The organism is Acinetobacter sp. CY73 (genome assembly GCF_059515865.1).
In genome coordinates this window covers 1-52,754 of the sequence record NZ_JCAKMZ010000027.1, presented here as the reverse complement: position 1 = coordinate 52,754, position 52,754 = coordinate 1, and the positions used below count along the sequence as shown (strand labels likewise).

The window sequence follows — 52,754 nt, the reverse complement described above, 5'->3', positions numbered from 1 at the left end:
CATGTCCATTCGACAAAGCAGAACAGGCAATTTCACCAAATTGATTCATCGCAATATGTAATTTACAGCCATAAAACCAGCCCATTGAGCTTCTACCACGTGATGCAATTTGGACTAATGATTTATGGCGCTGAATACGTTGATTTTTACAAACTGGCAGAGTTGTTGAATCAATCCATAAATATTGTGTGTCTTGGTCTTTCATCAGCGCCACATGTAAAGCATGTAGTGCTAATTCATGCATATTGATTAGATGAATCATCCGTTGGTAGCAAGGCAAGTACTTAAATAAATGGTTTTTATCTTCTTTTAACCAAGTGAAAAAGGCTTTGAAATTATTGAAATGAGAACATTTGTACCAAATAGCGATAAAACAGATTTCTGAAATGGTTAAATGAGCAGTTCTGATTCTTAAGGAACGATTACTTTGCTTAAGAAAATTCCAATAGGTTGCTTCAAATTTGAGAAAGAAATCATCAATTACGCTGAATAATTCGGTACTATTAAACATTAGGACTAGAGTTGTGAGTTTTGTGTGGTAACTCAACTGATGGCTCTAGTCCTCTTATTTTTCAAGTCAATTTCTTATCCGCGATTCGGGTTAAATAACAAGCCAATCAATGACTGTTTTTGATCCAAGCTGCTTGATTTAAGATCAAGAGGCATAATGAAACACAAAACTGCACCTAAGTGAGCTTTTGAATATGGTTGAAATTCTGTAATTTACAACAGCACAGAGCTACATCGTTTTGATTTTCTAGAGGCTGAATTTTAAGATTTAGGCTGTTTTGGTTTTCTAAATATTCGGTCTATAAATAAGTTTAACCCGAGTTCTACTCCCTGTAAAACTCGGGTCAATGGGGTTGTGCTTTTCAAAACATATTGTTATTTTTTGGCTTTCCATTCCTGCATCATATCCATGATGACTCTTCCATCGGCTTCGTCTTCCATATTGGGATTTTCCTTTCCCACTCCTTGTGCCGATGATTAAATATTATCCTGATTCTCATAGTCACTCTAGCCGTTAAGTCCTAAATCCGTGTGAGCATATGCTTACAACACTATTAATCTCAACTAAACACTCAAATAAGCTCATTTGCGCTTTTCCATCTTATTTAAGTCTTTTTGTAGGCTTGAGCAATTTCATCTTTCACTATTTTTTCTTCACGCTCTGCTTTTTCAATACCCTCTTGAATCGCCTCTTGAGCCTCTTGTTCATCTGCTTCAGTCTGTTCAAGTTCTTCCTGAATTTGCTCAAACACGCGCCCGGTTTGCAAAACCACATACACAGGAAAATGATCAGACCCCATATGCGGTAAACGCTTCATATCGACCAAAGCAAAATCAGTACTGTGGAATACATGATCCAATGACCATCTTAATAATGGATAATCTGCATGAAAAGTGTTGACATAATGCCGACCAACACGCGGATCTAGCAATCCACTGATACGCTGAAATAAACGCGTGGTACGTGACCATGCCACATCATTTAAGTCGCCCATGACAATACAGCTTTCATCCAAATCTTTAATCTGATCACCTACAATCAGTAGCTCCGCATCACGCAAAGTTGAATCTTTGGCTTCAGTTGGACTCGGTGGTTTCGGATGCAAGCAATAGAGTTGTACAGACTGTCCAGATCGTAAAGTCACCGTCGTATGAATCGAAGGAATTTCGTCACTGAGAATGAACTTTATCTCTGTATCACTTAGCTCCAATTTACTGTAGAGATGCATTCCATACAAATTATCTAAGGGCACAGGAACTCTATACGGGTAATCTTTTTCAATGACAGAAAGTTCATTCTGCCAAGTTTGATCAGTTTCTAAGGTCAGTACCAAATCAGGCTGATATTTCTCAATTTCCTCAATCAATAAATGATATTTAGTATTCGGGGTCAGTACATTAGAGACAATCAATGAGATCTGCTTATTTGGATCTAATTGTTCAGGCTTAACCTGCTTAACTTGTTTTTTCCAAATCAAAGTATATGGCAAGACCATTTTTAATTGGTAAGCCAACGCTGCAATCAAAGCAATGAAAATGATTTGACGCGTTAAATCCCAAGGCTCTTGCCAAAAAATCATCAATAGAAAAGCAATAATACCTAATGCAAGAATTTGTAAGCGTGGAAAATCTGCACCACGAAACCACCATTCATCTCTCGGTATGAGTGACCAAAAACTAATCCAAATCACAAACCCTGCTAGAATTTCCACCCAAATCATATTGTTCACTCATCTGTAAATTTTAATTTTTTATAAGACGTAACATAACTTTATCAATTTTGTATGTATCATAAACAAGTTATTTCTCTCAATAATATTGATGTTTTGATTGTGTAGCTATTGCAGTAAACTGCTCTTTTGATACACTCGAACCCCCTTTTAATTTTTAACGCACCGAGGCAAAGTGACATGAAAGTAGGTCTGGTCGGTTGGCGCGGGATGGTTGGTTCCGTCCTTATGCAACGTATGGTTGAAGAGAATGATTTTGCTCATTTTGAGCCATTCTATTTCTCTACCAGTAATGCGGGTGGTGAAGCGCCTGCGTTTGGCGGTAAGACTGCCCCTGCACTTATGGATGCAACAGACATTAGCAGTCTGAAGCAAATGGATGTCATTATTACCTGTCAAGGTGGCGACTATACTTCTGAGGTTTTCCCTAAACTGAAAGCTGAAGGTTGGAATGGTTACTGGATTGATGCGGCATCGACATTACGTATGGATGATGAAGCAATCATCGTACTTGATCCAGTCAACATGAACGTGATCAAAGACGGCTTAGTGAAAGGTACCAAAACGTTCGTTGGCGGTAACTGTACTGTATCGTTAATGCTTATGGGCTTAGGTTCACTCTTCCAAAATAATTTGGTTGAATGGGCAACGTCTATGACCTATCAAGCAGCCTCAGGTGCTGGCGCGCAAAACATGCGTGAATTGATCACAGGTATGGGTTATTTATATAATAATACTCAAGATTTGCTTGATGATCCTAAATCTCCAATTTTAGACATTGATTCTAAAATTGCAGCACTACAACGTGGTGAAGGTTTCCCATCAGCTAATTTTGGTGTCCCTTTAGCGGGCTCGCTCATTCCATACATCGATAAACAGCTTGAAAGCGGTCAGTCGAAAGAAGAATGGAAAGGTCAGGTTGAAACCAACAAGATCTTAGGCAACCAGCAAATTGTTCCGATTGATGGTCATTGTGTTCGTATCGGTGCAATGCGTTGTCACTCTCAAGCCATTACATTGAAGCTTAAGAAAGACGTTCCATTGAACGAGATTGAAGATATGATTCGTCAGTCTAGCCAGTGGGCAAAAGTGGTTCCAAATACACGTGAAGCATCTATGACTGATCTTACCCCTGTGGCAGTCACTGGCACATTAACAGTTCCAGTGGGTCGTCTACGTAAGATGAACATGGGTAAAGAATACTTAGGTGCATTCACAGTGGGTGACCAATTGCTTTGGGGTGCTGCAGAACCTTTACGCCGTATGTTACGCATCTTAATTGAATATAAGAACGCTTAATTTTTAGAAATTCTCTTCTAAAACTGAAAAGCCGATCACATTTGATCGGCTTTTTTTTGTAACTACAATGTTAAGATTTTACATTCTTATTACAACTAGGTATTGTATGACATATTGCCCTGAAATCTTGTCAGAACAATGGATCGAGATGCCTGTATATAACAAATTAAAAATTGCCATTTTAGCTATTATAACAACCCCTACTGCTTATGCTTTAACCCTTGATCCGATTGAAGTTCAATCAGGAGCAGGTAACCTACTCTATGCAGAAATGAAATTTCGTAATGCTGACCCAAATGCTCGAATCGAAGCAAGTTTAGCTGAATCTAATGATCTTATTCGCCTTGGTATCGGTCATCAACCTCCGGGTCACCTGAACTTCTTTACGCGTAAATCAAGCGATGGTTCTGGCGTCATCGTGATCACTTCTTCACGCCCAATGGTGGAATCTGAACTCAATATTCTGGTCAAGATTAAGGAAGGCAGCGCAACGCATATTCAACAAATTAAAACCAGATTGAATCGTCCAGCAGTTGTTGCGCAAAAACCACAAATGACCAATAAAGAAACGTCATTGATTCCACAGACCGTTGTCAGTGATAAAGATATTGCGCTCAATTTACCCATGAGTACGCAATACAATGTGACATCAAATACCTCTCAAGCAAGAGTAGCCACTGATTCAACTCCAAAATCAGCACCACAAGTCTCTTACTCTTCAGCGAATACGATGAGTGTTCCGCTTGCGATCAATGTTTCACCTGCACCGCCTTTAAATAACCAAACGTTAACGCAGGTCATGCCTGCGCCAGTCAATACTGTTCAACCCGCTAATCATCAAACACCTGATCCTGTAAATAGTGCTGTTGCACAATCATATGAACAACCGTCTATCGCGGTGGTTCAATCACTCCCTTCGACGCTGACCATCTCGGAAACATTAAGACCTGCTTCAACGCAACCTACTCCTACGATTTCAGCACCAAAACAAGCGTTATCTGCACAGCAAAACCTATCTAAGCCGGTAGACTCTCCATCAAAAACGGAAGTTAAAGCTCCAGTAACTGAGACAGCGAAAACGTCTGCTAAAGTTCGTCCGGAACCTAAACCAATGCATGGTCCTGCTTTAGAAAAAGCACATGTGGTTCAAAACAATGAATCTTTATGGAAAATTGCTTCGCGTGTTGCAACCCAAACCAATCAAAGCATTCCTGAAGTAATGCAACAAATTAAGGCCAATAATGAACATGCTTTCATTGGTGGCAATATCAATCGTATTCGTCGTGGGGTAGCATTAAATTTAGCAGCTGCAAACAGCATGCCTGCACCCAAAGCGGCTAAAGCTCGCCCAATGAATACAACCGCTGGTCAATCTCAGTCGGGTAAAGAGAAGTATAAATTGAGCCAAGCAGAAATGAAGCTTGTCACTGGAACTAAACAAGATTCAGCTCAAGGCGCTGCTAAAGAAAAAACGTTGAAAAATCAGACAACTCCAGAATTATCTTCAAAAGTTATGACAGCTCGACAAAAAACAGTTAAATTACAGCAGAATGTCTCTCAACTCAGCTTGGCCATTCAGCAGAAAGATCAGAGAATTCAACTATTAAATGCGAGACTTGCTCAATTACAGCAACAATTGCAGAAAAAGAATCAAGCGAATAAGCCTGTTAACTAAATTTATTTTAAGGAATAATTTTCATTGGTTTCAATGAAGGGGTAAAAATATGTTGTATATACTAATTCCTTGTTTATTAATACTTATTGTTGCCGTCGTTTTGAAAAAGCGTGAAAGTGCAAACAATGAGTCATCATCTGATAAAGGCAAGAAAACTGCGAATAAGAAAGTCAGTAAAAATGCGTCTAATCGCACTGGTCGATCTTCAAGCATTCCAACCAACGTTACGACTACCCCTGTAGCAACGGAATCAGCACCAACAACGCTCGACCCTGAAGTTCGTTCGAGTATTGAAAACCTAATTAAAGCTGAAAATTATTTTGCTGCTGAAGCAAAAATTAACCAAGCCTTGAATCATGACAATTCACAACACGAATTATATCTATATTTACTTGAAATTCATGTTGCGCAAAAAGATGATTTTGCGATTAAGCAATTAATCAATTACTTACGCTCTTTAGGTTTGCATGACATTGCTGATCAAGCTGAAGCAAATCAACAGCGTGCCCAAGCAAACGTATCAAAGCCTTCAGAACCTATTTCAACACCTGCTGCGACCACAGCTCCTGTAGCAACTCAAAGTCTTAAATCAGATGCTGCCTTTGATGAGCTCATTAGCACCTCAACACCTGCTCAAAATATTGGTAACGCATCTTTTGATAGCATACAACCTGATTTCAATGTAACACCTGTTGAGAAAAAAGATCTTGAGCCTATTGAGTATTCTTTTGAAGCGAAGAAACCCGTTGAAGCGCCTCAAGCAGTTGAGTTTGACTTAAGCTCTGACACAGTAAGCAATGATGGCAGCTTTACTCCTGAAACACTTGAAAAACCTGCAGACGATATTTCAAAAGCAGATATTGCTCCGCTCGAATTTGATTTCTCAACACCTGTTGAAAGCAAAGTTGAAGAAGAGCCTGTTGTCCCTACTGAAGATTTTGTTTTCAATACTCCTTCTATTTCTGAAGAAAAAACTGAACAGCCTTCAAATGAGTTTAAATTAGACAGTGAATTACCAATTAGCGCTGCTACTGATTTCCACTTCAGTTTAGACACTCCAATTTCAGCTGATCCGAATTCACTCGCTTTTGAAACTCAAAAAATTGAAATTGCGCCATTTTTTATTGAGCCAGAAGTTGATCCTAGCTCTTTAGCGGATGCCAATGATCCATTGGCGCAATCATTCCCTGAATTATTAAAGGTCAATGAAATTCAACTCAATCTAGATCTTGCAAGTCGTTATATTGAATTGGGTGCTTATGAAGCGGCTAAAAAGTTACTGAGTGCGGATGAAGCTTCCTTCTCTACTGAACAACGTCACCGTTCACAACAATTACTCAAGCAAATAGCTTCTTAATTCAATTACGCTTAACATAAGCAGTCATTCATGGCTGCTTTTTTGTGAGCACTACTTTATGAAAAAAATTGCACTCATTTATATGGGCGGTACTTTTGGTTGTATTGGTGAGCCTTTGAGCCCTATGCCAGAAATTGATTTTAAACCGCAATTAAAACGAATTTTACCACAACATGCCCAAATCGAATTTTTCACTGCACATACGGTGAAGGATAGCAGTGCTTGTACAGCTTCAGACTGGTTACAACTGACTCAACAAATTCAATATCTACACACTCAAGAATATCAACACTTCATTGTGATTCATGGTACAGACACCTTGAGTTACGCTGCCGCCACCCTAAGCCGATTCTTACAACAAAGTAGCTATGTCATATTGACGGCAAGCCAATACCCATTACTGAATGTAGAAGGCAACGATCTTCGAACATTTACCGATGCACTGGAAAACCTCAACACAGCCATTGAGGGAATGTTGAAAGTAGAACCTGGGGTTTATGTGGCATTTCACCATAAAATCATGCATGCCAACTCAGTACAAAAAGTCCATAGCACAGCATTAGACGCTTTTTCAGGCATGAATTATCAGCAACATTTAACTTCACTTCAGCAAAATCCTTTTTTAATTGAAGAACAACACATTCAACAAATCCAGAAACTCAATTTGATCAATTGGACGATACAGCCGATTGAACTTGAACAATTGTCCAAAAACTTAGATGTATTCATTGATCAGGCTCCTGACGTTCTGATTCTGCAAGGCTACGGCACGGGCAATATTGCGGTGAATGATGAAATTCTAGAGAAATTGATTCAACTCCAAAACAAAAATTGTGCTGTGATTTTAGACACTCAAGTGCCTTTCGGGGGACTGGATCAACGCTACGCAGTCAGCCAATGGGTTATTCAAGCCAATATTTTGATTAACAATACCCAGAGTCATGCCGATCTTTATGCCAAAATTTTAAAAATGTATTTACAATACCCCTCTAAGGATCAATGGCATGACCATTGGTATCAATGTTGAAAATAGAGGTCATTATGCAGCGTTTGGCAGTGGGTATTGAGTTTAACGGTATGAATTATCGTGGCTGGCAAACTCAACAAGCGGGCGTCATTTGTCTTCAAGAAACCATTGAACATGCGCTATCAAAAGTTGCTAATGAACCGATTCAACTGCAAGGTGCTGGTCGGACAGATGCAGGCGTGCATGCAACCAATATGGTGGCGCACTTTGATACTAACGCAATCCGTCCTATTGATGGTTGGTTACTCGGTTCAAATAGCCTGTTGCCTAAAGATATCTCGATTCAATGGGTTCGACAAATGGATCCTGAATTTCATGCCCGCCATAAAGCCCAAGCCAGACGTTATCGCTATGTGGTATATAACAATCAAGTACGTCCTGCCTTGTTACATAAGCAAGTCACACACGTCTATGCCCCCCTCAATATTCAAAAAATGATCCAAGCAGCCACCAAGTTTCAAGGTACCCATAACTTTGAAAGCTTCCGTGCAGCTGCGTGTCAGTCCAATCAACCCGTCAGAACAGTGTCACATTGTCACCTGATTCAACATGGTGCTTATTTGGTTTTAGATATTCAAGCAGATGGTTTTTTACACCACATGGTTCGTAACATTATGGGCTGTTTGCTTGAAATCGGACAAGAGATGTACGACGTTGATCATATTGATGCCATATTCGCCGCTGAAGATCGAAAAGCAGCTGGGGTGACTGCACCACCAGATGGTCTTTATTTCATCCATGCGGACTATCCAGAGCGCTTTAATCTACCTAAGCGACCTCTGGGACCACATTGGCTGAATATGCCTGAATAGATTTCCCCAAATAGACTCAATAGAAAATCAGCTGATTTAGATTTGAAAATTCCGATTTCTTTTTAATGTCTATCAATAAAAATCCCTCCATGTTTGGAGGGATTAAAACGATCAATTAGCGCTGCTTACGTTTTCGATATTCAACAGGCGTTTCATTGGTCCAACGCTTAAATGCACGGTAGAACGTACTTGGCTCAGAAAACCCTGTTAAATAAACAATACGTTCAACACTCTCGTTAGTGTTCGCCAAAAGCTTCTTCGCTAAACGACAACGATAATCGGATAAAATTTGCTGAAAACTGGTATTTGCCTCAGACAACTGCGTTCTTAAACGGCGTGGCGTAATATTGAGCTGTGCTGCCACCGTTTCTAAAGTCGTTTCACCACTTTCCAAGGTTGACCCAATCGCACGACGGACTTCACCCACCAAATCATAGCGTGCGAGTTCTTGAAGTTTTTCAATCGCCAGCTGTTCATGCAGTTGCAACAACTCAGGTTCGGCTTGCCAAAGCGGATAATCAAGAATAGAAGAATCAAAGTATAAACGTGTTTCTTTTTGACCTAAACTTACAGGACATTCATAAACGCGTAAGTATTCATCATCAGCTGCACCTTCTTGGAAATTAAAGTCGATATAAATCGGCTCAAAGCGACCCTCTGTAATAAATTTAAAGAATCTTAAAATTCCCGACAGCGCGCATTCAGAAAAATGTCGATTGACCAAACTGTCTGCCCAAGGCTGAACACCATTGGTCAAATAGCAACGATCATCATCAATCACCAATTTGGCATGAAATGCATCAGAGATTAAACGTTGGTAAGCCAAAGCACGTTTAAGCCCCTCACCAAAATTTTCAGATGAAATAAAAAGGTGCTCAATCACTTGTCCACGATACAGTGGCAAGTGTTCACCAAGATGTAAACCAATGTCTGGATCCTTGCTGACTTCTTCTGCCGCAACCCAAAAAGCATACTGTGCGCTCAATGGTGTACGTGCATTTTGATCAACTTGATTCAAGGCAACACCGGCTTTTGTTAATATTTCTTCGGTCGGCAATCCAGCACGACGAATCGCTTGATAGCCTAATCGCAAAACAACCGAAGCATCAGTTAGCTGACTCACGCAGTGCCCTTCCTTGTATGTTATTAATATTTACTTAAAACTTTTAATTTAGATTACAGTCGATTGACCAAACTGACAACACAGTTAAGCATATTTTTGTTTAATTATTTTATTTGTTTGTTCGCCTATTTTGACTACAGATACATTCACCAAACAGCGTTTAACCTTGTATTTTCCCATTTTTTTGACTATAATTTGCGCCTTTCCAATTTGATCTATCAGGTAGGCTATGGCCAATAAAGAGGAACTTATCGAGTTCGAAGGCGTTGTCACCGAAACGCTTCCTAATACTATGTTCCGTGTACGTTTAGAAAACGGTCACGAAGTAATTGCACACATTTCTGGTAAAATGCGTAAACACTATATTCGTATTTTGACTGGCGACAGTGTTAAAGTAGAAATGACTCCTTACGATTTATCTAAGGGTCGCATTACTTACCGTGCACGCTAAGTGTTAGTAAGCGAAAAGCCACGTTAAGTGGCTTTTTTTGTGGCTCTTTTTTATCGGTGTAAAGCTGATGTTTTACATCCAATGCTTGTCCACTCCCCTACACGTTCACCCAACCCATGATTCCGCTCTCGTGTTGTTGTTAAGCGACACCCGACATCTACGCCCGTAGAAGTTGTATATTCACTATCCCGTTCTCGAATCTAGCTGAATTGTGAAGTTTTCAGAATTGCTTTTTGATGACTGTTTAACTTTGTTCGTAACAGTTGATAATTTTATTTAGCTCGGCATCCGTACTTGCATATACTTTATTCGTACAGTAAATGTCATCGTAAGTATTACGTGCCTGATCACAATGATCCGCATAAGTGACACCTGACCAAACCACAGCCACCATCAAAAAAGTATTTTTTCATATTTTCTAATCACTGCTTATTATTCATTTTTATACGCGTCTTTGACGACTTTATGTATTATGACTAAACAGTAAAATGAAAAATGATCAATGTTATATCTAGAATAAATGACTCACGATGTGGAAACGATTCAAAAAGGACTGATCTATAACGATAATCGATGCAAAAAGGCATTTCCAATGAAGCTATACGTCAACCCTCCTAAAAAAGTACTTTTATATAGTTATAGTCGATTGGCTCTCATCATTTGCAGTGGTCTTATACTCAGTGCTTGTCAAATAACTCATCAGCAAAATAAACACAGTCTTGTGCTCTATCTCAATCAATATGTCGGGCAAGACATCAACCAGCTAAAACAAAATTTCAATCTTGATGCTTTCGACATTCAACTCAAACCCAACCCAATCATTACACCTGAACGAGCAATTTTCAGCTTTGATCGTATGCTGAGTCTTCCTATCCCTGCTGGAAATATGGTCATGGATAGCCGCTGCGTCATGATCACTGTACAGATTGCTTCAGCCGACAATAATTACAAGACCAAGCAACCCTGCAATCTCATTTTTGTGTTGAAAAATAATAGTGTGCAATCTGTATCAATGAAAGGTAAAGCTTGCTGAGGTACGCAGATCAAACGACTGTTCTTATAATGACTGTTCTTATTTAAAATGATTTTGAATGACATACTGATCTATGTTCAAAACAACTTAAATCATCTAGATGATTAAGCATAAAAAAACGCAGCCAAAGCTACGTTTTTTTAACTTTTCAAGAAATCTTTTGAATTAGTTCAATGCAGCAACAACAGCTTGACCCATTTCAATCGTACCCACCTTGTTCATGCCTTCTGACATGATATCTGCTGTACGTAAACCTTGGTCCAATACATTGCCTACTGCATCTTCAATTGCTTTTGCAGCCGCTTCTTCACGGAAGGTATAACGAAGCATCATTGCAACAGATAAAATTGTCGCTAATGGATTTGCAATATTTTGACCTGCGATATCAGGTGCAGAACCGTGACATGGTTCGTACATACCCTTACCATTTTCATCTAATGACGCCGATGGCAACATACCGATTGAACCTGTCAACATTGCAGCTTCATCAGACAAAATATCACCAAATAAGTTCGACGTTACAATCACATCAAACTGTTTCGGTGCACGCACCAACTGCATTGCCGCATTGTCGACATACATGTGTGATAAGTTGATTTCTGGATATTCAGCTTCTTTTAAAGCTGTGACAGTTTGTTTCCAAAGTTCAGTGACTTCCAGTACATTCGCTTTATCCACTGAACATACTTTACCACCGCGAAGTTGAGCCATTTCAAAGGCAACTTTAGCAATACGATTGATTTCAGACTCTGAATAGACGTCAGTGTTGAAACCTTGCTTTTCGCCATTTCCAAGTTCACGAATACCACGTGGCTGACCGAAATAAATACCACCCGTTAATTCACGAACGATGAGGATATCCAAACCAGATACAATTTCAGGCTTTAAGCTTGAAGCATCTGCCAATTGCGGATAAAGAATCGCAGGGCGCAAGTTCGCAAAAAGATTAAGTTCACTACGTAATTTCAATAAGCCACGTTCTGGGCGAATTGAGCGCTCAATGGTATCCCATTTTGGACCACCTACAGCGCCTAATAAAAGTGCATCGGCTTTTTGAGCTTGTTGAGATGTGATTTCTGGATAAGGTGAACCATGTGCATCAATCGCTGCTCCACCTAAAAGACCTTGTTCCCATGTTAAACCTAAATTGAATTTTTCATTCACACTTGTAAGAACCTGCTCAGCAGCTTTTACAATCTCTGGACCAATACCATCACCAGCTAAAATCAAAATATGTTTAGACATGAGTTATTCCATTTTTAATGTTAGTTCTAGACTAACGGGATTTAAAATTTTTCTTTTCTACAAACTCACCCAAACCATTGAGTACGTTATACGGTTTGCAGAAACGACGTATGGTTCGCTTTTCTTGCTTTAAATCAACACAAAGCGGTTCTGGTGCTGACATATTAAGCAAGCTTCCTCTCTCTCTGCTTCGCTCTCGAAACATATCAAGCGTATATTGAGTTTGTGCATTAAACCGATGAATCAAATGAAGTGTTTCCGCTTTATCTTTTGAAATCGGATAGAAACGAACGACAACCTCATGTTGACCAGCAGGGACTGAAAGATATAAAGCATTTGAATGATTTAAAGAATTGGCTTGTAGACGCACAATTCCTGCTTTCACTGCCTTGTTATCTAATCGTTGAGTTTTTGAATCGATCACAGGGGTTTGATTCAATCGCTCGAACTCACAGGCTGCTGTGCCAGAACAGTAAATTAAGGCATTTAACCTACTTTGCTCTGTTTCTTTCACGTGTTTAATACGTGCTGTATCAATACTTTGACAACCGACTAAAGTTGACGCAGTAAGTCCAACTACAGCTAAGTGTTTAAAAACTTTCGCCATGACGTGGGCCCAACCTCGCTCATTCTTGAAAATATTGAAATTATTTTCGAATGATATTAGCAAGAGTTAAGCCCTACGGCTAGGGCATAAACGATTAGCCACGAATCTCTTGAAAAACCCAAGGACGACTTGCTTTGGTTTTTTCTTCATAAGCGCGAATGTCATCGCCAGCTTGTAAAGTTAAACCGATATCATCTAAACCATTGAGTAAGCAATGCTTACGGAACGGATCAACTTCAAATTTAAAGCTTTCACCCGATGGTGTACGTACTTCTTGTGCTTCAAGGTCAATCGTAAGTTGATAACCTTCAGTCGCGAAACATTCTCTAAAGAGTTGATCAACAATCTCTTCAGATAAGATCACAGGCAACATGCCGTTTTTAAAGCTATTATTAAAGAAAATGTCCGCATAGCTTGGCGCAATCACGGTACGGAAACCGTATTCTTCCAATGCCCATGGCGCATGTTCACGGCTTGAACCACAACCAAAGTTTGCACGTGAAATTAAGATTGAAGCACCTTGGTAACGTGGTTGATTCAACGCAAAATCAGGGTTTTTAGGACGTTTAGAGTTATCTAAACCCAAATAACCTTCATCCAAATAACGTAATTCATCAAATAAGTTTTCGCCAAAACCTGTGCGCTTAATGGACTTCAAAAACTGTTTTGGAATGATTAAATCGGTATCAACATTGGCACGGTCTAATGGTGCAACGATACCTTGTTCAACGGTATATTTTTTCATTGTCTTTATTCCTAAAGAATATCATTACTTTAAATCTCCCCTAACCCCTCTTTATATGAGAGGGGAACTTCCCCCTTTTCTAAAAGGGGGACTGAGGGGGATTTTTAGAAACTGCGTACATCAACAAAGTGACCCGCAATTGCAGCTGCCGCCGCCATTGCTGGGCTGACCAAATGCGTACGACCGCCATTCCCCTGACGACCTTCGAAGTTACGGTTAGAGGTTGATGCACAATGCTCACCCGGTTGTAATTTGTCAGCATTCATTGCTAAACACATTGAACAACCCGGCTCACGCCATTCAAAACCTGCTTCAACTAAAATCTTATCTAAACCTTCAGCTTCTGCTTGCGCTTTGACTAAACCAGAACCCGGAACCACCATCGCTTGTTTGATGGTAGAAGCAACTTTCTTACCTTGGGCAATTTTTGCAGCTTCACGAATATCTTCAATACGAGAGTTTGTGCACGAACCAATAAATACACGATCTAATTGGATATCAGCCAAAGCCTGACCACCATTTAATCCCATATAGTGATATGCACGTGTCCAGTCATTACGTTGTACATCATCTTTGGCTTGATCTAATGTTGGTACTGCTTGAGAAACAGGAATCACCATCTCTGGCGATGTACCCCAAGAGACTTGTGGTTCAATCTCTTCACCTTGTAATACAACCACTGTATCAAAGTGTGCATCTTCATCAGAATGTAATGTATTCCAATATTCTACTGCGGCATCCCACTGCTCACCCTTAGGTGCATATGGACGACCTTTTACGTATTCAATGGTTTTTTCATCAACAGCAACCATTCCCACACGGGCACCGCCTTCGATTGCCATATTACAAACCGTCATGCGGCCTTCAATCGACATATCACGGAAGACTTGACCACCAAACTCAATCGCGTGACCTGTACCACCCGCAGTACCGATTTTACCGATAATCGCTAACACGACATCTTTAGGTGTTACGCCCTGACCTAATTTACCGTCAACACGCACCAACATGTTTTTCATTTTCTTTTGAACTAAGCATTGTGTTGCCAATACGTGTTCAACTTCTGATGTGCCGATCCCATGTGCCAAACAACCAAACGCACCATGCGTCGCCGTATGTGAGTCACCACATACAACAGTCATACCCGGCAACGTTAAACCTTGCTCAGGCCCAACCACGTGTGCGATCCCTTGACGAACATCGTTAATGTCAAACTGAACAACATTAAAAGTCTTACAGTTATCATCTAAAGTTTGCACTTGAATACGTGAGGTATCGTCTTCAATACCAGAGATGCCTTCAGAGCGCTCTTTTTTAGAAGTCGGTACGTTATGGTCTGGTGTAGCAACGTTGGCACTTAAACGCCAAGGTTTACGACCCGCCAATTGCAAGCCTTCGAACGCTTGTGGAGAGGTTACTTCATGTAATAAATGACGATCGATGTAAAGTAATGCTGAACCATCATCACGTTGTGTTACTAAGTGATCATCCCACAATTTGTCATACAAAGTTTTTGCTGTTTGTGTTTTTACTTTTTGGTTTTCGCCTGCCATGTCGATGTGCTCCACTGGACTGGGTAAATTCTGTCATTAAATTGATTATAACCACGAATTAACATAAATCTAATTTATCATTTTTATTAGTTTATAAACTTTTTGGAATGCTAACTTCCCAATAAATATTCTCTAAAAATCGAATGAAACCCAATCTAAAAAATCGATTATTGTATTCAAAATATACTTCTTTACATTAATAATGAGAATCATTACTATTTAATCAACAAGACATTTAGCTTTAAAGGAACATCACATGATTCACGTTCAAAAATTTGTTAACAACAATCAACGTATGTTTAAAAAGACCTTAAGCTATTACATTATGCATATGTTAGTCGCGATGTTAGTCGGGTATTTGGTGACAGGTAGTATTGCAATGGCTGTCGCTCTAAGCCTACTAGAACCGACGATTCAAGCTGTCGCTTTCTTTTTCCATGAAAAAGTTTGGGAACGTAAAGATTCAAAGCAGCGTGAGGAAGCCACTGTTTAAGATATACATGTCGATGTTCCTCTGGAACCACCCATATTGGGTGGTTTTTTTTATGGTCTTTATTTAACTCTGTCTTTTTTTCAATTCTTGTCTTTATTCAATTCCTGTCTTTATCCCACTCTTGTCTTTATACAACTGATGTGAGGTTTATGCGTGATGTTAAAAAATTGATTGCACCTCAACACCCTTACTCAAGTATGCAAAATTTTATTATTCAATGAATCAAATGATTCAAGTAAAGACATTCAAATTTGCACTCACATGATTAAACGTCCAGTTTTAAATCAATGGATACAACTTTTGCTTTGATTTATTCTTTAAATACCATAACAATACAATTATACATAAAAATTTTTTATAGGTATTTACAATGAATCTCGCTGCCTTTGAAGCATTTGTGAAAGTCATGGAAACAGGTTCGATTTCGATGGCAGCAGATCAATTGTTTATTACCCAACCCGCCGTCACCAAACGTATTCATAGCCTTGAAGATTATTTTGGCGTGAAATTGTTTGAATCTGCAGGTCGTGGAGTGCAAGCCACGCATGCGGCTCATTCATTATTACCTAAAGTCAAAAATTGGCTGAATGAGCTTGGTGATATTCATCATACTTTAAGCCATGATCAAACACAGATTAAGGGTAAATTGAAAGTGGGCACCAGTCATCATATTGGTCTGCATCATCTTCCTGAACATTTAAGAAACTATGTTCAACAGTATCCTGAAGTAACACTGGATGTTCATTTCGTTGATTCAGAACAAGCGCATGAGAAAGTCTTGGCGGGTGATTTGGAATTGGCTTTTTTAACCTTACCGCCAACTCTAGATGACCGTCTCAGTTATGTCCCTTTGTGGAATGATCCTTTGGTTTTTGTAGCCGCAGCATTTCATCCGCTTGCCTCTAAATCAAACTTAAGCCTTGAAGATTTAATTCAGTATCCGAGCTTATTACCTGCATCTCAAACGTATACATCTCAAATTACACTCGCAGAGTTTGAGAAAAAAGGACTAAAGCCTAAAATCACCATGAGTAATAACCCACTCGAATCAATTCGAATGTTGGCTTCTATCGGTCTCGGTTGGTCAGTATTGCCGCAAACCTTAGTGAGTCAAGATTTAGTTACACTCGATTTAGATCTAGAAATGAAACGTCAATTGGGGATGGTTTGGCATCCAGCACGTACCCAATCTAAAGCGGCGAAAGCACTGGTCGATTTAATGATTCATTAAGCTTTTAAAGTATCAAACATTTTGCCCAAACTGCCGTCTTTACGACGGCAGTTTTGATTTCTTAGATTTTCAGATCAATATTATTGTTTTAAGTCGTCAATTAACTTTGACTAAAATATAGAGCTAATGCTCCGTTGGTGATGGATTAAAGAGGAATGAAATCAATATGTGAAGGCTTTGGAATAGTTAAATGCTGTTGAACATTTGTTGTCGCTGCATCTAATGCCACCTGCCCTGCGTCTGTGGGGGTCGGTACATATAATTCTGCTTCGCCCTCAATCACCCGTTCGCCATTGATGTTGCAAATGGTATCAAAGTAAACCCGTTTCCGTTCAGTATCCACTTTGGTGACTGTCGCGATGAGATCAACGGTATCACCCACATACACCGGTTTTAAAAAACGCAAATTGTGATTGACATACATCGCACCAGGGCCAGGAAGATGCAAACCAAAGATTGGTGAGAAAAAACTGGCAGTTAAAAAACCGTGTGCAATTGGGCGTTTAAATTTGGTGTGTGCCGCATAAGTTTCATCATAGTGAATGGGGTTTTCATCACCACACAAGGCAATGAATTGAGCCACTTTTTCGGCATCTATCGTGCGGGTTAAGGTATGGGATAAACCGACATGGAAGTCATCTATGTGAGCCAATTTCATGTTGAGTCCTTTAAAATGGTAAAGGACGTTTTCCAAACGTCCTGTATATAACAACGATTAGAATGAGCCGAACAGTGTCCCTAAGGTAATGGCAACCGTTACTGATACCATTGGAATCAATACGGTACACATTGCCACATTGCCGTAAGACTGCTTATGTGTCATGCCACAAATAGACAACAAGGTGATGACCGCGCCTGAGTGAGGCAAGGTATCTAAACAGCCTGCTGCTAAGGCTGCAATACGGTGTAATAATTCAGGGCTAATGCCTGCAGCATTAGCCATAGCTAAGTAATCAGCACCCAACGTCGATAAAGCAATCGACATCCCGCCAGAAGAAGAACCGGTAATCCCCGCTAAAATATTCATGGCGATGGCTTCTGAAATCAATGGGTTACTTGAGACATTTAACACCATGTCACGAATGATAATAAAACCAGCCAAGGAAGCAATGACAGCGCCATACCCTACTTCAGAAGCGGTGTTGAAAATGGGTAACATTGAGCCCAAAGCCCCTTTGTTGACGGTTTCTTTAAGGTTGTTCCATTTGCCCAAGCGTAACAAAATCAAGCTTAAACATGCGACCACTAAGGCAATCACCAATGCCCACAAACCTGTTTGTTTGCTCGGATCTAATTTTGGATAAAGCTCTTCAAACGTACTAAAGTCCATGCCTGGAAAAATAATATAAGTGAACAAAGCATTTACACCTATTACCAACAGCAAGGGTAAAAATGCCAAGAATACGGGCATGTGACCTTGAGACGTCACGCCGTCTTCTAACTTTTCTCCTTCTTGGGTATCAATACCGTATCCTTCTCCATTTCTATGGGCTTTATTGGCGCGGCTTTGTAACCACATACAACCTAAACCAAACATGATCAAACCTGAAATGGTACCAATACCCGGAGCTGCAAATACATTGGTCCCAAAAAAAGGAATCGGAATCGCATTTTGGATCGAAGGTGAACCGGGTAAAGCGGTCATCGTGAAAGTAAATGAACCCAAAGCGATGGCACCAGGAATGAGGCGCTTTGGAATGTTCGCCGCTTGAAACATAGACTTGGCAATCGGGTAAATGGCAAATGCCACCACAAACAGTGATACCCCACCGTAAGTCAACACACCACATGCCAATACCACAGTCAAAATGGCACGTTGGTGTCCTAATTTGTTCATGATCGAGTTTGAGATGCTGGATGCAGCACCTGAATCAACCATGAGTTGTCCGAATAAGGCACCCAATAAAAAAATAGGAAAGAATTTTAAAATATAGCCGCCCAAAGCCGACATAAATGTTTCAGTGTACTGCGGCATCATGTATGCCATGTCACCAGACAGTAAAATGGCAACGGCCGCCATAATGGGGGCCAAAATCAGTACCGAAATCCCTCGATAGGCGAAAAACATCAGTAATGCCAATGAAATGATGATTGCTAAAGTGCCCATAACTTCTCCTTGTTTTTTATTTTGTCGTTATCCATAACGATTTTTTTAAACTTTGAATCATGCCCTCCTGATTGAGGTGGCATCGTCTTGATACAAAGGCAATGATACAAGTCAGTTTCACCTTAGCATATTGATTTTAAATTGAGCAATTGATTTTATTCGATTAATAACTAAACTTATCCACTTGATAATTTCTGGATGATGCCTAGATTGCCTTAATTGATCTGATGGCTAAGTCATATAATCAATTCTGTCATCTGATTAAGATCTTAAATAAAAAAACCTTCAATTTTGATGACTTTTTAATGACAGTTCAGATTAATTTGCCATAAATGCATAAGCGGTTAAGCTCACAATGATTAACAATGTAGTAGTGCCCGCCCAAATATTAGTACCCCCTTGTTTTTGCAACTCTCGTAAGACATTGGAACCATGTAAATGTACTTTTTTGATATCTGCGATTTTCTTTTCCGAAAACTGCTTATACATTCCATTTCCATACATTCCCAACATCGCAGGAATGATCAGTCCTGTTGAAGTGGTTTGAAATCCCCAATATTCGGATATGAAACCTATCAGAATAATTAATCCGATAAAGCCAAAACCCTCGGCATACATCTTTCTGTAAAACAGCCAAGCAAAACTAAAGAAAAATGCAGCCCAGTTAAAACCACCAATTGGCTTCTTAGGCGTGATCTTTTCGAAATTTTCTTTGTAATACTTCTGGTATTTTTCTCCAATGAACTTTGTCATTTCACGGTCGTAGTGATTCGATTTTGAAGCTGTATTTAGAGTTTGAGGATTAGACATAAAAAAACCAATTTAAATTCCAAGTATTTAATAATTCTTATAATTTGTTACACGACCCGAATCCTACTTAAGCAAATGAGATCATTCATCTTGAGACTTATCCATCATTTTTGAGCATAAACAAGTCTATGCTTTGGTCTGATAACACTAAAAACTAATCATAAAATTACATTTAGCTTATGATTTTAAAGAAAAATCCTTATCCGCGATTCGGGTTATATTTAGCGAAAATAAGTAGCAACCAAATGCTACTTATTTTTAGAATCTAAGAAACCATTAAATCGACCAATCCTGAATATCCCATCCTTGATCTTTCGCCAATGCTTCGAGTCGATCATCAGGATTCACTGCAATTGCATGGTCAGCATATTCCAATAAAAAACGATCATTAATTGAATCCGAATATGCCCAAGACTCCGTCGCATCCCGTCCTTCAAGCCACAGATCTAAACGAGTCAGTTTGCCTTGTTGATAACACGGCGTATTGATGACTTTACCCGTATATTTTCCATCGACCACTTCTGCATTGGTGGCAATAATTTCCGTAATACCAAATTCACGGAAAATCGGTGCAGTAATAAAATCTGAGGTTGCGGTAATTCCGACCAATTGATGCCCTGCATCAAGATGACGCTGAATGGCTTTAAAACCTTTAGGGCGCATTTGAGGTCGAATCACTTTTTTCATAAACAACTGATGTAACTCAGTTAAATATTCGTTGTCATGCTGGGTTAAAAATTCAAATACAAATTCGTTATACGCAATTGGATCTAACTGTCCAGCTTTATAGTCATCATAAAACTTGTCATTCATCGCACGGTGTCGAACTGGATCAACCAAGCCTTCATTGACTAAAAACTCGCCCCAAGAATGGTCAGAGTCGGTATTTAATAAGGTGTGATCTAAATCAAACAACGCCAATTTCATGAAAATACTCGTTCAAACTGAAATTTAAGAAAAAAAATGTAAATCTATCACCGCTAACCGATAGAAATTCGTTAAGATCATAGCAATTTTAAAACATTATTACTTTGAACTTTTCGAGTTGGGCATAGACAGTGGACGCCCCCGAAACCAAAGTCAACGAATTTAATAAATTTTTAGGTAGCCAAATGATCGACTCAGAAGGTTTCCGACCCAATGTCGGGATCATTTTGGCAAATGATATTGGTCAAGTTTTATGGGCAAAGCGCATTGGTCACAATGCATGGCAATTTCCTCAAGGAGGTATCCATTTTGGAGAAACTCCTGAACAGGCACTTTTCAGAGAACTCAGAGAAGAAGTCGGGTTATTACCAGAGCACGTTCAAATCATAGCGCAAACCGAAGGTTGGCTGCATTATCGTTTGCCACTTCGATACATCAGGTCTGACTCAGATCCTGTGTGTATTGGACAAAAGCAAAAATGGTTTTTACTCAAATTAGTAGCTTCAACGAATCATATTCGATTGAATCTCAACGACCCGCCAGAGTTTGATCAATGGCAATGGGTGAGTTATTGGTATCCGCTTGGTCAAGTGGTGAACTTCAAACGTGATGTTTACCGTCGAGCCATGCTAGAACTGTGTATGCAATTGCCACAGCCACATGTTGAAAGATAGATTCGGATCTGTAATCTTTCAAAACTGTGCTCGAGGTTAATCAGTGACTCAATTCAAATTGAGCGCTTTAAACTGTTATATTTTGAATAATTAGACACTTTAATCTATTAAAGGAGCACATCTTCATGTCGAACATGCAACTAGACTCTTTACGGCGCATTGTCCAAGAGATCAATGCATCCGTGAGTTTGCATGAATCTTTAGAAATTATGGTCAATCAGATTTCTAAAGCGATGCATGTTGATGTGTGCTCTATTTATTTACTTGATGAACGAAATCAACGTTTTGTGCTCATGGCAACCAAAGGCTTAAATCCTGATTCAGTCGGCAATGTTTCATTGCAACTGGGTGAAGGTTTAGTCGGATTGGTCGGTCAGCGTGAAGAAATTGTCAATATTGAAAATGCCTTCAAACATGAGCGATTTGCCTATTTCCCCGAAACAGGTGAAGAAATCTATAACTCATTCTTAGGCGTTCCAGTGATGTATCGCCGAAAAGTCATGGGTGTACTTGTGGTTCAAAACACTGAACCACAAGATTTTAGTGAAGCAGCGGAATCTTTCCTTGTAACACTGTGTGCTCAACTTTCAGGGGTGATTGCGCATGCCCATGCTGTTGGCAATATTGATGTATTTCGCAAACCGTCCAACTCTCCAACCTATAAAACTTTCCAAGGTTCATCAGGTGCAGGTGGTATAGCGCTCGGTCGCGCGTTGATCTTGTATCCGCCTGCGGATTTGGCTGCTGTTCCAGATCGTGAAGCTGAAGACATCAGTGAAGAACTCGAACTTCTAGATCAAGCTGTAGACTCGGTACGTGAAGAGATTCGTTCGCTCGATGAAAAGATGCAAGATTCTCTCATGTCAGAAGAGCGCGCGCTATTTAGCGTATTCCTTCGTATGTTGGATGAAAATGCACTCCCTGCCGAAATCAAAGATATCATCCGTGATGGTAACTGGGCTCAAGGTGCGGTCAAGCATGTGATTGATCGTCATATTGCCCTTTTTGCACAAATGGAAGATGACTACTTACGTGAACGTGTCGCGGATTTAAAGGATTTGGGGCGTCGTATTCTGGCTTCACTTCAAGAAGCAGACTCGAGTCATCGTGAATTGAGTGCCGACAGTATCTTGGTCGGTGAAGAAATCAGTACTGCTGCTTTAGTTGAGTTGCCTGTCGATAAGATCGCTGCGATTGTCACGACAGAAGGCGCTGCCAATTCGCACATGGTGATTGTAGCTCGTGCGCTCGGGATTCCCACTGTTGTTGGGGTGACCGAACTTCCTGTGAATTCGCTTGATGATGCTGAAATGATTGTCGATGCCTACCAAGGGCGTGTATTCGTCAATCCACCTCGACGACTACGTCAACGTTATAAAGAGATTCAAAAAGAAGAAGAACAAATCGCCAAAGATTTAAAACAATACGAAACCAAAGATGCCATTACACCCGACGGTGTTGCAGTCAAGTTGTATGTCAATACTGGTCTGATGATTGATGTAGTCCGTGGTGTACAACGCGGTGCGAAAGGTGTGGGTTTATATCGCTCAGAAATCCCATTCATGTTGCGTGACCGCTTCCCCGGTGAAGAAGAGCAACGTGCAATTTACCGCCAACAACTCAGTCACTTTGCCAATAAACCGGTGGTCATGCGCACCCTCGATATTGGCGCAGATAAAGACTTACCCTATTTCCAAATTGAAGAAGAAAACTCCGCATTGGGCTGGCGTGGTATTCGTTTTACCCTCGATCACCCTGAAATTTTCTCTGCGCAAATTCGTGCCATGCTTAAAGCCAGTATTGGACTAAACAATCTGCATATCTTGTTACCGATGGTGACCAGTGTCAGCGAAGTTGAAGAGGCTTTATATTTACTTGAGCGTGACTGGATTGCCGTTCAAGAAGAAGAACAAGTCAAAATTAATAAACCTAAAATCGGCATCATGGTTGAAGTACCGAGTGTGCTTTTACAGATTGGTGAATTTGCTGAATTGGTCGATTTCTTCTCTGTTGGATCAAACGATCTAATTCAGTATTTACTCGCAGTTGATCGTAATAACCCACGTGTATCTAGTGTCTATTCTCATTTCCATCCGTCTGTTCTACGTGTATTACAACGCTTGGTGCGGGAATGCCATAAATATGAAAAGCCGATTAGTATTTGCGGAGAAATGGCAGGTGATCCACTTTCAGCAATCTTACTGATGGCGATGGGCTTTAATACACTTTCAATGAGTTCGAGTAATATTCTGCGTGTAAGAAAAGCAATTTGTCATGTGCCAATGACCGATGCGGAAAAATTATTAGAAGAAGTGGTTCAGATGAACAATCCATTGATTGTGAAAAGCTGGATGGAATATTATTTCAAACATCACGGTTTAGCGGATATGGTGAAATCAAACCGTATGCTGAGCGGCTAATAATTTACGACTGAATAACTTAAAGCTTAGTAATTTAAAGCTGAATAAAGTTAAAGTGACAAACATTAAAAAAGGGAGATAATCATTCGAATATCTCCCTTTTTTGTGCTTGCTATACCCGCGTTTTGCATCTTTCTTACGGTCTACAAACACTTGGCTTTTATTGACTTCATGCATGTGTTTCGCCACAAAGTTGTGAATCACAACTTCTGGCAACGCTTTTTTCTTTGCCATTTCATTTCACCTTTTTGAATACACCCACTTATAGATGTGGATGATGATATTACGCCTATTTGTACAATTTACAAGCACCACTTTTCAAAAAACGAGTGTTTATTTGATATAGAAATTGTACTTTTCAAGGGAGAAACACGATCTAAAAATAGTATACATCCTTAAAAAGGATGAACAAGCAATGTGGTCTTAGATAACGGTGTGTTTACCATCTCTAAAATCTACTTTAAATCATCAATAACTTAATAGAATCAGGTTTGTTATAGAATCAGGTTTGTTTTAACGCAAATTCTCGGTTGCTTGTTTTAACCAATCTAAAAGATGTCTCACCGCAGGTCGCATGCCTCGTTGCCCTAAATGCACCGCATGAATCAAACTTTGAGCAGGCTCAGCCTCAACTTCGAGTTGTACCAACCGCCCTAATGCTAAGTCTTCATACACATAAACTTGTGGAATCACAGCAATCCCTAAGCCTTTCAAAATAGCTTCACGCATCATATCCATATCGTCCACAATGAGTTTAGGCTGAGTCTTATATTGCATGGTCTGACCAGTCACCTTATGAATCAATTGCCAATAGGCATATTCACCATTTGCCTTCCAAGCGATCACAGGAACTTGACTTAATATCTCATCTAAATTGCCATGAAGTTTATCTTTCCACTTTGGATGTGCAACAAGCAATAAATTCATTTTTGCTAATAATACAGGCACATAATCTAAAGGATAATCTAGATTTGTTCTGGCACGAATCACAAAATCTACATTTTCATTATGCACATCGACTGGACGGTTGGATGCCTCTATATGAATATTTACCTTAGGATACATTTCCATATAACGCAAAATTTCGTCACCGAGTAAATGGAAATGTAATAACGAAGGTGGAATAGCAATACGGACTAAACCATTTGGCTCATGTTGCAAATGTTCTACTGTCATTAAGGCATGATCGACTTGCGCAAAAATTTCTACACAGCGGTCATACAAAATTTGACCTTGCTCTGTTAAGCGGAAACTTCGGGTACTCCGCTCAATCAACCGAGAACAAAGAGCCTGTTCTAAATTATTGATGTGTCGACTTAAAGTCGCTCTGGACTGTCCTGTCTGACGATGTGCCGCTGAATATCCCCCTGCACTCACCACATCTCGAAATATTTTTAAGCTATTGAGATCCATCTTTTTAAACTCTTATCTGTATCGTTTTTGGAATAATGATGCTTATTTTTAACTCTTCTCATTCTATTTGTACAGACTACAATTCAAATATCCCTTGAAAATTTAAACACTCAATTATTCAATAAAGGATAAATCATAATGAAAAGTAAAATTCTAATCGCACGTCGTTATGGACAAGCTGATGTTTTAGAAATCGCTGAAACAAATCTCCCTCCTTTAGCAGCTGGCATGGCACGTATCCAAGTTAAAGCCGCAGGTATTAACCCAATTGATGCGCGTCGTATGACAGGCGAGTTTAAACATGCAGAAATGCCTCAAGCCTTTGGTACTGAATATGCAGGTGTCATCATCGATATAGACGGACAACAATCCCAATGGAAAGTTGGCGATGAAGTATTAGGTTCAGGTGGTGGTTTTACCCATGCCTCAGTGATTGACGTACCGGTTAGTTTTCTTGTTGCTAAGCCTAAAAATCTCGATTGGTCAACTGCTGGAACTTTGGCAGGTGTTGCACAGACTGCGATGACCATTTTAGATGAAATGGGTCCTGTTAAATCACTCCTTATTCACGGTGCTTCAGGTGGTGTAGGTTCAATTACGGTTCAATTGGCCAAAGAAAAAGGAATGAATGTTGTTGCAACCGCATCTGCCAAAAATCAGGATTATTTAAAAGAATTGGGTGCAACGCCTGTCTTTTACGGCGAAGGATTAGTTGAACGTTTAAAAGAAGTACACCCTGAGCCTTTTGATGCATCTATCGATTTGGCCGGAAATGAAGACGCGACTCAGGCCTCGTTAACCACAGTGAAGTCTGGTGGTTTCATGGGATCAACAGCAGGTCGAAAACTGTCTTCTTCCAAAATACAAGCCGTTTGGGTGAAGAAAAAACCGTCTAATTTAAAATACGTTGTTGATCGTGTTGCTGATGGTCGTTTTAGTTGGGTGGTGAGCCGTGAATACCCATTCAGCGAAGCTGCCAAAGCTTATGATGACATCCTGAATGGTCATACTCGTGGCAAAAGCGTTTTAGTTTTTGATCAAACTTCTGAATAAAAAATAAATCACATCACTGAGTACAAACTGTCAAAAATGTACTCAATCAACACATGAGAATAATAAACGCAGGAGAATAATATGGAATTCAAAGTATTTGCTGAGCATTTGGAATTTCCTGAAGGTCCAGTCGCTTTAGAAGATGGCTCTGTACTCGTGGTAGAACTCAAAAGCCAGCAATTGAAAAGACTCTATCCGAATGGTGAACAAAAAGTTATCGCAATTGTTCAAGGTGCACCCAATGGTGCAGCACTCGGCCCAGATAATACCGTGTATCTAGCCAACAATGGTGGCATGTCTTGGGAAGAACATGACGGTTTAATTGCTCCAGGACCACAACCTGAAAATTTCATTGGTGGACGTATCCAAATCGTTTCTGCTGAAGGCATCGTCAGCGACTTATATACACATTACGAAGATGGTCCGATTCTCGCCCCCAACGATTTAATTATGGATGGACAAGGTGGTTTTTATTTCACTGATCACGGTCAGCGCCGTGAACATGATATGGACTTAGGTGCACTCAGTTATGGTCGACTCGATGGAAGTTCAGTCAAACGTTTAGTCAGCCCTCTGTTTACCCCCAATGGTGTCGGTCTTTCACCTGATGGCAAACGTGTTTACATCGCAGAAACCATTACCGGACGTATTTGGTGGTGGGAAGTCAAAGGGACTGGTGAACTTAATCTTGAAAAAGGTGCTCAACTGTTGATTGGTCTAGGCGGTTTTACATTCTTCGATTCACTTGCAGTTGATGCTGAGGGCAATGTCAGTGTCGCAACAATGCCCAAAGGCGGCATTACCACCATCTCACCACAAGGTGAAGTGATTGATTTCTTCGAAGTGCCCCTCAAAGACCCCACTGTCACCAACATTTGTTTTGGTGGTTCTGACCTAACAACAGCCTATATCACAGCTTCAGCGACAGGTCGTTTGTATGAAGTTCAATGGCCAAGAAAAGGTTTAAAACTCCCATTCTCAAACAATTTAATTTAATCAGGACAATAAAAATGAATACTCAACAATTTGAAAATAAAATCGTATTGGTCACTGGCGCAAGTTCAGGTATTGGTAAAGCAGCGGCCTTAGAATACGCAAAACGTGGTGCAACGGTAATCGGTGTAGCACGCAATGAAAAAGCAGGTGCAGCACTTGAACAAGAAGCTCAAGCAGAACAACTTAAAGTTGATTTCTTCAAAGCGGATGTCAGTGATGAACAGGAAGTAGACGCATTACTTGCTTATATTGAAGAGAAATATGGTCGCTTAGATATTGCCTTTAACAATGCAGGCATCTCTGGCGTACATGCTCCGATTGTCAACGCAGAAAAGAAAGATTGGGATCATATTATCTCAGTCAATTTAACCAGTAACTTTTTACTCATGCGAGCTGAAGTACGTTTAATGCTGAAAAAAGGCAATCAAGGTTCTATTGTAAATACCTCATCCATTGGTGGATTAACAGGTGCTTCAAATCTTGCTGCATATGCTGCATCTAAATCAGGTTTAATCGGTCTTAGCAAAGTGGTTGCAATGGAATATGCCCGCTTAGGGATACGTGTCAACGTTGTCGTTCCAGGGTATACCATTACCCCGATGACCGATAAAACGGCAACCATTATCTCAAACTTTGAAGAGCACTCTCGTGAAGCAACTCCGATGCACCGTGGTGCTGAACCTCTAGAAGTTGCACATTTAGCATTATGGCTTAGCTCCGATGAAGCTTCATTCGTCACAGGTCAAGTTGTTGCAGCTGACGGCGGTTACCTACTCAATGGCATGCCACTGGCTGAAAAACCAACCGTCTCTTAATCCTTAACAATAAAACAGACTACAAGTCAAGGTTCAGCCCGATGTTTGGCTGAGCCTTATCTCCCCTCATCCTTAAAAAGAAGGAAAAACTCATGAGTAAAATAGAAAATACAATCTTCGCAGATCACTTTGTTTCAGGTCCTTATGAGCGTGTGTTTTTAACGCCAGGTCAAGAACAGCAATACATTCGTAACTACATTGATTACTTTAATGGTGAGATAGAATATATATTCCATTTGGAGGAATATCATAATTTGATGGTCGTCGGCTTAAGATCGAGTTTAGGCCACGTTTCACTGGTCGTAATTCAGCCTGAACAATTGGCAACTTTGCCTGATTTTATTCAGGAAACCAAAATCATGTTTGTGGTCGATGATATCGAAGCGGTTTACAGTAAAGCAGAGAAAAATAATATTCCTGTTTTACAAAAACGTACCCCTAATATTATGGGTGCTCAAGGACGTTTAGAATTAGCACCGGGTTATATCGTTGAGCTTGCTGAAGCAACCAATGAATCGTTATTTCACCCAGATTTATCGAGTCTCGGTTTAGGTGAAACACAACCTTTAAAATAAAAATATGTTTACTCATGAATATTTGTTTACTTATGAATACAAGCCCTAATCTCAACGCTCTTAAGTTTTCATTCATTGAGATTAGGACTTTTACATTTTAATTTTTTGATGTTAACGCTCATTACCATTCTATTTTCGATAAAATCAAAAATTCATTGCAGAACTCATCTGGAAATGTGTTTTCACATTGAATTCTTCAACACTCTATTTAAAATGCGATCTATCTCGATATGATCACTGTTAAGCATACCAACCACTTGACCATGAAAGGGTTGATAACGCGTTTGAATAAATGCATCTGAGACAAAATCAGGTGCATATTGCTTGAGTAAAACTGCCTGAGCTAAGACTACCAGACGTGAAACCAAACGACGTGCACTGAATTGCAACGCATCCCCACTCAGTGAACTAAACATTTTAAACAGTGATTGTAGCTCTTGCTGCAAAATCGGTTCTTGAGATGCGACATCAGCAAATGATCTGAATAAAACCTCTATAGATTCACGATCACGTTGAATCGCACGCAGCACATCCAAGCACATAACATTGCCAGACCCTTCCCAAATCGTGTTCACAGGTGCTTCTTTAAATATCCGTGCCATGATGCCATTGTCAACATAACCATTGCCGCCAAACACTTCCATCATTTCACCTGTCAGTTCCACTGTGCGTTTGCACACCCAAAACTTTGCAGCAGGGGTCATGATTCTTTTCCACGCCAAACACAATTCATCATCGTTTTCATAACAATGGGCTAGATGGAAACTTAGCTGAACAGCTGCCTCTGTCTCCAAAGCCAAGTCAGTTAAGACTGCTTGCATCAACGGCTGCTCAGCCAATACATGACCAAACGCTTTGCGCTGTCGCGTATAAGATAAACACTGGACCAATGCCTGTCTCAACATTGCACTTGAACCCACCACGCACGTGAGACGCGTATAATTTGCCATTTCGATAATGGTCGGAATTCCTCTGCCCGCTTCACCGATCATGATGCCCCAAGCATCTTTGAATTCAACTTCAGAACTAGAGTTACTTCGGTTACCCACCTTTTCTTTTAAACGCTGAATGTGAATATTATTTTTAGTACCATCTTCAAGCCAACGTGGCACAAAGAAACAGGCCAAACCATCTTGCTCTGTTGTTGCGACCACCAGATGTGCATCACACATCGGTGCAGAGAAAAACCATTTATGACCTGTGAGCAAATAAGCTTTCCCACGCCCCGACTCTGCAACAGGAACAGCGAGGGTTTCATTTGCACGAACATCTGAACCTCCTTGCTTTTCAGTCATCCCCATACCGATCCAAATCGATTTCTTCTGTGCAATCGGCAAATCCCTTTCGTCATATTCAGTTGAAAGTAATTTCGCGCCTAGCTTTTGCCAAAGTTCAGGTTCTTTTTGAATGAGTGGAATACTGCCGAGTGTCATCGAATTTGGACATAGATTTCCACATTCCACCTGACCACTGAGATAAAACTTAGCCGCCCAATCGACCCAACCTGTTTGCTGAGTAAAATTTAAAAATGGATGTGCATGCACGGCATATTTACGATTGAGCGCCATCCATTTGTGCCATGAAGGGTGAAACTCAATAAAATCTAGACGGCGACCACGTGCATCAAAGGTATGTAAGATCGGTGTATGTGTATTGGCTAAATCTGCGTGTAAATAAGATTCAGTTGTACCCACGGCATGCCCAAATTCAGACAAATGTGCTTCATTGCGACTGTTATAGCGTCGCATCATCTCGAGAAGAACTTGATCCGTTTCATAAAGATTGTAGCCTTGTCGCTCATCGACTTGATTGCTTATTTGGTGCGTTGTCCATGCGTTCATCTTCAGTTCTCTACATGTATTGTTGCTCTATTGGCAACTAGTATAAGAAAAAAATAAAGTTGCTGTATGCGGCTTTAGTGAATAATCAGTATGAAAAATATTCTCTTTAGTTTTATATCTGGGCTAGATGAAAGGATTTTCTAAACATGATTCTTGTTCTATTACAAAATCTAATTCTGATTCACAAATGATCTAGCATTTAATTCATGATTCAAAATTTTCTGAACTATTTTAAATGTTTAATGAATGATCGTTTTTCAATCAAAAACAACAACATTTCACATTTTAATCAAATAACAAATAAAGCATCACTTAAATTTTATACAAGCTCATCTCTCATATTCCATGTCTACAACCACTTGTTATTTGAAATATTTATTTTTTAATAATCATAAATCAAAAACTTGAGAGATCTATATTATCTCTAATGACAAACACTTAAAGCTATTTGTAAATTGATGATATAAGGATTAAAGTCAAAGCTTGGCTCTATATATTGATTGGCTCTGCACAATCAAACAATTGTAACAATGTCACTTTAAAATGAATTAACAAAACGGTTCATGTCATGATCGAATAGGAATGATATTTCTTCATTTAAGAATATATTCTTGTTAATCATCATGATCAAAAAATAATGGAGATAAACGATGAGCGATGACTCAAAAAAATGTCCTGTATCCCACTTGACTACTGATGCTGGTGCTCCTGTTGTAGATAACCAAAATAGTATGACAGCAGGCGCACGTGGCCCATTACTTTCACAAGATGTATGGTTACATGAAAAGCTGGGTAATTTTGTCCGCGAAGTTATTCCAGAGCGTCGTATGCACGCGAAAGGTTCTGGTGCATTTGGTACGTTTACCGTTACCAATGACATTACTCAGTATACTCGTGCTAAAATTTTCTCTGAAATCGGCAAAAAAACTGAATTATTTGCCCGTTTCTCAACGGTTGCTGGTGAACGCGGCGCAGCGGATGCTGAGCGCGACATTCGTGGTTTTGCTTTAAAATTCTATACTGAAGAAGGTAACTGGGATCTCGTGGGTAACAATACCCCTGTATTCTTCCTTCGTGATGCACGTAAATTCCCTGATTTAAACAAAGCAGTGAAACGTGATCCTAAGACCAATAAACGCAGTGCAACCAATAACTGGGATTTCTGGACTTTACTGCCAGAAGCATTACATCAAGTCACTATCGTCATGTCGGATCGTGGTATCCCAGATGGTTACCGTCATATGCATGGTTTCGGTAGCCATACATTCAGCTTTATTAACGCCAACAATGAGCGCTTCTGGGTCAAATTCCACATGCGTACTCAGCAAGGCATTAAGAACTTAACAGATGCAGAAGCGGAAGCAATCATTGCGAAAGACCGTGAAAGCTCACAAACAGATTTATTTGATGCAATTGAACGCGGTGATTTCCCGAAATGGAAAATGTACGTTCAAATCATGCCTGAACTCGATGCTGAAAAAGTCCCTTATCACCCATTTGACCTCACTAAAGTATGGCCTAAAGGTGATTATCCACTGATTGAAGTGGGTGAGTTCGAGCTCAACCGTAACCCTGAAAACTACTTCCAAGATGTAGAGCAAGCCGTTTTTGCACCAAGCAACTTGGTCCCAGGGATTAGCTTCTCTCCTGACCGCATGTTACAAGCTCGTCTGTTTAACTATGCTGATGCAGCACGTTACCGTGTCGGCATGAACCATTACCAAATTCCTGTCAATGCGCCTCGTTGTCCTGTTCACTCTAACCGTCGTGACGGCCAAGGTCGTGTAGATGGAAACTATGGTGCTTTACCACATTACGAACCAAACAGCTTTAACCAATGGCAAGAGCAACCTCAGTACAAAGAGCCACCTCTAAAAATCTCTGGTGCAGCGGATTATTGGGATTATCGGGAAGATGATAACGATTACTTCAGCCAACCTCGTGCATTGTTCAATTTGATGAATGATGAACAGAAACAAGCTTTGTTTGATAACACTGCAGGTGCAATGGGTGATGCACTTGATTTCATCAAGTACCGTCATATCCGTAACTGTTATGCATGTGAACCAGCCTATGGTGAAGGTGTAGCCAAAGCACTTGGTTTAACCGTAGCAGATGCACAAGCTGCACGTGCAACTGATCCAGGTCGTCACAATCCTGGTTTTCTTTAATTCTAAATAGAATTTAGAAGCATAAAAAACCACCTGCCAAGGTGGTTTTTTATGCTCTAGTTCAATCTGGCTAATCTCAATGAATGTCATTTTCAGAGTAAATTAAACAATCAACCGTCTACCTTCTCGAATACAATACATTGGATTCATCAATTTGGATGAGTTCTTCATCGCATGATGCAAATCTAATTCAGGTTGCTCACGTGACTCATCTGTGAGCTGAAACGTACGATAATGGATCGCTAACGATCTACGAGCTTGTAAATCCACATGTGCATGGAATGCATCTTGAGGATTCATGTGCACATGTCGAAGTAAAGATCTAGGTTCATAAGCTCCGATGGGAAGTAAAGCGATACGTGGATTTCCTAGACGCTTTTGTATCTCCTTGAAATGGGGTCCATAGCCTGTGTCCCCTGCAAAGAAACAATGTCCATGCTCCGAAACAATCGAAAACCCGCCCCATAGTGCAAGATTCTGATCTCTCGCTCCTCGCCCTGATCCGTGTTGTGCAGGCGTATACACGATTCTTAACTGATGCAATAAAGCTGACTGCCACCAATCCATTTCAATCACATGGAAAGCCTTCGGCAAATAATAACCATTCCCCAAACCAGTATAAATTGGCATTGCAAATTTCTTATGCAACCACGTTAAACTTGCCAAATCCATGTGATCATAATGATTATGGCTCAATAAAACCGCATGAATTTGTGGAAGCTGCTCTAAAGCGATTCCCGCAGGAATCACCCGTTTAGGTCCATAGCCTTGCTTTGGACTAACATGCTCAGCCCAAACCGGATCAGTTAAAAAATTATAAGGACCAATTTGAATAAGAACCGTCGCATGTCCAATGTACCAAATTTGCCAGTCACTCATCGGTGCAAGCGGACGCTCTTCAGGCAATGCTTTTTGTGTCGAAAAAAACTCTTTCGTTTCTGCTTGAAAGTCCCCTGTCCATGTCTGAGACTTTCGTGACATGATCCATTTTAAAAGATCCCAACGACCTATTTTGTCTGGAGCTTCGACCAGATTGGTAAATTGTTGACCATTATGATGATCAGTCGCTATAAATTTAAAATTGGGCTTAGACCATGTATGCGATACACAGTCCATCGTTTTGATTTGGTACTGTAATGCTGGTGTCTGCTTCAAATTTTTTGTTTTAACATTCGAAGTTAACAAACGAGAATCCGCTGATGGATTTAATTCGCTCTGTTTCGACATTAGTAATTAAACGCCCTATTCTTTAACTGAACCCAATGAAAATACACGAAGTTTTACATCGTTTAACGCGTATCTATGATTTTAAATGTCTAGAATTTTAAACACTCATTCATACAGACAAATGACATTCATTCACGTTTAACCTTTTTTAATCTCTCTTGTGTTAAAAAAATGATTTCAACAGTCAAATCAAGTATTAAAAGCAACATATAGATATATATCAACTTAGTCAGTATTTTAGCGAATCATTCGGCTAATTTATTGTGTTGATTTGTTGTTTTTCTCAATATATTTAATGTTTTATAAAAACTATACGTATTGAGATTGAATCTAAACATATTGGTTTGAATAATGATATATAGCCAAGAATAGCTGTATTGAGAGGAAATTACGCTTAAAAGAACCCTAAATTATATGAAATTAACTATGCCATTCTCAGCTTCATTTATTTTCTAAATACTATAATAAGCTTACGAGATGGTGCTTTATCGTTTATACTCGAGCTCAATCGAAGTAATAGATATTTTAGCTTAATGCTCGGCTTGATACTCGGACGAATTTTATGGAATTGCGCCACCTTAGATATTTTATTACTGTCGCTGAAGAGCTTAATTTTAGTAAAGCCGCACTGCGACTCTATACTGCTCAACCCTCTTTAAGTCAGCAAATTAAAGATCTAGAGGAAGATGTAGGTGTAAGACTTTTAAATCGTACAAAGCGTAAAGTTGAATTGACTGAAGAAGGGGCTGTTTTCCTTGAACAAGCACGTTTAACGCTAGCGCAAGCCGATAAAGCAGTTGCCATGGCGCGTCAAGTCTCTCAAGCGAAACAACAATTACTTCGAATTGGCTTTGTTCCCGTAGTGGAAATGAAAATTTTCCCCTATGTCTTGCCAAATCTTCGCGTTCAAAACCCTGACCTGAAAATCGATTTACTCAGTTTAAATAACGTCGATCAAATTCGCGGTATTAAAAAAGGTGAGCTGGATATCAGCTTTACACGCGACAACTTCCAATCCGATGAGATTGAAAGTAAATTTGTCTTACGTGAACCGTTAATTTTCATCTTGCCGAAAGATCATCCTTTAGCAAAGTATGAACGTATTCCAGTTCAAGCATTGGATGGTATTGATTTCATCATTCCATCGGATGAACAATCTAAAATGCTACATGATGCTATTTTAAATTTCGCCAAAGACCAAGGCATTGAATTCAATATCGTCCAAAAAGCCGATAATATTTTATTCAATATCAACTCGATTGGTATCGGTTTGGGTTGCACCATTTTACCCGGTTACATTGCACCACTGACTATGAACAACACGGTGATTCGCCCGCTTGATGTTGAACTTCCATCGCTTGATTTGTTTGTCAGTTATCGCAAAAATTCGAGCTCTACAGCGGTACAAAAATTTATCGATTTACTCTCCAAAGTATTCTATTTAGATTTCAATCAGAGCTGATCAGTTTAAGCCTTAGATTGTAATCATTGAGTTTCAAACTTTGCATGCCTCGTAATACTCACAAATCAAAAAAGCCCACTCAATATGAATGGGCTTTTTTGATTGAATACATTGAAGAATTTAAGCACTTTCCTTCAATTTAATCTGATGATTCAACAACTGGTGTAATGTCGTTACATCGGATGCTAAAGCAATCGGATTAAACCTTTCCAACACATGTGACTCGTGCACACCATAAGTGACACCTACTCTTGGCATGTTGATGTTCTGCGCCATTTCTAAATCATAAGAGGTATCACCCACCATAATCGCTTGTTCAGGTTCAATGCCAACCACGCTCAATATTTCCGACAGCATTAATGGATCTGGTTTAGACTTGGTTTCACTGGCAGCACGCGTTGCAACAAAGAGATCCGTGCTTTGAGTTTGTGCCAAAACACGATCTAAACCTTTACGGCTTTTGCCCGTTGCAACAGCGAGTTGAATCCCTTGCCCTACTAAATCCTGCAACATTTCAGCAACACCATCAAACCAAACATCATGGGTTGAATGCTTGACATAATGGTCAGAATAACTTTGCAAAATCGCTTGATGCAATTCAGGCACTGTAGGGAAAAGTAATTGTGCAACTTCAGGTAAACCTAAGCCAATAATGCTTTTAGCCGCTTCATTAGTTAAAGGCTGATTAAACTGTTCAGCAGCAAATTTTAAACTTTTTACAATTTGACTCACTGAATCAAATAAAGTGCCATCCCAATCAAAAACAATCAGCTCAACAGGTTTTTGCATAAAATATTCCACAGTTTGACTCAGTGGTTGATCCCAGTTTATTCATCAATCTAAGATGACTTATTCAACATCGTGTTCAAATAAAGTAGGCTGTTTATCTTTCTTCTGCGCTCGGAGCTGCGCAACAATACTCTGCATATCTTCAGGTAGGGGTGCTTCAATTGGCGCATAACCTGGAATATCTAGACGCATCGCATGGAGACATAGACGACGTGCTTTAGGCCCTTTATATTCAGTTTCATGACCGTACTTTTCATCCCCAATTAAAGGGTGACCTATACTTAAACCATGCACACGAATCTGATGGGTACGACCTGAAAGTGGTGATGCATACACTAAGGTTGCATGCATAAAACGCTCTTTCACATTCCACTGCGTTTTTGACTCTTTGCCTTCTTTAGATACACATACACGGCGTTCGCCATTGGCAAGTTCATAACGGTGTAAAGGTGCATCAATCAGTTGTTTATCTAGACTCACTTGACCCTTAACAACAGCAGCATAGGTCTTTTTGATTTTGTGCTCACGCAACATATCTTGAAGTAATTTCAAGGTGCTACGCTTCTTCGAAATCATTACCAAACCTGATGTATCACGGTCAATACGGTGGATCAACTCAAGATATTTTTTACCTGATGCAGCACGTAAACCCTCGATCAAACCATACGCCACGCCACTACCACCATGTACCGCAATCCCTGCTGGCTTATTCACCACCATCAAGCCTTCATCTTCATAAATTACACGACTGAGTAAACTTTGAGCGACTTTATCAGACACAGGCACAGCAGATTCGTCTTTTTGCTCATAACGAATTGGAGCTACGCGAATTTGATCACCAATCGCGAGTTTCGTCTCTGGCTTAATTCGTTTTTTATTGACACGTACTTGACCTTCACGAATTAAACGATAGATACGACTTTTCGGCACACCTTTTAAACGTGAAAACAAAAAATTGTCGATGCGCTGACCCAATTGGTGCTCATCCACTTCAAACCAAGTGACGTTTTGCCATTCTTGTGTAGAATTCATACAGTTACGTTGACCTAAAAAAATACTAAATTTGATTAAAAACTGATCACTTAGACTGTACTTTTCACTAGAAATGTCAGTCTAGCCCATAGGCAGATGATGTAAGGTTTGCTATAGTCAGCGCACGGATACCGCCGTAAGAGAGCATTCATTTAGAAATTTCAATAACTTTGAAATCAAAAACTAAATTTGATCGCTCTATCACACCTCGGAATGGTCCCAAAAGAATACGCCGACGCCGAAGGCTTATTATATCGGCAAAAAGACAAACTGTTGCGTTTAATTGTGCTTTTGCACATAAATCAGTTTGTTTAAAAAAATATGTTTCCAACATCACGTTGGATTTTAAACGTAAACTGATACACATCAGAATAGTCGCAACCTGACTGATACTCAGGCTACAGCGTTAGATGCATTGGATCTGCACAGTTTGTAAAGATACGACGATAATTCCGTATCAAGACACTCTATCAAATATGAAGAGTTGATCTTCGAGCAATGTGACAGTGAAAGTAACTCACATCCAATGCACCGCATGTCCGCCAGTGAGTACGCAGGTAACTTTAATCAGTGACAGGATTAAAGCCGTATTGCCATCATCAATACGTGAATCAAAAACCGAAGCCTCACCAAAAAGGTCGGTAAATGGCTCAGACCACAATCTTAATTGAACAGTCTGAGTTTTTGATCCATGATATTTGATGTTCGCGACAAAATAGCGATTGTTTGTTTGTGTATCATCTAGTTAGGTGTTACACCCATGAAACGTATGTTGATCAATGCAACACATGCCGAAGAAGTTCGCGTTGCACTTATCACTGGTCACCGTCTTTACGATTTTGATTTAGAAAATCGCACGCGTGAACAAAAGAAAGCCAATATCTATAAAGGTCACGTGACTCGCGTTGAGCCTTCTCTAGAAGCCGTTTTTGTAGAATATGGTGCAGGTCGTCAAGGTTTCTTGTCGATGCGCGAAATTGCCAATTCATACTACAAAGCTGATCCTCGTCAGACTTCAAATATCCGCGAACTCATTACTGAAGGTACTGAGCTTCTGGTTCAAGTTGAAAAAGAAGAACGTGGAAATAAAGGCGCTGCCCTTTCTACCTTCATCTCTTTAGCGGGTCGTTACCTTGTCTTGATGCCAAACAACCCGAAAGGGGGTGGTATCAGCCGTCAGATTTCAGGTGCAGTTCGTGAAGAATTGAAAGAAATGTTGGCATCTTTAAACGTACCTCGTGGCATGAGCGTGATCGTTCGTACTGCGGGAATCGGTCGTTCTCAAGAAGAGTTACAACTTGATCTTCAACATTTGTTAGATCTTTGGGCGCGTATTCAAGGTCAATCAAGCTCTGGTCCATCACCAATGTTGGTTCATCAAGAAGCTGGCGTGGTGACACGCGCCATTCGTGATTACCTCCGTGATGATGTTGCTGAAATTTTAATTGATTCTGAGCAAGCGTATAACGAAGCCTATAACTTTGTTAAAGCGGTCATGCCAAACCAATTAGACAAGCTAAAAACATATACTTTGAACGAACCTTTGTTCGCTCATTTCGGTATCGAAAGTCAAATTCAAACCGCTTACGAACGTGAAGTTAAACTTCCTGCGGGTGGTTCGATTGTGATTGACCAAACCGAAGCTTTGGTGTCAATCGATATTAACTCTGCAAAATCGACTCGTGGCCATGACGTAGAAGAAACCGCGTTAAATACCAACTTAGAAGCTGCAGAAGAAATCGCTCGCCAATTACGTTTGCGTGATATCGGTGGCTTGGTTGTGATCGACTTCATCGATATGACCAAAGAACGCAACCAGCGTATGGTTGAAGCGAAACTTCGTGAAGCAACACAAAGCGACCGTGCCCGTATCCAATTCGGTCAATTGTCTCGCTTTGGTTTAATGGAAATGAGTCGTCAACGCTTACGCCCATCTTTAGAAGAAGCAACAGGTTATGTATGCCCACGCTGTCATGGCACAGGCATGGTACGTGATCTTCGTTCGTTATCTCTTTCGATTATGCGTAAAGTGGAAGAAATTGCACTGCGTGAACGTCAAGGTGAAGTTCAAGTTGAAGTGCCTGTTGAAATTGCAGCATTCTTATTGAATGAAAAGCGTCACAGCCTTGTTTACTTAGAACAAACGTCAAATGTACGTGTGACAGTATTACCCCATCCACATTTAGAAACACCGCATTACGAGATTACATTTAACCCAGAAGGTTTCGCACCAACAAGCTATGAGCGTACTGAAGCAACACGCAATAGTGAAAAAGAACTGGGTTATGAATCTTCTGAGTGGCATTTAGAAGAAGAACAGCATGTTCAACATACGCATGCCCCTGCACCAGCACAGCAAGACAAAAATGCGAAACGTAAAAATGCTGCTCCAGCGCCACAAAATACAACGCAGAAACCTGTTCAAGCCACTGTAGCAGCACCTTCAACTAGCCCATGCGCTTGGCTAGAAAACTTGTTTGTCCAAAAACAAGCAGCAACGATTGATCAATCACGTACTGCAAACAATGCCGCAGCCGCGATTGAACAAATGGTCAATGGTGGTGCGGTAAGTCGTGGTCAATTTGGTCAAGTTTCTCACACTGCTCCTGTTGTTGCAGTTGAAATACCTAAAGCTCCTGAAACCAATGCGTACATCTCACATAGTCCTATAGCTAAAAATGATGTTCGTGACGGTGCTGATCGCGCTGAGAAAGATGATCGTCCACAGCGTAACAACAACAATAAAAAGCCACGTAACAACAAACAACGTGACAATCGTGAACAAGTCCAAGATCAGCATGTCATTGAAGAAGTTGTACAAATAACACGTCAAGAACATCGCCATGAGCAACGTCAAGAGCGTCATGAAGTATCTCGTCAAGAGAATCAGCGCCATGACAATCTTCGTCAAGACAGTATGCGTCAAGAGCATCCACGTCAAGACAACCGTCATGAGCAACGCATTGAACCACGTGAGCAGAAACCACGTAATCCAAAGCGCCCACATCAAAATGAACAATCATTTGATGCGCAAAATGAGCCAGCTGTTCCACGTCGTGACCGCAATGCACAACGTCCACCTCGCCCAAATCGTCACCGCGATCAAAGCGTATTGAATGAACAATCTGTTTCAACGCCTGTTGATCAAGCTCAGCAACCTAAAGTGGACATGGTGGATGTACCACATAACAATAACCTCACTACAGCACTTGTCGTGAACGTAGATCAGGCAAAAAGTGAAATCATCGCTTTAAACCCTACAGTTCAACCAGTGGTTAATGACGTTATTGAAACTATAGTTACTCCTACACCTGTTGCAGAAGTAATCAAAGCTGAAACGCCTAAAGTTCTTGAAGCTCAAATCACTCAAGCTGAGCCGAAGCAAGCTGAACAAGTACAACCTGTTCGTCGTGCAAGCAATGATCCTCGCCAAAATCGTCGCAATAAACAACGTGACAACAAAGCGAAAGTGGTTGCCCCTAAAGTCAATCCTTCACAGGTACCTACCTTAGGTCAATACACAGTAATCAGCTTAATTCGTCATGTATATGGGGACGACTGCTCTGTTTTGATTGAACAATTTGGTTTAATCCCAACCTTCAATCGTGCATTGCAAAAGTTCACTGAAGCGTACATAGCAACACTCACCGTCGCATCTAATCACACGACGGAAGAGAAAAAGCCCGTAACGCGTGATGTTATTGTCACGAAAGTGCAAGTTGAAGCTGAACCAGCGCCTGTGTTGAATTTAACACCGCCAAAACCGGTTTCAGATAATCGTGTTGCTAACGATCCACGTGAACGTCGTCGTCTAGCGAAACTTGCTGCTGAGCAAGCAAAGCAAGCACGTGTTGAAGAAGTCAATGCTGTAGAAGCGCCTGCTGTTGTTACTGTAGAAGAATCTACTGTGGCACCTGCTGAGATCGCTCCAACAATTGAAACTGAAACCAGTGCAGTTGTTGATATCACGATTGATGAAAAGGTTGAGACTGAAAGCACTGTAGCGGTTGCAAATACTGTTGTTGAGCCTTCAGTAGATACAATTGCTGAACCTATTGCAGTCAAAACTGACGTCAAGAAAGTGGGAAAGGCGTCTGATGCGAATCCGAAAGTTGAAAATTCAAGCTCGGAAGAAGTAAAAGACGACGCTGAATTATCGGATGAAGATAAACCTATACGTCCTCGTCGCCCTCGTGGTCGCCCACCTAAAAAGGCAACTCCTCCTACTGAAGAGTGATTAGCCAAATAATCTTAATTTAATAAAACCTAGTCATTACGATGGCTAGGTTTTTTTTGTTACTTTAATCAAGGTTGTTAGACACCTTTGACCAATCAAGATTGAATTAACGCGCAAGTTGGTTTAAAAATACTTTAAAAATGACAGCAAGACTCTATTGCGACGAATTAAAGATAAACGGATAAAGAATACAAAATAGGATTCCCATGAGCCAAACCAATAATCATGATCTAATCGGACTCACTGACGTTGCTGTACGTTTACCCAAATTAATCGGAAAACTTCCTCACATTGCTGTCGGACTGAGCCAAGCCTATTTTAGAACAGCCTCGACGCCAGCAGGTTTAGCTCTAGCCTTTGAAAAAGCCGTAAAACGCAACCCTACGGGTTATGCCTTGTTGTTTGAAGACCAAAAATATAGCTATAACGCACTGAATGATTGGGCCAATCAAATTGCTCACTTTTATCTTGCTCAAGGCGCGAAGAAAGGTGATGTGATTGCGGTAGTAATAGAAAACCGTTCTGAATTGCTGGCAACCGTCATGGGTTTAGCCAAGATCGGTGTCGTCTCCGCAATGGTCAATACCTCTCAAACAGGTAAAGTGCTGACGCACAGCATTAACCTTGTAAAACCAATTGCGATTATTGTGGGTGAAGAATGTCGTGAAGCTGTATCAGAAGTGCGTGAAACACTCAGCATTACTGAAAAAGATTTTTATTGGTTCGCAGATCAAAATACACGACAAGATATCGGTGAAGCACCTCAAGGCTATACCAATTTAGCACAAGAAATTTTGTCATTTTCCAAGTCAAATTTAAAAGAGACCCATAAGGTCACTGGTGCAGATGGGTTATTTTATATCTACACTTCAGGCACAACAGGTTTGCCTAAGGCCGTGATCTTTAGTAATAGCCGCTGGATGCTCGCTTTTGGCACCTATGGTCATGTGCTTAATCTCAACAAAGATGATGTTCTGTACTGCACCTTACCGCTTTATCACGCCACAGGTATGGTCGTATGTTGGTGTGCCGTGCTTGCAGGAAATTCAGCACTCGCCATTCGACGTAAATTTTCAACGTCTCATTTTTGGACTGATGTTAAAAAATTCAATGCTTCTGCCATCGGCTACGTGGGTGAGTTATGCCGATACTTGATGGATGCCCCTGAATCAAGCGATGAACGTTCGCATCGTGTGACCAAAATGATTGGTAACGGCATGCGCCCCAATATTTGGAATAAGTTTAAACAACGCTTTGGGATCGAAGAAGTGTTCGAACTTTATGCGTCGAGTGAAGGTAATGTGGGGTTCTCCAATGTTTTAAATTTCGACAATACAGTCGGTTTTTCACCTGTTCCTTATGCCATTATTCAATATGACAAAGAAAAAGATCAGCCCATATTAGATAAAAAGGGTCACTGTATAAAAGTGAAAAAAGGCGAAACTGGACTGCTCATTGGGAAGATCACCAATCGCTCCCCTTTCGATGGCTATACAGATCCCGAAAAGAATAAATCATCGATCATGCATAACGTTTTTACCAAAAATGATTCGTACTTCATTACAGGTGACTTAGTGAAAGATATAGGTTTCCGGCATGCACAATTTGTAGATCGCTTGGGTGATACCTTCCGTTGGAAAGGTGAAAATGTGTCGACGACCCAAGTTGAAAACATCTGTAGCGATTATGAAAAAATCACAGAAGCTGTGGTCTATGGTGTAGAAATTCCTAACACCAATGGTCGTGCAGGAATGGCGGCGATCACTTTAAAAGAAGGCGAAACACTGAATGATGAAGATTTGGTTAATATGGTCATCGAATTCAAGAAAAATCTACCCTCTTATGCCATTCCTGTTTTCTTACGTGTGCAAAAAGCCATCGAAACAACAGGCACTTTTAAATATCAAAAAAGTAAATTAAAGGAAGAAGGCTTCGATTTAAGCAAAACAGATGAGCAGATTTTGGTACTGTTACCGCAAGAAGATCGTTATTGTAAGATGACACAAGAAATTTTCGACAACATTCAAGCGTATAAATATCGCTTTTAAAAGTAATTGTTGCCTATTTTATGATTAGATAAAGCGGATTTGTTGCATTTATAATCAACCATAGGCAACTTTCTTAATTTTTACTTGCGCTCGGTTGAGATCTTGCTACAATACGCTCCATCAAACGAAGTGGTGTTAGAAAAATCCTGTTTTTCTCACACTCTACATTCAAATTCATTTTTGATTGTGATGTTCAGGGTCGTTAGCTCAGCTGGTAGAGCAGCGGACTTTTAATCCGTTGGTCCCGCGTTCGAATCGCGGACGACCCACCATTTTATTTGATCATCCTTGATGGGTCGTTAGCTCAGCTGGTAGAGCAGCGGACTTTTAATCCGTTGGTCCCGCGTTCGAATCGCGGACGACCCACCATCATATCCTTCGGGATAATGCAAAATACCATATCTTGCGCCGTATAAATGATACTCATCATTTACACTCCTCAGGGTCGTTAGCTCAGCTGGTAGAGCAGCGGACTTTTAATCCGTTGGTCCCGCGTTCGAATCGCGGACGACCCACCATTTTATTTTTTTAAACACTATTTAATTTAAATGAATCTAGATCGTAAAAACGATGATAGATGATTTTTCATATCTACGCTGTGCATTTCACTAAACTCATTTGAGCGATGTTCCATCTCGATTAATGAAATTAATCTAGGCTTAATGCTGATATTTGAATATCGTAAATCTCATTTTTAATCTGTGAATGGCTTGAAGCAAGCAAAATAAAAAAAACTACTTAATTGCTTTATAACAATTTGATGCGTTATAACTCTCGCAATCAAGCAGATTGTTTTCAATCGAAGATTTTGAGCCCAGCGAACAGCATTAGCTTTTTTTCACTTATCCCCTTACTCAAACAACTCTAGATATTAATTAAATACGGCTCAGTCTGCTCGCTTAAGCACATAATTTTCTAATGGAAAAGCACCGCCCTGCGCAAAAAAATCAATATTTTTTTGCGTAAAATTCCGAACTTTTTCACTATTCAACACCATGGTATGTGTATCTTTCATGGTATAAAAAAACTCGACACCATTTGCACGGTGTAAAGTAATTTGCTTCAGTTCAGGTTGATATGACCAAGTATCCTGACGATACTGTTTATGGGACTCAAAAGTAATTGTGCCTAAATGAATAATGGTGCGATGTGCTGTGCCATCTGGCAATAGATTCAAGATAAAATCTGCATGCCCACTTTCACAAGAGACCAAGGGATCATCACAACTGATCGAGGCATAATACCTACCCACATAGGGCATTGCTTGCTCATCTACACTTGATTTTTTCTGATGTTTCTCGAAAACTGGCACAGTTGCTTGACCTGCAATATCAGTGAGCGTACGCCCCTCTTCATTTGATACGCCTTTTTGACTCTGCATTTCCGCATCATACTTTTCCAACGCTTCTGTAGAAGAAGGTGAATTACATCCAGTCAGTGCAAGAATCACCAAGCAACTCGCAAGAAAAAGTGAGGATCTTCGTATTGGCTTTATAGTTTGAAGCATTCGACCACACCCAGAGTAAATTGAGTCATTATTTTTAATCACCTTATTATAGCTTTAGCAGATGACCATATGACCAAACAATTGATTGTCTAAAATGAGATTAATCAACCAAACTCTATATTTCAATGACTTAGATTATAAAATCCTGTCACTAATTACATAAATTAACGATTTAATGATGATGGTCACTTTAAAAATCTTGATTTCATCTCCATAAAATATACATACATATGAGATATTTTAATTTCTGGATTATGTATCCATTTTATTTTAGGTTTTAAAGGAGACCTCAATGGCCAATGTTGGTTTATATCGCTCTAACCGCTCTAATATGATTGCAGGTGTAATGGGTGGTATTGCTGAACGTTTTGGTTGGAATGCGAATTTGCTTCGTATGATCTTTGTCGTTGTATCACTGATGAGTGCCGCTTTTCCTGGCATTTTAGTATATTTGGTACTTTGGCTCGTCATGCCAAAAAAGCAATATAAATATGACCCACTTTCATCGAGTCACCTATCACCAAATCATCAAAATCCAATTCGCACTGTGAATCAGGATTAAGTCTGACGATTTTAATTGAAAGCAATAGATCAATATCAAATCACGAGTTTTTGATTTGGTTGTTTTTCAACTACGACTCTTCCCCGAGAGCTCGTAGTTTTTTTATTATTGATCACCTTCATTTAACTTATACAGCATTACTGTCAAATCCATCTGTAATTACCTACACGCTACTCATTGAATTTGCAATCTACCCTCATCAAAGACATTGAACATAAAATATACTTTTAAAAGCATAAAAAATAGAAATTTTTATTAATAATATTAAGTCTTTATATCTTTTCGATATCATTTAAATTGTTTAAAAATATTCAGCTCAACATTGTTATTGAGCTGAATAAAAAAAGGTTAAGTACTTAAAAATCAATTTAAACTTGCCCAACACCCAACCAAGTGAATTGATTTGGTACAGTATCGAGCTGAATGGTTTGTTTAATCGTTCCTGTTTTTAAATCTACATTGAGAATCAGCTTTTTCTGTACATCATTTAAATAAACTTCATCTGTGCGACGATTTGCCACCAATTGAGTTTTGGCTAAATCATTTGATTGAGCATCCAAAACATTGAGGCGTGTTTTTAATTCCCGCGTTTTACTATCAAAAATATTCAGCACCCCAGTACTGTCTAATACAACAAAATACTGACCAGAAGAACTATAAGTTTGCTTCAAACGTGTTGTGCTTGGATCATTGACCCATTTGATTTGATTAGTACTTTTAAGCACTGGATCAATGATAAAAAGATCTGGCGTCGTCGACGCCAATGCCACTAAATTAGGGGCTAGATGATGCCCGACCACTGTGCCGATCCGCACAGAAAGTGGAATCTTAACATCTGTAAATTTCTGACCTTGTTGCTCCACCAGCAATACACCATCTTCACAGCCAAATGCTGAGAATTTTTGAATCGAGGATGCGCCATGTAAACCTGGGCAAGGATTAGTTAGCGTTTGTTGTTCATGGAAGTGATCGCCATGTATGCCATAGCTTTTCACGATACTGACTTTAGACTGACCATCAGTAAGATACGTACTCAATACGACATCGCCTCGAGGCTCAGCCACACCGTGATGCTTAAAAGGTAAGCTTTGACTCGCAATGCTACTATTAAAAATATCTTGGTCTTTAAAGACATCAAACTTGGAACTTTGATCGTTATTGCCATCATAAAAAATCGCAGCTTGGTCATTGAAATTTCGGTAATGGGTTGGTGATGCCCCATTGAGTTGATATGTTAATAATTGTGGTGTTTGACTCGAGATATTCCCTTTATTCAGACTTAAGCCACTGTCATAAAAATTTACGACGCCTTGAGTTCGATTCATTAACACCCCATAACGGTAGCCTGCACTGGCATGAATTGCACTAGGGTTAACAGTGAGTTGAGCATTGTGGATGGTTTGTTTCTGTGCCAAATCATAAAGATTTAATTGAGGGCGATTTGGATCTTCAGTCAAGATCAATAAGCGCCCTTGTTGATGTTCTAAATTTGGTTTTCCATCAGGGATTGATGGAGGGCTTGAAGGTGAATCATCACCGCCACAAGCACTCAACAATAAAGCGCTGATTGTCAGCGTGAGTAAGGAAGCTATTTTTGTCATGTTGTAATCCATTTGTAGTGTTATGACTAAAATTTAATGCGGAAGAATGATATTAGAATCATTTTGGTTATGTTATAACATTACATATAGAATTAACAATAATCACTGGTCTACTTTTAAGAATTATTGAAAATTTAGGATTCAATCAATTTGAGTTATTTAGTTAACGTTCAGTCCAAGTAAACAGAGCTTTTTATCGCTAAAGTCTTGTTGAACGCATTGCTACTGGCATAATGGATGCAAATATAACCTTCATGATGATTGACTTGGAATAGTCATCGTTAATCTTTCAAATGATTGAAACGAATAAAATATTGATGAATATAATTTCAAAGATCAGTAAAAATTGCGCTACACCATTAAATGTCACAACTGAACAAATTCAAAGAAAATTGGCTGTTGCACCTTTATATACTTTAGCCGTGTTTTTAGGCTTTTATCTGCTTGCATTTCTTGTGAGAACAAAAGTTAGTTGGAGCTTAGAAAGAGAGTTTCTCACCGTCTTTATCGTGATTTCATTTGCAATATTATTAGTCTATTACGTTCTGGCCTATGTCTTGATTTATTCATCACAATTATTACTGATTAAATTCTATTATTTAAATTTGTGGTTTATCCTATTAAGCGCCATAGCACTCATCCCCATTCTTACCCTCATTTTATCTTTATTCTTAGGCTTTAAACTCTCAATGGCAGGCTTCATCGGGATCTTAGCGCTATCATTTGCTTTAATGTATTGGTTTTTACTGTTTAAACAGCATCAAAAAAATATCTTAAAACAGACTCAATCAACTAAAAATCATAAATACAAAAATAAAGACTAACCTTTGCCACTCTTCTGCAAAGTCCTTATACTTAGACCCAATTTTTCACTAATTTTAATGGATGCTACATGAGTCGCGCCATATCGCATATTGATACATTTCAAGGCTTAATTCTTGCCTTACAAACCTACTGGGCTGAACAAGGTTGCGTCATTTTACAACCTTACGATATGGAAATGGGCGCAGGTACATTCCATACAGCAACATTCCTTCGTGCATTAGGGCCAGAAACTTGGAACGCTGCTTATGTTCAACCCTCACGTCGTCCGAAAGACGGTCGTTATGGTGAAAACCCAAACCGCTTACAACACTACTATCAGTTCCAAGTGGTACTTAAGCCGAACCCAGACAACATTCAACAGTTGTACCTCGACTCGCTTAAAGCGATTGGCATTGACCCACTGGTACACGACATTCGTTTTGTCGAAGACAACTGGGAATCTCCAACGCTAGGCGCTTGGGGCTTAGGTTGGGAAGTGTGGCTGAACGGTATGGAAGTGACACAGTTCACGTACTTCCAGCAAGTCGGTGGTGTTGAGTGCTACCCTGTGACAGGCGAAATCACCTATGGTTTAGAGCGTCTTGCCATGTACTTGCAAGGTGTTGATTCTGTATATGATCTTGTTTGGACCAAAGGTCAGTTTGGTACTGTGACTTACGGTGACGTGTTCCATCAAAACGAAGTGGAACAATCGACCTATAACTTCGAATATGCCAACGTTGAAAAAATGTTTGAACTCTTCGACTTCTATGAAGCTGAAGCGACACGTTTAATCGAAGCTGAACTTCCACTTCCTGCTTACGAGCAAGTCATCAAAGCATCGCATAGCTTTAACTTGCTTGATGCACGTGGTGCGATTTCTGTGACTGAACGTCAGCGTTATATTTTACGTGTACGTACTTTGGCACGTTCAATTGCAACCAGCTATGTGGCAGCACGTGCGAAGCTTGGCTTCCCAATGGCTGAACCTGCACTTCGTGATGAAGTCCTTGCACAGTTAAAAGCGCAAGTTGAAGCGGAAGCTGTTAAAGCAGCTAAAGACTAAGGTTCTGTACTTATGTCAAATCCCCACTCTGTTGTTCATTTCGGTATCCAAGACGAGCAAAAAAAAATTGCTTTAGCGATCCAAAAAGGTCAATGGAGTGGTCTTGCTAATAATACAAAATGGACTGAGTTTGTTTCTGCAATTCGCAATGATGATTGGCATCCTAGCTATCGTTATTGTTGGATTTGCAATCAATTTATTAGTCAATGGGATGTAGAATGGTATGGACATTTGCCCTATCCATTCTCAGGCGTATTATGGTTTGATATCGGTACATTAGAACATCAAATTGAAAAACCTTGGGGACATAAAAAGATTATTGATCATGCTCCTAGGTTTATAGATATGCTGTTAAAGATTGGTTTAGAACATGAACAACGTGGCGATGTAATCAGAATTTGGGGATATTTACCCAAAGACCAGACAGATTTCCCACCACAGGCCGATTTTAAACAGCCAAATTATATTTTTTCGGATACATGGAAATGACACATACTGTTTTATTTGAACTTGGCTGTGAAGAACTTCCACCAAAAAGCTTAAAAAAATTACGTGATGCGTTGCATGCTGAAACGGTTAAAGGTTTAAAAGATGCCGGTCTTGCATTCGATTCAATCGAAGCGTATGCAGCACCACGTCGTGTAGCGCTTAAAATCGTAAATGTAGATGGCGCGCAAGCAGACACAAAAAAACGTTTTGACGGCCCTGCTAAACAAGCTGCGTTTGATAGCGACGGTAACCCAACCAAAGCGTTAGAAGGCTTTATGCGTGGTCAAGGCATTACTGTAGATCAAGTCACCACTTTCCAAGCCGGTAAAGTTGAAAAGGTTTGCTATTTAAAAGATGTCAAAGGTCAAAGCCTTGATGTTTTACTTCCACAAATTTTACAAAATGCGCTTGATAACCTACCAATCGCAAAACGTATGCGTTCTGCGGCAAGCCGTACTGAATTCGTACGTCCTGTAAAATGGGTCGTATTGCTTAAAGACAATGAAGTGGTTGATGCAACGATTCAAGACCATAAAGCAGGTAACGTCACTTTCGGTCACCGTTTCCATGCGCCTGAAGCGATTACTTTAGGGCATGCAGATGAATACCTTGCGAAGTTAAAAGCTGCGCACGTAGTTGCGTCTTTTGAAGAACGTCAAGCGATCATTGACGGTCAAGTCAAAGCACTCGCTGATGAAGTAAATGCCATTGCGATTGTACCTGCGGATCTTCGTGACGAAGTAACGGCATTGGTTGAGTGGCCTATTGCACTTCGTGCTAGCTTCGAAGAACGCTTCCTTGCTGTTCCTCAAGAAGCATTGATCACTACGATGCAGGACAACCAAAAGTATTTCTGCTTAGTGAATAGCGACAATAAACTTCAACCGTACTTCATTACGGTGTCAAACATTGAGTCGAAAGACCCAACACAAATTATTGAAGGTAACGAGAAAGTGGTTCGTCCACGTTTGTCGGATGCTGAATTCTTCTTCTTACAAGACCAAAAACAACCACTAGCTTCTCGTAAAGAGAAATTGGCGAATATGGTTTTCCAAGCAGAATTGGGTACGCTTTGGGACAAATCGACACGTATTGCGAAATTGGCTGTTGCTCTAGCGCCAATCACTGGGGCAAATGCAGCTGATGCTGAAAAAGCTGCACTTCTTGCGAAATGTGACTTAACCTCTGAGCTTGTGGGTGAATTCCCAGAACTTCAAGGGATTGCCGGTACTTACTACGCACGTCTTGAAGGTGAAAATGACGAAGTCGCTGAATCTTTAGGTGAGCAATACTTACCTAAATTTGCAGGTGACGTTTTACCGAAAACCAAAACAGGTACAACGATTGCTTTAGCTGATCGTTTAGATACTTTGACCGGTATTTTCGGGATTGGTCAAGCACCTACAGGTTCTAAAGACCCGTTTGCGCTTCGTCGTTCTGCAATCGGTATTTTGCGTCTTGTAACTGAAAACAATCTTGATGTTTCTATTGAAGATTTAATCAAGCTTGCTTTGGCTGCTTATGGCGATGTATTGAAAGATCACGCTAAGACGCTAAATGATGCTGTTGCATTCTTAGAAGGTCGTTACCGTGCCAAATACGAAGACCAAGGCGTTGCGGTTGATGTGATTCAAGCGGTTCAAGCGTTGTCGCCAAAATCTCCGCTTGATTTTGACAAGCGTGTAAACGCAGTCAATCACTTCCGTGCATTGCCTGAAGCGGCTGCGCTTGCTGCAGCGAATAAGCGTGTTGCGAACATTCTTGCAAAAGAAGCTGAACCTACAGGTGCAGTGGTTGAAGCAAACTTGGTTGAAGATGCTGAAAAAGCATTATTCGCTGAACTTGCGAAAATTAGGCCTGTGGTTGAACCGTTATTTGCTACGAAAGACTACACCGCTGCCCTTTCTGCTTTAGCTGCACTTCGTGCGCCTGTTGATGCTTTCTTTCAAGGTGTAATGGTAATGGCGGATGACGCTGAGTTAAAAGCTAACCGTTTACGTATGCTTGCTCAATTACGTGGCTTGTTTACGAAAGTGGCTGATATTTCAGTGTTACAGCACTAAGTATTAAGCATTAAAAAAACCCGCTTTACAGCGGGTTTTTTTACAGTTCGATTTAAGATAATATAAAAAATATTGCTCAAATTTATAAAAATGAAACTTAAAACTATAATCATGATGTTTTGTACTATTACTTTAAGCGGTTGCCAGTCTAAAGAAAATATTCAGGTGACTTATAAAAGCTTTCAGATAGAGTCAGCAACTAGAACACAATTAATCTCGCAACAAGAAATAAATTTCAAATTAGAAGATCAAGATTCTTTTCGATATGTAGTTGGTAAAATTTCGCTGTATAAGATTAGTGATAGTTGTCAAATTGACAAAACTCTTATTTATTCCAAGTCTATTGCTGTCACTTATCAGTATATCTTTAAGAAAAAAAAATTAGTCTCATCTCACACTTTAGTACCCGATGAATTTATTAAAAACAAGATTAATCATATTTGGAATGATTCTGAAGATAAAAATATCCTTGAAAGCTTCAATGAAGCTAAGCAAGTCTTTTCATCAAAGGAACTTGATCAATGCAATTAAGATACAGCTATGAATAACTCTAAATACTATTTCAAAAATGATCTTTACCTCATTATTATTTATGCAATCTTATTATTTTGTTCAATTCAGTGGCAGGCGCAAGCTCCATACATTACAGATCGAAGAGAGATGTTGATTCTACAAGATCTTTATATTTGTGCTTTATTTGCATTTTCCTCCCTATTAATGAGCTTAATAGGATTGAGTGAACTTAAATCGGAAAATAATGAGGAAGCTATCTATATTAGCAAACTAGTACTTGGCTGTATTTATGGGACTATATGTACATTTATCATGGTCACCATAGCAGAGACTTCAATACTACGTCATGAAGAGATTTTGCGAATACTCATTACTCCAATTCTATTTTATATCTCTATTTATTTTTCGATACTTTACTATGTGAAATGGCTTTGTTGCACAAAGGTTTGAAAGGCAGAGCTACCCTAATTGAGTTAAATTTAAGAGACAACTTGGGTATGAGGGCGACCTAATTCTGTGAATTTATTCAAGACCGCTATGCGTGCATGAATCTCATTCACCTGACTAGGGAAACTTCTTGATGTTAATTTATCGCCTAATAATTTGATGCAATGCATCTTGGTTTCCACCAAACTTCGACGATGATAACCAGACCACTTTT

General features: G+C 39.9%; 44 protein-coding genes, 3 tRNA genes and 3 pseudogenes. 28 read left to right on the top strand and 22 right to left on the bottom strand.

Annotation, left to right across the window (positions count from 1 at the left end; all coding sequences use genetic code 11):
• Both AC5YD2_RS12590 and AC5YD2_RS12585 read right to left on the bottom strand, forming a co-directional pair.
• Positions 1-511: transposase (locus AC5YD2_RS12590; protein ID WP_496126667.1), on the bottom strand; the 511-nt coding region annotated here is incomplete at its 3' end.
• Positions 512-1,115: 604 nt separating this feature from the next.
• On the bottom strand, positions 1,116-2,231 hold the full coding sequence (locus AC5YD2_RS12585) for an endonuclease/exonuclease/phosphatase family protein (protein ID WP_496126666.1): 1,116 nt from the start codon (positions 2,229-2,231) through the stop codon (positions 1,116-1,118).
• A gap of 189 nt (positions 2,232-2,420) precedes the next feature.
• Here AC5YD2_RS12585 and asd point away from each other — a divergent pair, with 189 nt between their 5' ends.
• The 5 genes from asd (at position 2,421) to truA (ending at position 8,410) form a co-directional block, all read left to right on the top strand.
• The gene (asd, locus tag AC5YD2_RS12580; RefSeq protein WP_496126665.1) at positions 2,421-3,539 is read left to right on the top strand and encodes an aspartate-semialdehyde dehydrogenase; all 1,119 of its coding nucleotides are present in this window, start codon (positions 2,421-2,423) and stop codon (positions 3,537-3,539) included.
• Between the two features lie 106 nt (positions 3,540-3,645).
• Positions 3,646-5,214 (top strand): FimV/HubP family polar landmark protein, encoded by a 1,569-nt coding sequence (locus AC5YD2_RS12575; RefSeq protein ID WP_496126664.1) that lies wholly within the window; start codon positions 3,646-3,648, stop codon positions 5,212-5,214.
• A 49-nt stretch (positions 5,215-5,263) separates the two neighbouring features.
• Entirely contained in the window at positions 5,264-6,571 is a 1,308-nt protein-coding gene (gene fimV / locus AC5YD2_RS12570) for a T4P machinery localization factor FimV (protein WP_496126663.1), read from the top strand.
• 58 nt (positions 6,572-6,629) lie between these two features.
• A complete protein-coding gene (locus AC5YD2_RS12565; protein ID WP_496126662.1) occupies positions 6,630-7,598 on the top strand; it encodes an asparaginase in 969 nt (322 codons plus the stop codon).
• 14 nt (positions 7,599-7,612) lie between these two features.
• The gene (truA, locus tag AC5YD2_RS12560; RefSeq protein WP_496126661.1) at positions 7,613-8,410 is read left to right on the top strand and encodes a tRNA pseudouridine(38-40) synthase TruA; all 798 of its coding nucleotides are present in this window, start codon (positions 7,613-7,615) and stop codon (positions 8,408-8,410) included.
• A 115-nt stretch (positions 8,411-8,525) separates the two neighbouring features.
• Here the strand turns inward: truA and AC5YD2_RS12555 are convergent, their stop codons facing one another.
• Entirely contained in the window at positions 8,526-9,533 is a 1,008-nt protein-coding gene (locus tag AC5YD2_RS12555; RefSeq protein ID WP_496126660.1) for an AraC family transcriptional regulator, read from the bottom strand.
• Positions 9,534-9,762: 229 nt separating this feature from the next.
• Between AC5YD2_RS12555 and infA the strand changes: the two genes are divergently transcribed.
• A complete protein-coding gene (gene infA, locus AC5YD2_RS12550) occupies positions 9,763-9,984 on the top strand; it encodes a translation initiation factor IF-1 (protein ID WP_004692529.1) in 222 nt (73 codons plus the stop codon).
• A gap of 50 nt (positions 9,985-10,034) precedes the next feature.
• On the opposite strand, the pseudogene AC5YD2_RS12545 reads toward infA, so the two are convergent.
• A pseudogene (locus AC5YD2_RS12545) lies at positions 10,035-10,378 on the bottom strand (lysozyme inhibitor LprI family protein).
• A gap of 138 nt (positions 10,379-10,516) precedes the next feature.
• On the opposite strand from AC5YD2_RS12545, the gene AC5YD2_RS12540 reads away from it, so the two are divergent.
• On the top strand, positions 10,517-11,017 hold the full coding sequence (locus tag AC5YD2_RS12540) for a hypothetical protein (protein WP_496126659.1): 501 nt from the start codon (positions 10,517-10,519) through the stop codon (positions 11,015-11,017).
• 165 nt (positions 11,018-11,182) lie between these two features.
• On the opposite strand, the gene leuB is transcribed toward AC5YD2_RS12540, so the two are convergent.
• From leuB to leuC, 4 genes are all read right to left on the bottom strand, one after another.
• Positions 11,183-12,262 carry a 3-isopropylmalate dehydrogenase gene (leuB, locus tag AC5YD2_RS12535; protein WP_496126658.1) on the bottom strand — a complete coding sequence of 360 codons (1,080 nt, stop codon included), beginning with the start codon at positions 12,260-12,262 and terminating at the stop codon, positions 11,183-11,185.
• Positions 12,263-12,293: 31 nt separating this feature from the next.
• A complete protein-coding gene (locus AC5YD2_RS12530; RefSeq protein WP_496126657.1) occupies positions 12,294-12,869 on the bottom strand; it encodes a hypothetical protein in 576 nt (191 codons plus the stop codon).
• Between the two features lie 94 nt (positions 12,870-12,963).
• A complete protein-coding gene (leuD, locus tag AC5YD2_RS12525) occupies positions 12,964-13,614 on the bottom strand; it encodes a 3-isopropylmalate dehydratase small subunit (RefSeq protein WP_496126656.1) in 651 nt (216 codons plus the stop codon).
• Between the two features lie 104 nt (positions 13,615-13,718).
• On the bottom strand, positions 13,719-15,167 hold the full coding sequence (leuC, locus tag AC5YD2_RS12520; protein ID WP_496126655.1) for a 3-isopropylmalate dehydratase large subunit: 1,449 nt from the start codon (positions 15,165-15,167) through the stop codon (positions 13,719-13,721).
• A 256-nt stretch (positions 15,168-15,423) separates the two neighbouring features.
• Between leuC and AC5YD2_RS12515 the strand changes: the two genes are divergently transcribed.
• Together AC5YD2_RS12515 and AC5YD2_RS12510 are read left to right on the top strand one after the other, a co-directional pair.
• Positions 15,424-15,660, top strand: coding sequence for a DUF2061 domain-containing protein (locus tag AC5YD2_RS12515; RefSeq protein WP_496126654.1), 237 nt, complete (start codon positions 15,424-15,426; stop codon positions 15,658-15,660).
• Positions 15,661-16,030: 370 nt separating this feature from the next.
• Positions 16,031-16,891, top strand: coding sequence for a LysR family transcriptional regulator (locus tag AC5YD2_RS12510; RefSeq protein ID WP_496126653.1), 861 nt, complete (start codon positions 16,031-16,033; stop codon positions 16,889-16,891).
• 145 nt (positions 16,892-17,036) lie between these two features.
• Here AC5YD2_RS12510 and AC5YD2_RS12505 read toward each other — a convergent pair whose 3' ends face one another.
• The 4 genes from AC5YD2_RS12505 to AC5YD2_RS12490 form a co-directional block, all read right to left on the bottom strand.
• Complete coding sequence (locus tag AC5YD2_RS12505; RefSeq protein WP_496126652.1) at positions 17,037-17,549, bottom strand: MaoC family dehydratase; 513 nt, start codon at positions 17,547-17,549, stop codon at positions 17,037-17,039.
• 57 nt (positions 17,550-17,606) lie between these two features.
• Complete coding sequence (locus AC5YD2_RS12500) at positions 17,607-18,998, bottom strand: GntP family permease (protein ID WP_496126651.1); 1,392 nt, start codon at positions 18,996-18,998, stop codon at positions 17,607-17,609.
• A 318-nt stretch (positions 18,999-19,316) separates the two neighbouring features.
• Complete coding sequence (locus AC5YD2_RS12495) at positions 19,317-19,808, bottom strand: DUF2628 domain-containing protein (RefSeq protein ID WP_496126650.1); 492 nt, start codon at positions 19,806-19,808, stop codon at positions 19,317-19,319.
• 276 nt (positions 19,809-20,084) lie between these two features.
• A complete protein-coding gene (locus AC5YD2_RS12490) occupies positions 20,085-20,735 on the bottom strand; it encodes an HAD family hydrolase (protein WP_496126649.1) in 651 nt (216 codons plus the stop codon).
• A 185-nt stretch (positions 20,736-20,920) separates the two neighbouring features.
• Between AC5YD2_RS12490 and AC5YD2_RS12485 the strand changes: the two genes are divergently transcribed.
• Both AC5YD2_RS12485 and ptsP read left to right on the top strand, forming a co-directional pair.
• The gene (locus tag AC5YD2_RS12485; protein ID WP_496126668.1) at positions 20,921-21,409 is read left to right on the top strand and encodes an RNA pyrophosphohydrolase; all 489 of its coding nucleotides are present in this window, start codon (positions 20,921-20,923) and stop codon (positions 21,407-21,409) included.
• Positions 21,410-21,534: 125 nt separating this feature from the next.
• Positions 21,535-23,829: a phosphoenolpyruvate--protein phosphotransferase gene (gene ptsP / locus AC5YD2_RS12480; protein WP_496126648.1), complete on the top strand. Its 2,295-nt coding sequence runs from the start codon at positions 21,535-21,537 to the stop codon at positions 23,827-23,829.
• Positions 23,830-23,892: 63 nt separating this feature from the next.
• Here ptsP and AC5YD2_RS12475 read toward each other — a convergent pair.
• Positions 23,893-24,063 (bottom strand): annotated as a pseudogene (locus AC5YD2_RS12475) (DUF7230 family protein); the annotation flags it as partial.
• Positions 24,064-24,342: 279 nt separating this feature from the next.
• Positions 24,343-25,242, bottom strand: coding sequence for a LysR substrate-binding domain-containing protein (locus tag AC5YD2_RS12470; protein WP_496126647.1), 900 nt, complete (start codon positions 25,240-25,242; stop codon positions 24,343-24,345).
• Positions 25,243-25,380: 138 nt separating this feature from the next.
• Between AC5YD2_RS12470 and AC5YD2_RS12465 the strand changes: the two genes are divergently transcribed.
• The 4 genes from AC5YD2_RS12465 (at position 25,381) to AC5YD2_RS12450 (ending at position 28,681) form a co-directional block, all read left to right on the top strand.
• On the top strand, positions 25,381-26,295 hold the full coding sequence (locus AC5YD2_RS12465; RefSeq protein WP_496126646.1) for an NADP-dependent oxidoreductase: 915 nt from the start codon (positions 25,381-25,383) through the stop codon (positions 26,293-26,295).
• Positions 26,296-26,376: 81 nt separating this feature from the next.
• Entirely contained in the window at positions 26,377-27,291 is a 915-nt protein-coding gene (locus tag AC5YD2_RS12460) for an SMP-30/gluconolactonase/LRE family protein (RefSeq protein WP_496126645.1), read from the top strand.
• Positions 27,292-27,305: 14 nt separating this feature from the next.
• Positions 27,306-28,106 (top strand): SDR family NAD(P)-dependent oxidoreductase, encoded by an 801-nt coding sequence (locus AC5YD2_RS12455; RefSeq protein ID WP_496126644.1) that lies wholly within the window; start codon positions 27,306-27,308, stop codon positions 28,104-28,106.
• Between the two features lie 92 nt (positions 28,107-28,198).
• Positions 28,199-28,681 carry a hypothetical protein gene (locus tag AC5YD2_RS12450; protein ID WP_496126642.1) on the top strand — a complete coding sequence of 161 codons (483 nt, stop codon included), beginning with the start codon at positions 28,199-28,201 and terminating at the stop codon, positions 28,679-28,681.
• A 182-nt stretch (positions 28,682-28,863) separates the two neighbouring features.
• On the opposite strand, the gene AC5YD2_RS12445 is transcribed toward AC5YD2_RS12450, so the two are convergent.
• Complete coding sequence (locus AC5YD2_RS12445; protein WP_496126641.1) at positions 28,864-30,522, bottom strand: acyl-CoA dehydrogenase family protein; 1,659 nt, start codon at positions 30,520-30,522, stop codon at positions 28,864-28,866.
• Positions 30,523-31,172: 650 nt separating this feature from the next.
• Between AC5YD2_RS12445 and AC5YD2_RS12440 the strand changes: the two genes are divergently transcribed.
• On the top strand, positions 31,173-32,693 hold the full coding sequence (locus AC5YD2_RS12440; RefSeq protein ID WP_496126640.1) for a catalase: 1,521 nt from the start codon (positions 31,173-31,175) through the stop codon (positions 32,691-32,693).
• Positions 32,694-32,795: 102 nt separating this feature from the next.
• Here the strand turns inward: AC5YD2_RS12440 and AC5YD2_RS12435 are convergent, their stop codons facing one another.
• A complete protein-coding gene (locus AC5YD2_RS12435; protein WP_496126639.1) occupies positions 32,796-33,920 on the bottom strand; it encodes an MBL fold metallo-hydrolase in 1,125 nt (374 codons plus the stop codon).
• Positions 33,921-34,482: 562 nt separating this feature from the next.
• On the opposite strand from AC5YD2_RS12435, the gene hcaR reads away from it, so the two are divergent.
• Positions 34,483-35,382 (top strand): DNA-binding transcriptional regulator HcaR, encoded by a 900-nt coding sequence (gene hcaR, locus AC5YD2_RS12430; RefSeq protein ID WP_496126638.1) that lies wholly within the window; start codon positions 34,483-34,485, stop codon positions 35,380-35,382.
• Positions 35,383-35,502: 120 nt separating this feature from the next.
• Here hcaR and AC5YD2_RS12425 read toward each other — a convergent pair whose 3' ends face one another.
• The 3 genes from AC5YD2_RS12425 to AC5YD2_RS12415 all read right to left on the bottom strand — a co-directional run bounded on the left by AC5YD2_RS12425 (position 35,503) and on the right by AC5YD2_RS12415 (position 37,864).
• On the bottom strand, positions 35,503-36,171 hold the full coding sequence (locus AC5YD2_RS12425) for an HAD family hydrolase (protein ID WP_496126637.1): 669 nt from the start codon (positions 36,169-36,171) through the stop codon (positions 35,503-35,505).
• 60 nt (positions 36,172-36,231) lie between these two features.
• Complete coding sequence (locus AC5YD2_RS12420; protein WP_496126636.1) at positions 36,232-37,203, bottom strand: RluA family pseudouridine synthase; 972 nt, start codon at positions 37,201-37,203, stop codon at positions 36,232-36,234.
• A 517-nt stretch (positions 37,204-37,720) separates the two neighbouring features.
• Positions 37,721-37,864, bottom strand: a complete 144-nt coding sequence (locus tag AC5YD2_RS12415; RefSeq protein WP_496126635.1) for a hypothetical protein — start codon at positions 37,862-37,864, stop codon at positions 37,721-37,723.
• A 99-nt stretch (positions 37,865-37,963) separates the two neighbouring features.
• Between AC5YD2_RS12415 and AC5YD2_RS12410 the strand changes: the two genes are divergently transcribed.
• The 5 genes from AC5YD2_RS12410 to AC5YD2_RS12390 all read left to right on the top strand — a co-directional run bounded on the left by AC5YD2_RS12410 (position 37,964) and on the right by AC5YD2_RS12390 (position 44,006).
• Complete coding sequence (locus tag AC5YD2_RS12410) at positions 37,964-41,440, top strand: Rne/Rng family ribonuclease (RefSeq protein WP_496126634.1); 3,477 nt, start codon at positions 37,964-37,966, stop codon at positions 41,438-41,440.
• A gap of 206 nt (positions 41,441-41,646) precedes the next feature.
• On the top strand, positions 41,647-43,488 hold the full coding sequence (locus tag AC5YD2_RS12405; RefSeq protein WP_496126633.1) for a long-chain-acyl-CoA synthetase: 1,842 nt from the start codon (positions 41,647-41,649) through the stop codon (positions 43,486-43,488).
• A gap of 196 nt (positions 43,489-43,684) precedes the next feature.
• Positions 43,685-43,760 (top strand) — tRNA-Lys (locus AC5YD2_RS12400).
• Positions 43,761-43,781: 21 nt separating this feature from the next.
• Positions 43,782-43,857: transfer RNA gene (locus tag AC5YD2_RS12395), tRNA-Lys, on the top strand.
• Positions 43,858-43,930: 73 nt separating this feature from the next.
• Positions 43,931-44,006, top strand: a tRNA-Lys gene (locus tag AC5YD2_RS12390).
• 368 nt (positions 44,007-44,374) lie between these two features.
• On the opposite strand, the gene AC5YD2_RS12385 is transcribed toward AC5YD2_RS12390, so the two are convergent.
• Positions 44,375-44,995 (bottom strand): hypothetical protein, encoded by a 621-nt coding sequence (locus tag AC5YD2_RS12385; RefSeq protein ID WP_496126632.1) that lies wholly within the window; start codon positions 44,993-44,995, stop codon positions 44,375-44,377.
• Between the two features lie 292 nt (positions 44,996-45,287).
• On the opposite strand from AC5YD2_RS12385, the gene AC5YD2_RS12380 reads away from it, so the two are divergent.
• A complete protein-coding gene (locus AC5YD2_RS12380) occupies positions 45,288-45,557 on the top strand; it encodes a PspC domain-containing protein (RefSeq protein ID WP_496126631.1) in 270 nt (89 codons plus the stop codon).
• Between the two features lie 368 nt (positions 45,558-45,925).
• Here the strand turns inward: AC5YD2_RS12380 and AC5YD2_RS12375 are convergent, their stop codons facing one another.
• A complete protein-coding gene (locus AC5YD2_RS12375; protein ID WP_496126630.1) occupies positions 45,926-47,158 on the bottom strand; it encodes a hypothetical protein in 1,233 nt (410 codons plus the stop codon).
• Positions 47,159-47,451: 293 nt separating this feature from the next.
• Here AC5YD2_RS12375 and AC5YD2_RS12370 point away from each other — a divergent pair, with 293 nt between their 5' ends.
• From AC5YD2_RS12370 to AC5YD2_RS12350, 5 genes are all read left to right on the top strand, one after another.
• Positions 47,452-47,982, top strand: a complete 531-nt coding sequence (locus AC5YD2_RS12370; protein WP_496126629.1) for a hypothetical protein — start codon at positions 47,452-47,454, stop codon at positions 47,980-47,982.
• 68 nt (positions 47,983-48,050) lie between these two features.
• The gene (gene glyQ, locus AC5YD2_RS12365; RefSeq protein WP_496126628.1) at positions 48,051-49,028 is read left to right on the top strand and encodes a glycine--tRNA ligase subunit alpha; all 978 of its coding nucleotides are present in this window, start codon (positions 48,051-48,053) and stop codon (positions 49,026-49,028) included.
• A 12-nt stretch (positions 49,029-49,040) separates the two neighbouring features.
• Positions 49,041-49,517, top strand: a complete 477-nt coding sequence (locus AC5YD2_RS12360) for a DUF6678 family protein (RefSeq protein WP_496126627.1) — start codon at positions 49,041-49,043, stop codon at positions 49,515-49,517.
• Complete coding sequence (glyS, locus tag AC5YD2_RS12355) at positions 49,514-51,580, top strand: glycine--tRNA ligase subunit beta (RefSeq protein ID WP_496126626.1); 2,067 nt, start codon at positions 49,514-49,516, stop codon at positions 51,578-51,580. The genes AC5YD2_RS12360 and glyS overlap by 4 nt, the downstream gene beginning before the upstream one ends.
• Positions 51,581-51,670: 90 nt before the next feature.
• A complete protein-coding gene (locus AC5YD2_RS12350) occupies positions 51,671-52,111 on the top strand; it encodes a hypothetical protein (RefSeq protein WP_496126625.1) in 441 nt (146 codons plus the stop codon).
• 461 nt (positions 52,112-52,572) lie between these two features.
• Here the strand turns inward: AC5YD2_RS12350 and AC5YD2_RS12345 are convergent.
• Positions 52,573-52,754, bottom strand: a pseudogene (locus AC5YD2_RS12345) (IS5/IS1182 family transposase); the annotation flags it as partial.

Coding starts and splice junctions, on each gene's coding strand:
- AC5YD2_RS12425 (WP_496126637.1), bottom strand. CDS start 36,171: ATGCAAAAACCTGTTGAGCTGATTGTTTTTGATTGGGATGGCACTTTA.
- AC5YD2_RS12515 (WP_496126654.1), top strand. CDS start 15,424: ATGATTCACGTTCAAAAATTTGTTAACAACAATCAACGTATGTTTAAA.
- leuD (WP_496126656.1), bottom strand. CDS start 13,614: ATGAAAAAATATACCGTTGAACAAGGTATCGTTGCACCATTAGACCGT.
- AC5YD2_RS12440 (WP_496126640.1), top strand. CDS start 31,173: ATGAGCGATGACTCAAAAAAATGTCCTGTATCCCACTTGACTACTGAT.
- glyQ (WP_496126628.1), top strand. CDS start 48,051: ATGAGTCGCGCCATATCGCATATTGATACATTTCAAGGCTTAATTCTT.
- AC5YD2_RS12465 (WP_496126646.1), top strand. CDS start 25,381: ATGAAAAGTAAAATTCTAATCGCACGTCGTTATGGACAAGCTGATGTT.
- AC5YD2_RS12410 (WP_496126634.1), top strand. CDS start 37,964: ATGAAACGTATGTTGATCAATGCAACACATGCCGAAGAAGTTCGCGTT.
- AC5YD2_RS12350 (WP_496126625.1), top strand. CDS start 51,671: ATGAAACTTAAAACTATAATCATGATGTTTTGTACTATTACTTTAAGC.
- leuC (WP_496126655.1), bottom strand. CDS start 15,167: ATGGCAGGCGAAAACCAAAAAGTAAAAACACAAACAGCAAAAACTTTG.
- glyS (WP_496126626.1), top strand. CDS start 49,514: ATGACACATACTGTTTTATTTGAACTTGGCTGTGAAGAACTTCCACCA.
- AC5YD2_RS12360 (WP_496126627.1), top strand. CDS start 49,041: ATGTCAAATCCCCACTCTGTTGTTCATTTCGGTATCCAAGACGAGCAA.
- infA (WP_004692529.1), top strand. CDS start 9,763: ATGGCCAATAAAGAGGAACTTATCGAGTTCGAAGGCGTTGTCACCGAA.
- AC5YD2_RS12565 (WP_496126662.1), top strand. CDS start 6,630: ATGAAAAAAATTGCACTCATTTATATGGGCGGTACTTTTGGTTGTATT.
- AC5YD2_RS12505 (WP_496126652.1), bottom strand. CDS start 17,549: ATGAAATTGGCTCACATAGATGACTTCCATGTCGGTTTATCCCATACC.
- ptsP (WP_496126648.1), top strand. CDS start 21,535: ATGTCGAACATGCAACTAGACTCTTTACGGCGCATTGTCCAAGAGATC.
- leuB (WP_496126658.1), bottom strand. CDS start 12,262: ATGTCTAAACATATTTTGATTTTAGCTGGTGATGGTATTGGTCCAGAG.
- AC5YD2_RS12460 (WP_496126645.1), top strand. CDS start 26,377: ATGGAATTCAAAGTATTTGCTGAGCATTTGGAATTTCCTGAAGGTCCA.
- AC5YD2_RS12375 (WP_496126630.1), bottom strand. CDS start 47,158: ATGACAAAAATAGCTTCCTTACTCACGCTGACAATCAGCGCTTTATTG.
- AC5YD2_RS12435 (WP_496126639.1), bottom strand. CDS start 33,920: ATGTCGAAACAGAGCGAATTAAATCCATCAGCGGATTCTCGTTTGTTA.
- hcaR (WP_496126638.1), top strand. CDS start 34,483: ATGGAATTGCGCCACCTTAGATATTTTATTACTGTCGCTGAAGAGCTT.
- AC5YD2_RS12585 (WP_496126666.1), bottom strand. CDS start 2,231: ATGATTTGGGTGGAAATTCTAGCAGGGTTTGTGATTTGGATTAGTTTT.
- AC5YD2_RS12385 (WP_496126632.1), bottom strand. CDS start 44,995: ATGCTTCAAACTATAAAGCCAATACGAAGATCCTCACTTTTTCTTGCG.
- AC5YD2_RS12495 (WP_496126650.1), bottom strand. CDS start 19,808: ATGTCTAATCCTCAAACTCTAAATACAGCTTCAAAATCGAATCACTAC.
- AC5YD2_RS12455 (WP_496126644.1), top strand. CDS start 27,306: ATGAATACTCAACAATTTGAAAATAAAATCGTATTGGTCACTGGCGCA.
- AC5YD2_RS12450 (WP_496126642.1), top strand. CDS start 28,199: ATGAGTAAAATAGAAAATACAATCTTCGCAGATCACTTTGTTTCAGGT.
- AC5YD2_RS12445 (WP_496126641.1), bottom strand. CDS start 30,522: ATGAACGCATGGACAACGCACCAAATAAGCAATCAAGTCGATGAGCGA.
- fimV (WP_496126663.1), top strand. CDS start 5,264: ATGTTGTATATACTAATTCCTTGTTTATTAATACTTATTGTTGCCGTC.
- AC5YD2_RS12575 (WP_496126664.1), top strand. CDS start 3,646: ATGACATATTGCCCTGAAATCTTGTCAGAACAATGGATCGAGATGCCT.
- AC5YD2_RS12500 (WP_496126651.1), bottom strand. CDS start 18,998: ATGGGCACTTTAGCAATCATCATTTCATTGGCATTACTGATGTTTTTC.
- AC5YD2_RS12405 (WP_496126633.1), top strand. CDS start 41,647: ATGAGCCAAACCAATAATCATGATCTAATCGGACTCACTGACGTTGCT.
- AC5YD2_RS12470 (WP_496126647.1), bottom strand. CDS start 25,242: ATGGATCTCAATAGCTTAAAAATATTTCGAGATGTGGTGAGTGCAGGG.
- AC5YD2_RS12530 (WP_496126657.1), bottom strand. CDS start 12,869: ATGGCGAAAGTTTTTAAACACTTAGCTGTAGTTGGACTTACTGCGTCA.
- asd (WP_496126665.1), top strand. CDS start 2,421: ATGAAAGTAGGTCTGGTCGGTTGGCGCGGGATGGTTGGTTCCGTCCTT.
- AC5YD2_RS12510 (WP_496126653.1), top strand. CDS start 16,031: ATGAATCTCGCTGCCTTTGAAGCATTTGTGAAAGTCATGGAAACAGGT.
- AC5YD2_RS12380 (WP_496126631.1), top strand. CDS start 45,288: ATGGCCAATGTTGGTTTATATCGCTCTAACCGCTCTAATATGATTGCA.
- AC5YD2_RS12485 (WP_496126668.1), top strand. CDS start 20,921: ATGATCGACTCAGAAGGTTTCCGACCCAATGTCGGGATCATTTTGGCA.
- AC5YD2_RS12370 (WP_496126629.1), top strand. CDS start 47,452: ATGATTGAAACGAATAAAATATTGATGAATATAATTTCAAAGATCAGT.
- AC5YD2_RS12490 (WP_496126649.1), bottom strand. CDS start 20,735: ATGAAATTGGCGTTGTTTGATTTAGATCACACCTTATTAAATACCGAC.
- truA (WP_496126661.1), top strand. CDS start 7,613: ATGCAGCGTTTGGCAGTGGGTATTGAGTTTAACGGTATGAATTATCGT.
- AC5YD2_RS12420 (WP_496126636.1), bottom strand. CDS start 37,203: ATGAATTCTACACAAGAATGGCAAAACGTCACTTGGTTTGAAGTGGAT.